63 protein-coding genes, 1 tRNA gene and 1 pseudogene (1 of these 65 cut by a window edge) are annotated in these 54,817 nt (G+C 56.3%); 18 read left to right on the top strand and 47 right to left on the bottom strand.

Annotated features, from left to right (window positions below; genetic code table 11):
* Positions 1 to 75: 75 nt before the first annotated feature.
* From VIN76_RS14290 to VIN76_RS14345, 12 genes and pseudogenes are all read right to left on the bottom strand, one after another.
* Positions 76 to 144, bottom strand: a pseudogene (locus tag VIN76_RS14290) (QacE family quaternary ammonium compound efflux SMR transporter); the annotation flags it as partial.
* Positions 145 to 179: 35 nt separating this feature from the next.
* Positions 180 to 599: a hypothetical protein gene (locus VIN76_RS14295; protein WP_000004369.1), complete on the bottom strand. Its 420-nt coding sequence runs from the start codon at positions 597 to 599 to the stop codon at positions 180 to 182.
* Positions 600 to 1,019: 420 nt separating this feature from the next.
* Entirely contained in the window at positions 1,020 to 1,199 is a 180-nt protein-coding gene (locus VIN76_RS14300) for a hypothetical protein (RefSeq protein ID WP_332042543.1), read from the bottom strand.
* Entirely contained in the window at positions 1,177 to 1,434 is a 258-nt protein-coding gene (locus tag VIN76_RS14305; protein ID WP_332042544.1) for a hypothetical protein, read from the bottom strand. Before VIN76_RS14305 ends, VIN76_RS14300 begins: the two co-directional genes overlap by 23 nt.
* Before the next feature lie 103 nt (positions 1,435 to 1,537).
* A complete protein-coding gene (locus tag VIN76_RS14310) occupies positions 1,538 to 1,864 on the bottom strand; it encodes a phage head closure protein (protein WP_332042545.1) in 327 nt (108 codons plus the stop codon).
* Positions 1,864 to 2,406: a head-tail connector protein gene (locus VIN76_RS14315; protein ID WP_332042546.1), complete on the bottom strand. Its 543-nt coding sequence runs from the start codon at positions 2,404 to 2,406 to the stop codon at positions 1,864 to 1,866. The genes VIN76_RS14310 and VIN76_RS14315 overlap by 1 nt, the downstream gene beginning before the upstream one ends.
* Entirely contained in the window at positions 2,403 to 2,603 is a 201-nt protein-coding gene (locus VIN76_RS14320; RefSeq protein WP_332042547.1) for a hypothetical protein, read from the bottom strand. Before VIN76_RS14320 ends, VIN76_RS14315 begins: the two co-directional genes overlap by 4 nt.
* Positions 2,604 to 2,677: 74 nt before the next feature.
* Positions 2,678 to 3,940 carry a phage major capsid protein gene (locus tag VIN76_RS14325; protein WP_332042548.1) on the bottom strand — a complete coding sequence of 421 codons (1,263 nt, stop codon included), beginning with the start codon at positions 3,938 to 3,940 and terminating at the stop codon, positions 2,678 to 2,680.
* Between the two features lie 70 nt (positions 3,941 to 4,010).
* Positions 4,011 to 4,595, bottom strand: coding sequence for an HK97 family phage prohead protease (locus VIN76_RS14330; RefSeq protein ID WP_332042549.1), 585 nt, complete (start codon positions 4,593 to 4,595; stop codon positions 4,011 to 4,013).
* The gene (locus VIN76_RS14335; RefSeq protein WP_332042550.1) at positions 4,579 to 5,814 is read right to left on the bottom strand and encodes a phage portal protein; all 1,236 of its coding nucleotides are present in this window, start codon (positions 5,812 to 5,814) and stop codon (positions 4,579 to 4,581) included. The genes VIN76_RS14330 and VIN76_RS14335 overlap by 17 nt, the downstream gene beginning before the upstream one ends.
* Complete coding sequence (locus tag VIN76_RS14340; RefSeq protein WP_332042551.1) at positions 5,811 to 7,601, bottom strand: terminase large subunit; 1,791 nt, start codon at positions 7,599 to 7,601, stop codon at positions 5,811 to 5,813. Before VIN76_RS14340 ends, VIN76_RS14335 begins: the two co-directional genes overlap by 4 nt.
* Positions 7,594 to 8,076, bottom strand: coding sequence for a phage terminase small subunit P27 family (locus VIN76_RS14345; RefSeq protein WP_332042552.1), 483 nt, complete (start codon positions 8,074 to 8,076; stop codon positions 7,594 to 7,596). The genes VIN76_RS14340 and VIN76_RS14345 overlap by 8 nt, the downstream gene beginning before the upstream one ends.
* A gap of 78 nt (positions 8,077 to 8,154) precedes the next feature.
* Here VIN76_RS14345 and VIN76_RS14350 point away from each other — a divergent pair, with 78 nt between their 5' ends.
* On the top strand, positions 8,155 to 8,577 hold the full coding sequence (locus VIN76_RS14350) for a thermonuclease family protein (RefSeq protein WP_414696376.1): 423 nt from the start codon (positions 8,155 to 8,157) through the stop codon (positions 8,575 to 8,577).
* 18 nt (positions 8,578 to 8,595) lie between these two features.
* Here the strand turns inward: VIN76_RS14350 and VIN76_RS14355 are convergent, their stop codons facing one another.
* The 14 genes from VIN76_RS14355 to VIN76_RS14420 all read right to left on the bottom strand — a co-directional run bounded on the left by VIN76_RS14355 (position 8,596) and on the right by VIN76_RS14420 (position 18,768).
* Positions 8,596 to 8,844 (bottom strand): excalibur calcium-binding domain-containing protein, encoded by a 249-nt coding sequence (locus tag VIN76_RS14355; protein ID WP_332042554.1) that lies wholly within the window; start codon positions 8,842 to 8,844, stop codon positions 8,596 to 8,598.
* 130 nt (positions 8,845 to 8,974) lie between these two features.
* Positions 8,975 to 10,216 (bottom strand): site-specific DNA-methyltransferase, encoded by a 1,242-nt coding sequence (locus VIN76_RS14360; RefSeq protein ID WP_332042555.1) that lies wholly within the window; start codon positions 10,214 to 10,216, stop codon positions 8,975 to 8,977.
* A 36-nt stretch (positions 10,217 to 10,252) separates the two neighbouring features.
* Entirely contained in the window at positions 10,253 to 10,618 is a 366-nt protein-coding gene (locus VIN76_RS14365; protein ID WP_332042556.1) for a hypothetical protein, read from the bottom strand.
* A gap of 181 nt (positions 10,619 to 10,799) precedes the next feature.
* Complete coding sequence (locus VIN76_RS16290) at positions 10,800 to 11,066, bottom strand: HNH endonuclease (RefSeq protein ID WP_414696374.1); 267 nt, start codon at positions 11,064 to 11,066, stop codon at positions 10,800 to 10,802.
* 15 nt (positions 11,067 to 11,081) lie between these two features.
* On the bottom strand, positions 11,082 to 11,249 hold the full coding sequence (locus tag VIN76_RS14375; protein WP_332042558.1) for a hypothetical protein: 168 nt from the start codon (positions 11,247 to 11,249) through the stop codon (positions 11,082 to 11,084).
* 200 nt (positions 11,250 to 11,449) lie between these two features.
* A complete protein-coding gene (locus tag VIN76_RS14380) occupies positions 11,450 to 11,803 on the bottom strand; it encodes a hypothetical protein (protein ID WP_332042559.1) in 354 nt (117 codons plus the stop codon).
* Between the two features lie 211 nt (positions 11,804 to 12,014).
* Complete coding sequence (locus VIN76_RS14385) at positions 12,015 to 12,224, bottom strand: hypothetical protein (RefSeq protein WP_332042560.1); 210 nt, start codon at positions 12,222 to 12,224, stop codon at positions 12,015 to 12,017.
* On the bottom strand, positions 12,221 to 12,370 hold the full coding sequence (locus VIN76_RS14390) for a hypothetical protein (RefSeq protein ID WP_332042561.1): 150 nt from the start codon (positions 12,368 to 12,370) through the stop codon (positions 12,221 to 12,223). The genes VIN76_RS14385 and VIN76_RS14390 overlap by 4 nt, the downstream gene beginning before the upstream one ends.
* Positions 12,371 to 12,816: 446 nt before the next feature.
* Complete coding sequence (locus tag VIN76_RS14395) at positions 12,817 to 14,922, bottom strand: AAA family ATPase (RefSeq protein ID WP_332042562.1); 2,106 nt, start codon at positions 14,920 to 14,922, stop codon at positions 12,817 to 12,819.
* 189 nt (positions 14,923 to 15,111) lie between these two features.
* Complete coding sequence (locus VIN76_RS14400; protein ID WP_332042563.1) at positions 15,112 to 15,318, bottom strand: helix-turn-helix domain-containing protein; 207 nt, start codon at positions 15,316 to 15,318, stop codon at positions 15,112 to 15,114.
* 169 nt (positions 15,319 to 15,487) lie between these two features.
* Positions 15,488 to 16,435 (bottom strand): hypothetical protein, encoded by a 948-nt coding sequence (locus VIN76_RS14405; RefSeq protein WP_332042564.1) that lies wholly within the window; start codon positions 16,433 to 16,435, stop codon positions 15,488 to 15,490.
* Positions 16,425 to 17,594 carry a hypothetical protein gene (locus VIN76_RS14410; protein WP_332042565.1) on the bottom strand — a complete coding sequence of 390 codons (1,170 nt, stop codon included), beginning with the start codon at positions 17,592 to 17,594 and terminating at the stop codon, positions 16,425 to 16,427. The genes VIN76_RS14405 and VIN76_RS14410 overlap by 11 nt, the downstream gene beginning before the upstream one ends.
* 116 nt (positions 17,595 to 17,710) lie before the next feature.
* A complete protein-coding gene (locus tag VIN76_RS14415; RefSeq protein WP_332042566.1) occupies positions 17,711 to 18,427 on the bottom strand; it encodes an ImmA/IrrE family metallo-endopeptidase in 717 nt (238 codons plus the stop codon).
* Between the two features lie 14 nt (positions 18,428 to 18,441).
* On the bottom strand, positions 18,442 to 18,768 hold the full coding sequence (locus VIN76_RS14420; RefSeq protein WP_332042567.1) for a helix-turn-helix transcriptional regulator: 327 nt from the start codon (positions 18,766 to 18,768) through the stop codon (positions 18,442 to 18,444).
* A 272-nt stretch (positions 18,769 to 19,040) separates the two neighbouring features.
* On the opposite strand from VIN76_RS14420, the gene VIN76_RS14425 reads away from it, so the two are divergent.
* From VIN76_RS14425 to VIN76_RS14440, 4 genes are read left to right on the top strand one after another with little or no spacing between them, the layout of a single operon-like run.
* Positions 19,041 to 19,259 (top strand): hypothetical protein, encoded by a 219-nt coding sequence (locus VIN76_RS14425; RefSeq protein ID WP_332042568.1) that lies wholly within the window; start codon positions 19,041 to 19,043, stop codon positions 19,257 to 19,259.
* Complete coding sequence (locus VIN76_RS14430; RefSeq protein WP_332042569.1) at positions 19,259 to 19,717, top strand: DUF2924 domain-containing protein; 459 nt, start codon at positions 19,259 to 19,261, stop codon at positions 19,715 to 19,717. Before VIN76_RS14425 ends, VIN76_RS14430 begins: the two co-directional genes overlap by 1 nt.
* On the top strand, positions 19,714 to 21,036 hold the full coding sequence (locus VIN76_RS14435; RefSeq protein ID WP_332042570.1) for a recombinase family protein: 1,323 nt from the start codon (positions 19,714 to 19,716) through the stop codon (positions 21,034 to 21,036). Before VIN76_RS14430 ends, VIN76_RS14435 begins: the two co-directional genes overlap by 4 nt.
* Entirely contained in the window at positions 21,033 to 21,413 is a 381-nt protein-coding gene (locus VIN76_RS14440; RefSeq protein WP_332042571.1) for a hypothetical protein, read from the top strand. The genes VIN76_RS14435 and VIN76_RS14440 overlap by 4 nt, the downstream gene beginning before the upstream one ends.
* 230 nt (positions 21,414 to 21,643) lie before the next feature.
* Here the strand turns inward: VIN76_RS14440 and VIN76_RS14445 are convergent, their stop codons facing one another.
* A complete protein-coding gene (locus VIN76_RS14445; RefSeq protein WP_120717191.1) occupies positions 21,644 to 23,230 on the bottom strand; it encodes an ABC1 kinase family protein in 1,587 nt (528 codons plus the stop codon).
* 4 nt (positions 23,231 to 23,234) lie between these two features.
* Positions 23,235 to 23,726 (bottom strand): MarR family winged helix-turn-helix transcriptional regulator, encoded by a 492-nt coding sequence (locus VIN76_RS14450; protein WP_332042572.1) that lies wholly within the window; start codon positions 23,724 to 23,726, stop codon positions 23,235 to 23,237.
* A 125-nt stretch (positions 23,727 to 23,851) separates the two neighbouring features.
* Here VIN76_RS14450 and VIN76_RS14455 point away from each other — a divergent pair, with 125 nt between their 5' ends.
* From VIN76_RS14455 to VIN76_RS14465, 3 genes are read left to right on the top strand one after another with little or no spacing between them, the layout of a single operon-like run.
* On the top strand, positions 23,852 to 24,979 hold the full coding sequence (locus VIN76_RS14455) for an HlyD family secretion protein (protein ID WP_332042573.1): 1,128 nt from the start codon (positions 23,852 to 23,854) through the stop codon (positions 24,977 to 24,979).
* The gene (locus VIN76_RS14460; RefSeq protein ID WP_086741071.1) at positions 24,976 to 26,547 is read left to right on the top strand and encodes an MDR family MFS transporter; all 1,572 of its coding nucleotides are present in this window, start codon (positions 24,976 to 24,978) and stop codon (positions 26,545 to 26,547) included. The genes VIN76_RS14455 and VIN76_RS14460 overlap by 4 nt, the downstream gene beginning before the upstream one ends.
* Positions 26,548 to 26,557: 10 nt before the next feature.
* Complete coding sequence (locus VIN76_RS14465; protein ID WP_199504778.1) at positions 26,558 to 28,018, top strand: efflux transporter outer membrane subunit; 1,461 nt, start codon at positions 26,558 to 26,560, stop codon at positions 28,016 to 28,018.
* Here VIN76_RS14465 and VIN76_RS14470 read toward each other — a convergent pair.
* From VIN76_RS14470 to VIN76_RS14480, 3 genes are all read right to left on the bottom strand, one after another.
* Positions 27,948 to 28,442 (bottom strand): hotdog fold thioesterase, encoded by a 495-nt coding sequence (locus VIN76_RS14470; protein ID WP_120717196.1) that lies wholly within the window; start codon positions 28,440 to 28,442, stop codon positions 27,948 to 27,950. The genes VIN76_RS14465 and VIN76_RS14470 overlap by 71 nt on opposite strands.
* On the bottom strand, positions 28,439 to 29,344 hold the full coding sequence (locus VIN76_RS14475; RefSeq protein ID WP_066581753.1) for an alpha/beta fold hydrolase: 906 nt from the start codon (positions 29,342 to 29,344) through the stop codon (positions 28,439 to 28,441). The genes VIN76_RS14470 and VIN76_RS14475 overlap by 4 nt, the downstream gene beginning before the upstream one ends.
* Positions 29,345 to 29,879: 535 nt before the next feature.
* A tRNA-Ser gene (locus VIN76_RS14480) sits at positions 29,880 to 29,969 on the bottom strand.
* A 205-nt stretch (positions 29,970 to 30,174) separates the two neighbouring features.
* Here VIN76_RS14480 and hspQ point away from each other — a divergent pair.
* Entirely contained in the window at positions 30,175 to 30,555 is a 381-nt protein-coding gene (gene hspQ / locus VIN76_RS14485; protein ID WP_332042574.1) for a heat shock protein HspQ, read from the top strand.
* A 28-nt stretch (positions 30,556 to 30,583) separates the two neighbouring features.
* Here the strand turns inward: hspQ and VIN76_RS14490 are convergent, their stop codons facing one another.
* Positions 30,584 to 31,441, bottom strand: a complete 858-nt coding sequence (locus VIN76_RS14490; protein ID WP_414696375.1) for an ABC transporter permease — start codon at positions 31,439 to 31,441, stop codon at positions 30,584 to 30,586.
* 140 nt (positions 31,442 to 31,581) lie between these two features.
* Here VIN76_RS14490 and VIN76_RS14495 point away from each other — a divergent pair, with 140 nt between their 5' ends.
* Positions 31,582 to 32,256 (top strand): GcrA family cell cycle regulator, encoded by a 675-nt coding sequence (locus tag VIN76_RS14495; protein WP_332042576.1) that lies wholly within the window; start codon positions 31,582 to 31,584, stop codon positions 32,254 to 32,256.
* Positions 32,257 to 32,348: 92 nt separating this feature from the next.
* Positions 32,349 to 34,337: a DNA topoisomerase IV subunit B gene (gene parE / locus VIN76_RS14500; protein ID WP_332042577.1), complete on the top strand. Its 1,989-nt coding sequence runs from the start codon at positions 32,349 to 32,351 to the stop codon at positions 34,335 to 34,337.
* Positions 34,338 to 34,534: 197 nt separating this feature from the next.
* Here the strand turns inward: parE and VIN76_RS14505 are convergent, their stop codons facing one another.
* The 14 genes from VIN76_RS14505 to VIN76_RS14570 all read right to left on the bottom strand — a co-directional run bounded on the left by VIN76_RS14505 (position 34,535) and on the right by VIN76_RS14570 (position 47,559).
* A complete protein-coding gene (locus VIN76_RS14505) occupies positions 34,535 to 35,329 on the bottom strand; it encodes a LysR family transcriptional regulator (RefSeq protein ID WP_332042578.1) in 795 nt (264 codons plus the stop codon).
* Complete coding sequence (gene apaG, locus VIN76_RS14510; RefSeq protein WP_332042638.1) at positions 35,326 to 35,724, bottom strand: Co2+/Mg2+ efflux protein ApaG; 399 nt, start codon at positions 35,722 to 35,724, stop codon at positions 35,326 to 35,328. The genes VIN76_RS14505 and apaG overlap by 4 nt, the downstream gene beginning before the upstream one ends.
* Before the next feature lie 18 nt (positions 35,725 to 35,742).
* Complete coding sequence (locus VIN76_RS14515) at positions 35,743 to 36,951, bottom strand: trans-sulfuration enzyme family protein (protein ID WP_332042579.1); 1,209 nt, start codon at positions 36,949 to 36,951, stop codon at positions 35,743 to 35,745.
* Positions 36,952 to 36,971: 20 nt separating this feature from the next.
* Positions 36,972 to 38,027, bottom strand: coding sequence for a 3-isopropylmalate dehydrogenase (leuB, locus tag VIN76_RS14520; RefSeq protein ID WP_332042580.1), 1,056 nt, complete (start codon positions 38,025 to 38,027; stop codon positions 36,972 to 36,974).
* Between the two features lie 68 nt (positions 38,028 to 38,095).
* The gene (gene recO, locus VIN76_RS14525; protein WP_332042581.1) at positions 38,096 to 38,830 is read right to left on the bottom strand and encodes a DNA repair protein RecO; all 735 of its coding nucleotides are present in this window, start codon (positions 38,828 to 38,830) and stop codon (positions 38,096 to 38,098) included.
* Positions 38,823 to 40,739 (bottom strand): excinuclease ABC subunit UvrC, encoded by a 1,917-nt coding sequence (gene uvrC, locus VIN76_RS14530; protein WP_332042582.1) that lies wholly within the window; start codon positions 40,737 to 40,739, stop codon positions 38,823 to 38,825. Before uvrC ends, recO begins: the two co-directional genes overlap by 8 nt.
* A 110-nt stretch (positions 40,740 to 40,849) precedes the next feature.
* Positions 40,850 to 41,515, bottom strand: coding sequence for a F0F1 ATP synthase subunit B (locus tag VIN76_RS14535; protein ID WP_332042583.1), 666 nt, complete (start codon positions 41,513 to 41,515; stop codon positions 40,850 to 40,852).
* Positions 41,508 to 41,999: an ATPase gene (locus tag VIN76_RS14540; protein WP_332042584.1), complete on the bottom strand. Its 492-nt coding sequence runs from the start codon at positions 41,997 to 41,999 to the stop codon at positions 41,508 to 41,510. Before VIN76_RS14540 ends, VIN76_RS14535 begins: the two co-directional genes overlap by 8 nt.
* Before the next feature lie 72 nt (positions 42,000 to 42,071).
* Positions 42,072 to 42,299: a F0F1 ATP synthase subunit C gene (locus VIN76_RS14545; RefSeq protein WP_332042585.1), complete on the bottom strand. Its 228-nt coding sequence runs from the start codon at positions 42,297 to 42,299 to the stop codon at positions 42,072 to 42,074.
* Positions 42,300 to 42,351: 52 nt separating this feature from the next.
* Positions 42,352 to 43,134, bottom strand: coding sequence for a F0F1 ATP synthase subunit A (locus VIN76_RS14550; protein WP_332042586.1), 783 nt, complete (start codon positions 43,132 to 43,134; stop codon positions 42,352 to 42,354).
* Between the two features lie 34 nt (positions 43,135 to 43,168).
* Positions 43,169 to 43,465, bottom strand: a complete 297-nt coding sequence (locus VIN76_RS14555) for an AtpZ/AtpI family protein (protein ID WP_332042587.1) — start codon at positions 43,463 to 43,465, stop codon at positions 43,169 to 43,171.
* A 268-nt stretch (positions 43,466 to 43,733) separates the two neighbouring features.
* Positions 43,734 to 44,129, bottom strand: coding sequence for a YdbL family protein (locus VIN76_RS14560; RefSeq protein ID WP_332042588.1), 396 nt, complete (start codon positions 44,127 to 44,129; stop codon positions 43,734 to 43,736).
* On the bottom strand, positions 44,130 to 44,327 hold the full coding sequence (locus tag VIN76_RS14565) for a YnbE family lipoprotein (RefSeq protein ID WP_332042589.1): 198 nt from the start codon (positions 44,325 to 44,327) through the stop codon (positions 44,130 to 44,132).
* A gap of 46 nt (positions 44,328 to 44,373) precedes the next feature.
* Entirely contained in the window at positions 44,374 to 47,559 is a 3,186-nt protein-coding gene (locus tag VIN76_RS14570; RefSeq protein WP_332042590.1) for an intermembrane phospholipid transport protein YdbH family protein, read from the bottom strand.
* A 184-nt stretch (positions 47,560 to 47,743) separates the two neighbouring features.
* On the opposite strand from VIN76_RS14570, the gene radC reads away from it, so the two are divergent.
* Complete coding sequence (radC, locus tag VIN76_RS14575; protein WP_332042639.1) at positions 47,744 to 48,460, top strand: RadC family protein; 717 nt, start codon at positions 47,744 to 47,746, stop codon at positions 48,458 to 48,460.
* Between the two features lie 30 nt (positions 48,461 to 48,490).
* Here the strand turns inward: radC and VIN76_RS14580 are convergent, their stop codons facing one another.
* A complete protein-coding gene (locus VIN76_RS14580) occupies positions 48,491 to 49,591 on the bottom strand; it encodes an ATP-dependent 6-phosphofructokinase (RefSeq protein WP_332042591.1) in 1,101 nt (366 codons plus the stop codon).
* A 134-nt stretch (positions 49,592 to 49,725) separates the two neighbouring features.
* On the opposite strand from VIN76_RS14580, the gene purB reads away from it, so the two are divergent.
* From purB to trpA, 6 genes are all read left to right on the top strand, one after another.
* Positions 49,726 to 51,027, top strand: coding sequence for an adenylosuccinate lyase (gene purB / locus VIN76_RS14585; protein ID WP_332042592.1), 1,302 nt, complete (start codon positions 49,726 to 49,728; stop codon positions 51,025 to 51,027).
* 104 nt (positions 51,028 to 51,131) lie between these two features.
* On the top strand, positions 51,132 to 51,509 hold the full coding sequence (locus VIN76_RS14590; RefSeq protein WP_332042593.1) for a hypothetical protein: 378 nt from the start codon (positions 51,132 to 51,134) through the stop codon (positions 51,507 to 51,509).
* Positions 51,506 to 52,180 (top strand): orotidine-5'-phosphate decarboxylase, encoded by a 675-nt coding sequence (gene pyrF / locus VIN76_RS14595; protein ID WP_332042594.1) that lies wholly within the window; start codon positions 51,506 to 51,508, stop codon positions 52,178 to 52,180. Before VIN76_RS14590 ends, pyrF begins: the two co-directional genes overlap by 4 nt.
* Positions 52,181 to 52,244: 64 nt before the next feature.
* On the top strand, positions 52,245 to 52,895 hold the full coding sequence (locus VIN76_RS14600; RefSeq protein ID WP_332042595.1) for a phosphoribosylanthranilate isomerase: 651 nt from the start codon (positions 52,245 to 52,247) through the stop codon (positions 52,893 to 52,895).
* 87 nt (positions 52,896 to 52,982) lie between these two features.
* Complete coding sequence (gene trpB, locus VIN76_RS14605; protein ID WP_332042596.1) at positions 52,983 to 54,215, top strand: tryptophan synthase subunit beta; 1,233 nt, start codon at positions 52,983 to 52,985, stop codon at positions 54,213 to 54,215.
* Positions 54,212 to 54,817, top strand: partial view of a tryptophan synthase subunit alpha gene (gene trpA, locus VIN76_RS14610; protein WP_332042597.1) — the 5' portion only. Its footprint extends 183 nt past the window's final position; 606 of the gene's 789 nt are visible here — the first part of the coding sequence; the start codon lies at positions 54,212 to 54,214; its stop codon lies off the right edge, out of view. The genes trpB and trpA overlap by 4 nt, the downstream gene beginning before the upstream one ends.

A 54,817-nucleotide genomic window follows, 5' to 3' on the forward strand; every position in this document is an offset into this window, starting at 1 on the left:
CAGCGCCGGCGGGGTCTAGCCGCCGGCTCTCATCGAAGAAGGAGTCCTCGGTGAGATTCAGAATGCCGAACACCGTCACCATGGCGTCGGCCTCCGCAGCGACTTCCACGATGGGGATCGGGCGAGCAAAAAGGCAGCAATGACGCCGTGGCACATTGGCGACTTCCACGTCACGCCTTTCATGCTTGGGCCTCCCGCGACAATTTCGCTTCGGCCAGCGCGATAGCGCGCCGGATCGGCTCGACCGCCTCGGGGGGAAGCTGGGCCGTCCAGCCGGTGCGGATCACGACATGGGAGGCCGACCGCTGCCGGGGCATGACGGACAACAGGCCGTCATCGGAAATCGTCACCTCGCCGGGCTGGCAATCGCTGCTGCCGCTCTCATAGCTCGGCGTGTAGTTCGCCAGTTCGCCGGGCTGCTCGTCGGTCCACTCGGCATCAATGCCAACGGTGAACGTCTCCGCGTCCCGGTGCGGAAAGAAGCGCAGCCGGTAATGGTCCGGGTCCATCGCCTCGATCCACGCCGCGCCCGCCGCGATTACTTCGCCGACCGTCCACGCTCCGGCCCGGTAATGCTCGATCCACTTCGATTCCGACATAACGCCTCCGATGTGTCCGCTTTCTGTCCGTTATTCTATTCTGTCCGCTTTCTCATTGCAACAGCTATGAAAACGGACAAATGCGGAATGTCCGCCAAATGGTCGTTTAACGGACATTCGTAATGTGTCCAGTGCGGGCTTGGTTGGCGTTAAAAGAAAGATAAATGTTAAATCGCGCGCGCGCGTTACGGTTTCTAAAGGCCTTGCGCTCTAAGGCTTTGCAAGTGGATTGCGTTCCTAAAAGCACGAAGTCGGGCGTTCCTAAAAGCACGATGTGATCCACAAGCGAGCGTTCCTGAAAGCACGATGTGATCCACAGGGGCGGGCCAGCCCCTGAAAGTCCGCGTTAGAGGGGTGCTATAAAAAAGGGCGGGATTCCTCCCGCCCTTCTGTCGTGTCACGGTTTGACCTGGCTGTCGGCTATTCCTGCCGCCGATACTCCATCCTTCCATCGGTCAGGTTGCCCGATTTGCCGTCGATGGCGAGCGATATAGCGCCGAATCCGACCGACACCTGTAGAACATCATCCTGCAAGGTGGCCGGTAGGTTCGTGGTCCGCGTCTTGCCCGTGAACGGGCTAGGCTCGGTGTTCCGCACCATGTAGCTGTCGCCGTTTCGCTCGATCTCGAGCACGTGCTTGTCGTTCTTGACGCCGACCCATTGCCGTCTTGCGGAACAGAACACCGCCAATGCCGGGCGCCAGCACGACGGTTAGCACATCGCCCTGGGTCAGTCCGTCGGGCAGAACGTCAATCGCCGCGGCCACACCACACAGGCTGCCGATAACACCGGTCCAGATGGCCTTGGACGCCCACCAGGGTTTCAGTTCTTCCATTGTCGTTTCTCGATAATGCCCGCGACAATCGCGGGCGTCAGGATGAGGATCGTAAACGCCGATCGGTGTCAGCTTTGTCCATGTTGATATCCTTCGCGCAATTTCAGAGAGCAGCACGCACAGCGGTCACTTCAACACCTTCGTTCAGCCCCAGCGGCACAACCGAGGTGATATCCCACAGCCCACCGGCAAAGCTAATGCGATCAAGGACACTGAGCGTCAGAGACTTGTCATTGGCCAGCACCCGGAAAGTTGCTGGCTGCGAGGCCGAAAGTTGTGCGGCCTCCCGCCGTTCCGCGCCCGTGCCCCAGATGACGTGAGCCCAAGTTGCCGCATAGTCGGCCCAGATCTCGATATCTTCGCCGTACTCGTCCTCAATGACCGCCTTGCGCTGGAACAGTATTCTGCGATTGCGCGGCCCGGCTCTCATCAGACGCCCCTGCGGTGATTGCACAACAAACTGTCAAGACTGGTCCAGTCGCTTGCTTTGGCATGCTCGCGCCGATCGAAGCTGTCAGCGATGAACAGCAGCATGGCGTGGAGCACATCTTTGGGCGGAACTGTGCCGACCGACGCGGTCAGCGTAATTCGCGATCCCGGCTGGATGCCAGGCCATACCGCACCCGGCTTCAAGGCAATGGCCGTATCAAGCCCATCAGCCCGCAGTTCATAAATTGTAACCGATAAGGTCTGCGCGGCGCCGGCCACATCAATATACTCGATCGACGTGACGGAATTGACCGGCGCGAACGGAAGCCGCGCCATATCGGCAAAGCTGTCGCAGTGCGCGACCAGCGATCGCTCAGCAAATACCGCCCCGCAATAGGCCTCGGCGTGCGCCCGCGCGGACGCAATGTAGAGAGCGAGCAGATCGTCTTCATCAGATTCCTCAATGCGGCACTGGGCTTTGGCCTGAGCAAGACTAACCGGTTCAATCTCAGGTAGGGCAGGAGCAACCGGATACCAGCTCATGGCGCAGCTTTCTTCCTCACAGCCGCACGCCGCTCGGGCACGGCCTTGACCGCCCGCTCTATCTTAGGATTGGCGAATGCCACAGCATAGCCGGCAGCGATCAGGCTGCGTGCTTCACCATCGTTGCACTCATATTCGTCGCCCGCGCTCCATGCGCCATTCGCGCCGGATAAGCTGGTTGTCAGCTTGATTTTCATATCGTTCTCCTTTCCGGAAAAGCGCCCATGCGCCGTTCAGGAAAAGGGCGGAGCCGAAACCCCGCCCGATCCAATTAGGTGGCTTTGGTGATAAGGTGTTTCACTGCAGCGGTGTCGCCCAATTCGCCGTCAAAACGGATAAGGCCAGCGATGCCCATATCAGGCCAGAAACGCTCACGCATAACACCGATGACGGGCTGGCCGACCTTGCGAACATAATATTTGGAAAGATCCCCAAACAATGCCACTTTAGTCGCCGCCGCCACTGCTGGAACCGATGCAATCGCCTGATTGACGTGGTAGTTATACCCAAGCAGAGAGCCGGGAACGCCTTGCTGGACGTTGCCCATCTGCCAGAGATAATTACCGTCTCCGTCTTTCAGTTTACGGATCATCTTCAAGGTGGTGTCATTGAACATGAAACCAACTTTCGGGCCTGTGCGATATGCAGGGTCAACCGAGTGAACAAGGTCAATCAGTTCATCTGCAATAATCGCGGTAGCCGTTGCAGTCGTAACGCCGAGCGTTGAAGCCGTGACGATACCGTTAGGATCGCCAGAGCCATCGCCAACAGTCAGTTCCCGGTTAGCGATACGTCCGAGACGTTCACCAAGCAACTGGCCGAGCAGCGATTCCATGTTGAAAATGCTGTCAGTGTCCAGTTCCCATGACCAACGCACAAACTCGGTGTCATAGGCGTAGGCATCAAGGCTTTTCTGCCCGAACGTCACATCCTTGCCGCCATCATCCGTTAGCGCTGTGGCTTCGGTGTGCTTTTCAGCAGCAACAGCCGTGTCATCAACAGTCGGAATCTTGATAGGATTGCCGCTTGCTGTAACCATTTCGGTCGTCACGCCAGGATCATACATTGGACCCCATGCCAGCATCGACTTGATGATCTGGTTTGACAGTTCGGTAGGAACCGTAAAACCGCCAGCAGTCGTGGTGCCTGCGGTCTGTGCACGAAACTCCGCACGGCCTTGTGCAAGCACAGCGCGTTCTTCTTGCGTCAGGTCTTCAACCGGGCCGCAAATAGCTTTGGCAAAAGCAACACGGTATTCAGCCGTAACACCTTCATCAACGCCGCGCGATTCACCGTCAGCCGGGTGAGGCCGATTGGCGGCGCGAGCTTCTTCTGCCCGCGCTTCCATAGCAGCCTGCCGTTCTTCACGGGCAATGTCGGCCTCAACCTTGTCGAAGTCGGTCATGATTTTGTCATGGCGTTCTTCCAACTCAGCAGCGCGGCTTTGATCGGTGTTGCCTTTGATTTCGTCCAGTGCTTCACGGGCCTGAGTAACTAGGCGACCGCGTTGTTCCTGATAATCTTTCAGGGTCATATTACTTACTCCGTCTTAGTGGTTTTGCAGGAAGGAAGCCCCTGCCCAGCCTCCGGCGGTCGCCGGGATTTCAGATACCACGCAAGCGATGATCGGTGTCAGCTTTGCGTAGTAAATAGCCAGAGACATTATGCTCTTTGCGCGCTTCGCTGCGGGCTGCATCGAGTGAACGAAGCGCAATGGATGTGCCATCATAAGCTGGTTCGGAAACAATGCTGACCTCGCGCAATTCGACCTCGTGGATCGTGCGTGTCGGTGGGTCAGATGTTTCGTCCCATTCGTCGTGGGTGACGATAAAACCAAAAGACATGCCGGAAATATCGCCGCGATCAATCAATGTGCGAACGTCACGGCCATCTGTGGTGTCGGGAAGGTCAATTTCCACCGCCAATCCCTTGTCATCGACAGAAATGCGTAGTGTGCCAGCGCTGGATCGGCCCAATACCCGCCCGCGATCATGGTCAAAATAAGCCCGGACATCAGCATTTTTAAGCGTTTCGGTGAACGCAGTTGGCGCGATTACCTCGCGGAAATAACCGCCAATGTCAGCATCATCTCCGAATACAGCCGCATATCCTGCGGCCATGTTACTTTCCCCGTCTGCGCGGCACTCTACCGGCTGCACAAGCGACCGGCGCTCAGTTTCCAGTGTCATCAACATCTCCTTCACTTCCGGCGGCATCATCCACATTGCTGCCGAGCGGCACAGTCGCGCCTTGAACATACAAATTGTCGCCATTTTCTTTAGGTGGCAGATTCTCAAGCGCGCGGGCCTCGTTAGGCGTCCGTAGCGCGTTCTGAATCGCTTGGGCGTGTCCGTTCATCCGGCTTGCGAAGTCACCGCGCATCAGCCCATCCATCGAGTGTTCAACATATCTTTTGTTCCTGGCCGCTCCGAATAATTTCAGATTCAATTCGTCCTCAAACGCCTTCGCCCACTGCGCGATCAAATGTTTAATCAGGTGTAAATCCTGCTGTTCGACATTGGCGAACGTGCCTCGGCTCAAGTCCTGCAAGAATACCGGCGGGATATTGTAAATTCGCGCAATTTCCTGGATCTGGAACAGCCGCGCTTCAACCATCTGGCCCTTGGCAGGGTCAAAGCCGACCTGTTTCAATTCATGGCCGGGCGGCATCGGGAATATTGGCTTATCCGAAGCCTTTGCCGCTTCAATCGCGCGGTTAATGTCGCCCATTGCTCGCTTCATAGCTTCCGCGCCTTGCGGGAGCGGCCCTGATAATGACAACGGCGGAACGCCGCCGCCTGCAAAGAAGTTGCTGCCATAATCGTTCATGGCAAGCGCAAGCTGGATAGCTTTAGCGCCCATGACAATCGGGCTATAAGATGAAAGCTGGTCACGCTTTAACAGGAACGGAATGTCGATAATATCCGCAGCAGCGTATGTTTTCTTGTCATCAAGGGTGTAAATCCGTTTGCCGTTCTCCAGTTTGACCGTGACGTTAGATGGATTAATCGGCCATATGCCAACAACCTGATTACCGGCCCGCTCAACCCAAGCCATCCCGCGTCCGCCGGTGAACACCTGCGTCCATAGATATTTACGCAGCCCGAAAGAAGTCCATTCACTGTTCGGCGCTTCATTCAAGATACGCTGTAAAGGCCCGCCTGCCCGTTCAGAGCCTTCATTGTTCGCCCGATATACATGCAGCGGCAGATTGGCGAGGCTGGACGACAGAAACGTGACCGCCGCCGATACCGCCGGAACAGCCAGCGCGCTATCAATGGTGACGTTCGGAAGATTGCCCGATTGCACACCAAAGAAGGCGAGGAAGTTTTCGGAACTCACCGGGATGGCCGGGTTCTCCACCGAGCCCCGTGTCTCGAGCCCGAACCAGTCACGCCAGCCCATCATGCCACCAACCTGAAGTTCGGGTCATCCCATGGGGAGACGGGAACGGCGATGACGCTGCTCATTGCCGCGCCCAGCGCCATACACAGTGCGACCGCGCAATCGATCTTGTTCACAGCTCTCTCCTTTGCCAGCCAGTGGTTACCCCAGCGGTCCTCATCGGTGACTGCCGACATGATGGCCGAGACGAGGACGGGGCTGCGTTTGAGGCGCAGCCGCCGCTCTAGCAGAGCTTCCTCGACCAGGCGCACCGAGCCCGGCATCCACAACCCTTCACTCATTCCCTCAGGCGCCTTGCCGCGCCTCGTGCCGCCCTGGGGGTGCTCCACGAACGGCAGGACAAGACCGAGTTCGGCTACTTCTTCTTCGAGGCGCCGGAAGGCGTAGCGGTCGTAAGCCGCGACACTGATATCGAACATGCGGTCATAATCGGCCAGCACCTGCGCGACGTGGCGCAAACTGATATTCTCGCCCTTGGGCGCATGCAAATGGCCGTCACGGACCCATGTCGCATAGGGCGCCTTGTCACGTAGTTCACGCGCCCGCAGCGTATCCCCTGGTGTCCAGGCTTCGATCCAGCCATCAAATAGCGGCTTTCCTATATGATCGCCGCTCTCCACAACGCCCGTTTGCACGATCGCTGCAAGAGCCGTAATATCCCGGTTTTGTGAAAGGTCGATGCCGAGCGCCGCGCGGGCACCTGCGTGATCGGCAATCTCGAAGTCGGCAAGTGCCGGTTCCACCGTTGCCCGCGTCATCCACGCGGTTTCTGCATCCGTCCAGACACAAAAGTGCAGCCGTAATATGCCGTTGAGCTGCCCCGGAATCGCCTTGGCCTGCGCCACTACTTCAGTGAGATATTCACGCGTAATCGTCACACCCAGAAGCGGATTTGCCTTGATCCAGCAAGACGGGTCTTCAAGCGGGTCGTCATTCTCGTCAAGTGCACAAACATATGAAAATGTCGTATCGTCGATCACCTCGCCCAAATAACTAGGGTCGGTAACCGCATCGTTATTGCCAGCAGCAACTTTAACCGCGTGTTCGTGTTCCTCCCATGCCGCTGAATTACGATCCGAGCCCGAATTGGTAATCATGAACAATAGCGGGTCCCGGCGGAACTTGAAGCCGCGCTCCAGCATCTCGATGATCGAGCGGTCGGGCAGCTCGTGTATTTCATCCGCGAGTATAAAATAGGGCCGCGGACCAGAGCCGGTCTTGCCGGTATCGCGCGATACGGGGCGGAAGAATGAACCAGATGCATGATGCGCGATGTTGAACTCGCGCCCTGCCCCTCCGGAAAACTCTAACCTTTTTGCAAGAGCCGGTGACTGGCGCACCATCTTCACCGCATCCGCAAACAGGATGCCTGCCTGTTCGCGTTTGGCGGCCGCTGCATATATCTGTGCGCCGGATTCTGCGCATGCAGTCAAACCATAAAGCCCCAGCCCGCCAGCTACAGGCGATTTACCATTGCCCTTTCCCTGCTCTACATAGGCACGGCGGAACCGCCGGCGACCATCCTTTCTCTTCCAACCAAACAGGCTCCCGACGATGAATGCCTGGCTCGGCTCTAAACGGAAGGGTTCTCCCTCGAACTGGCCCTCGGACAATCTGAGCACTTCCTCGAAGAAGCCAAAGGCATGTTCTGCTGCATCAATATCAAACCGGATGCCGTCACCCCGCTTCAGATCATCCAGATGACGGCGGCACGCATTACGTACATGCGGGCCTGCTATAATGTCGCCGGCAATAACAGCGCGTGCGTAATCGCTGGTGCGGTCAGGCAAAGAATCGCTCGGCGGGGTCTTCGCTTTCCGCCGGCGTTTCTGCTGTGATTCTGGTTCTGGCACTGGGCGTCATCCCGAATTCTGCAGCGTAACGCATCATGTCCGCCGCTGCCTTGTTGGCAGTGCCAACCAGCGGGTTCTGGATAGCATTGCCGTTTGAAGTCTTGATCATCAGGCCACCGGTTAGCTGGTCCTTCTCTGCCATTTTTGCGATGGCCCGCTCGGCCTGAACCCAGCGGCCGTAAGCCTGGGCGTAAGCAGCCAGCGCAGCGCGGTCGACCTCGCAAAGCAGGCCGATCCGGTGCAACTGCTGCGCGACCCTGCCCCATTCCTCGAGCGCGTCTGCGCTTAAATGCGGCGGCGGATCTGGTAGCGCCGGAACAGGCCGTGCCTCCTTAGCGTTAAGCGGCCGCTTCCCGCGGTTCCCCTCAATCAGCTTGAGCGATGTCGGCTTTGGTTTGGTTCCAGGTTTCATTTAACCAGCTCTTCCCCTATGCGTTCGTGCAACCAGTCGGCCACCACCAATATTGCAGGGACCAAATCTATTTTCGCGATACTACTTCTTGCCGCTGCTACTACGGCACCCTCGGGCGATATCTTTACATGCACGCCGACCCGGGTATGGGATGGCGACGGGCCGATCTGGTGCGCCGAAGGTCCCAAAATCCGCCTCTCAGGCATCGCAGCTCGGGAGGCTGACGGCTCCTGCAGGCCGGGGCATCCCTGTCCCAGAGCATCGGCGAAAGATGCTCGCGACGCATTAGTTAAGCTGATCGGCCGCCCGGTGGGAAAATCTTCTCATGGTCACATTATGGTCAACGGCGCTGCCCTACGCTGCCGCTCTGAAGGCAGTGCCGGTGGATCACGAACTGCAGCGTGGTGCGTATCACCCAAATCCGGCGACCTCTCCTGCGCCATGGTAAAGGGAGGCTGGGCACTCAAGTGGGACCGGTACTGGGGGAAGCATCGGTGCTGATGCTCGTGCAGGTTCTGGTTATCGATAAGGTTCGCAGGCGATACCATCGAGATCGCCATCCATACCTTCTCGATAACCTGGCTGCCCCCGATAGATCGGTGCGACGCTCGCAGCGCGCGCATCGTCACAGCCAGCGTAATAGGCTGATTGCTCTATGGCGGCGCTTTCCTCAGGTGTTTTGCTGATGGTCGACCATAGGCTTTCCGCCACAGGCGCACCATGCCAAGTCGCGATGCCGACAACCAGGCTAAGGCCAAGAACCTGCACGCCAAAACTCCCTTTTGCAGGTTTTTGCTTTTGGTATCGACGCGGTCCGTTAGATCGCCGTCGGGATTTGTTCTGGTAACGCTGCATCACCAAAATGTAGCAGTCAAAAATTAACAGTCTCTTATCTGTTTCACCGCTGCTGCTCATCAAGTTCGGCGAATGCCCGCCCGTCTCCATCGAGAGTCGCGGCCTGTCCAGTAAAATCCTGCCAGCGTTTGATAGCAACATCCACATAAGCCGGGTTCAGTTCAATGGCGTGGACCACGCGGCCAGTCATCTCGCCAGCGATAATGGTGGTACCAGATCCTGAAAAAGGCTCGTAGACCGCTTGGCCCACGCAGGAATTATTCTCGATTGGACGCTTCATGCACTCCACCGGCTTCTGGGTGCTGTGCCCGGTCTCGTTCTTTCTGGGCTTGGGGATGCGCCAGATCGTCGTCTGCTTGCGATCACCCGACCAGTGGCCCTTTGCTCCCTTCTTGACGGCATACCAGCAGGTCTCATGCTCCCAGTGGTAATCTCCGCGCGACAAAACGAGCTGGCCCTTGTCCCAGATGATCTGGGAGCGCAGCTGGAAACCGCTGGCCGCAAGGCTGTCACCGACGATACCGCCAAACAGGCCGGCATGCCAGACATAGGCAACATCACCGGGGAATAGAGCCCACGCTTCGCGCCAGTCGGCTTTATCATCGTTGAGCACCTTGCCCTTAGCTGAGCCACTGGCTCCAATGCCTGCTTTCTCGCGCCACGCCGGTTCATATTCCACGCCGTAAGGTGGGTCGGTGACCATCAAGTGTGGCGTGACGCCGCCCAGCGCCTTGGCAACGGTATCGGCATCGGTGCTGTCACCGCAGATAAGCCGGTGCTTACCGAGCAGCCAGACATCGCCGGGCTTGGCGACAGGTTCGATCGGTGTTTCTGGAATCTCGTCCGGATCGGTGAGCCCCACGCTTTGATCTGCAGTGAGCGAAGCCAGTTCGTCATCTGAAAAGCCTATAAGCCCCAGATCAAAATCGAAGGCTTGCAGCTCGGTTAATTCAACGCGGAGCAGTTCGTCATCCCAGCCAGCGTTGAGCGCCAGCTTGTTATCGGCCAGCACATAGGCCCGCTTGCGCGCCTCGCTCCATCCCGCCGCAACCATGACGGGTATATCGGTCAAACCAAGTTTGCGCGCAGCAAGCACCCGCCCATGACCTGCGATCAGGCCGCCCTCATCGTCAACCAGAACCGGAATCGTCCATCCCCATTCGCGGATCGAGGCGGCAATCTGCGCCACCTGTTCCTCGCTATGGGTGCGGGCATTACGGGCATAGGGTACCAGTGCCGAGACGCTTTTGCGCTCGACCTTATCTGCAGGCCATTGCTGTGACATAGTGTTCCTTTGGATCAGTCCCCGCTAGCGGCGCTGTCAGTCGGCCAGTTCGGCCTGAATTTCGAAGTGGGTCACGAAGCCGCTCAGGTAGGGCAGCCCTACCGGGATGCCGGTTGCACGGGAGGTGTTGCGGCTGATCGTCCAGCCCATCCAGCGGATTATGCCAGCGTTGATCGCCGCTTCGAGGTCGAGGCCGGCGTGGATTCCATTATGCACATCGTCAGCGAAGTGGCGCCCGTAGCGGCTGTCGAGAAAATCTTGCACCCCTTCGGCGTTTCCGGTTGTGGCCTCGGCAATCGCCGGGGCGGCAATTGCCCATGCCGCATCAGCGTCCGTAAAGCCGGCGGTGGCGCCGTAGAAGCCCCAGGCTTCGTTGCGGGTCGGAAGGGTCGTGTTGGTCATTTGCGTTGCTCCGTTTCTTGAAACAACGTTCGCTCTGTTCGCGGCGACTATCCAGTCAAATAGACGGTTTAGCGTCACTATTCTGACCCTCACCCCCGCTCGCTAACTCGCGGCTGCGTGAAGTTATGGCCCGCACCGGTTTCCCTACCGAGAGCGACTAAGTGCGAACCGCCCCCCGGGGTCATTCACAAGGCCAACCGTCGTCATTGACCTCGATCCGCCTGCGAAACCCAAATTGCTCGGCTGTGCGTAACTGATGGCACTCGGCGCAGAGGCATCGGATGTTGCTGTCGTCGTCGCTACCACCTTTGGCGAGGGGTACGATATGATCGGGCACGGTCGCTTTGCAAACCATACCCTTGGCAGCGCAGTCGCGGCATAAAGGTTCTATCTGGAGACGGCGACGGCGCTGGATGACGGCAGCTCGTCCGCGCAGCCGTTTTGCCATATCGCTATCCTTGTATTACAATTTCGTCTGCCACTCGCTGATAGCCAGCATGATCTTGGCAGCTACGATCTCTTCCGCACTTTGGCGGACCAAAATATCATGCGACGCCAGATCGGAGCGCACGAGATCAGGAAGCTTTCGCACCACTTCCTCGATGAGTTTTCTGAGGGTTTCGTCGGTCATGCTATTCCCATGTGGCAGGGCTGGACATCGTGCAAGCCCCAAACAAAAGAACGCCCGGAAGAGGGGATGTTCTCCGGGCGCAGTTGTAAATTCTCTATTACGGAAGGCCTACAGCAATTGGCAAGCGTGGTCAACGGTAAAATGACGAATAATATAATAAATTCAGTTTGTTAGTTCTCTTGGTAGGCAAAGGAAACTGATCACGAACTGTCCCTGCGGAGCCCGAACAACCGCACCAGTGCATCAAGGCCGTGGCACAGGTTCCGTTGGTCTGCATGCGACCATGCCGCAGTATCCGTATCGTAGCAGACCACCGTATGAACCAGAACGCTGGGCTTGCGTCCGACAGTGCCCGGGGCATCGTGATCAGCCGTACGCAGCATCAGGATCGCCGCAGCAGCGCGACGCCGAACCTTCTCGACCAGTTCAGGATCATGGTCAGGCGCACTGCCACCGAAGATCCCCTCGTTGATCAACAGTGCAGTGACCGAACGAGGCTGATCCATAGGCAGACCCATGACGGCGCGGTTGCGGGCCATGATCTCTCCATACATTTCGCTCGCCGCCAGCTGCTCAGCCGTGATGCTGCCGGCAAAGGCGAGCCGACCGATCGCCGAGCCGAGGCGCTCGTCCTTCGCCTGCCGGGCGGTAACGCCGTAGTGGCGCTGACGAGCCTCAAGCACAGTCGCCGTCACCTCACGCCGTGTTTCAGCCTTACTTGGTTGGACTAGCTTGCCGCTAGGGTGCCGCCGCCCGGATTTCCGCTTACGACCGCGAGCCATGGTTCACCTCCTTTGCCGCAGGAGACGCTCCGTAAAGCTTCTCACCCAGTTGACGGACCATCTCGCGCTCGGGCCAGGACAGCCTCGGATCGGCTGCAGACACAGCAAGTATGCCCATCTCTCTCCAGCCATCACGCTTGACTTCATCGGCGCTGCGGCGCTCGCCGCCATAACCGCGGGGATGCCACTTCATCGTACCACCTCCCCGGCCGGAGCCGATGATGCACCGACACCGCTGCGGCGCAGATTAACGAATGGAACGCGGCCAAATGATTCTGAACCGGCCGTCATGGAAGTGGATGCGATGCCGATGGGCAAAGCGGGGGTATATGAAGCCATAAAAGGTCTCCGTTGCATATTTTCTGAGACTAATGATTTGAGACACGGATCAGCAGATTACGGAGGCGCGCGCTGATGAGGTGAAACAACGAGACGCGGGTTCCCATTCTGATGGGGGACGCACACCCCAAAGGGTGCGACCCCATTCTTTAGAATGGGGGTTACACACCGACAACTTAACAGGGGCCTTAAACCCTTAGAGAACTGCCAGAAATTGAAGTTTCGGAAGACGAAAGTCGTCAGTGTGTCCGCAACTGGATTATGAGTAACACAGCGTATCCCGGCGCAGGTCTGCAGGGGTAGTTGCGAAAACCCTCCGCAACTGGACCGCGCGCATCCCGGCGAAGGACAGCGCAGATCTTCGGATGTAGTTGCGAAGATTTGCCGCAACTTGCGCAACTGGCCCCCGCGCAGATCTGCGCAGGGTGCGATTGCCTGGAGCGCGGTCACTGGCTCTCCTCTGGATAGACCCAGACTCGCGGATTCTCGACCGGCAACGAACCTCCCGACTGCGGGCATTTGAAGTGGCTCGGCAGGACGTCGAGCATATTGTTGTGCAACTCACCGGTGTCTGTATCGGCAACCTCATCGGTTCCGGGAAAGGCCATGTGTTCGGTGCACATGAAGCCGAACTTGGATGTGGTGGTGCCCAATCCATAAGGGCCGCCATCTCGCACGAATTTTATATAGCCTTTGGTCGCGAGCACGCTGGTTCGGTCCCGGATGGTGTGCTTGCCGCCAAGACCTGCCTGATTTTCAAATTTCTCGGCAAACTGCGCCGCGGTGTACAGTCGTCCAGATGCAGCCTCGTCGAGCAAAATCTCGAGAATTACGTCATGCTTACGCACGCGTTCGGCATCCAGGAGGCTCCCGATTTCCTGGCGTACCAGCCGGTCATTATTGACATCTACCTCCACCCACTGCCCGCCACGCTTGTCGATAAGCATTGGCTCAAGCGCCGGGCCATTGCGCAGTTCGATCTCAAGCCGGCGCTCGCCGCTGCTTTCTATCGGACGATGCATGATGACGCCCGCGGTATAGAAACCGCGTAGCGAACTTGCACCGGACAGCGCCTGAAACGGATCCTCACCGACCTGTTTCTTCGTCAGTTTCTTGGTATGATGTGCGAGGATCAAGCCTGCTTCGGGAGCGGCTGCATCGCGCAGCGCCTCCACCCGCTGCTGCAAGAAAAACAGCATCGCGGCATTGTCGTTTTCCCCGCCGCCGTCAGGGCCTCCGTCGAACACGTTACGAATCGGGTCGATGCAGATGATGTCGGGCGGCGCATCCGGAAAATATCTGGTGATTGCGTCGATCGCGAGCGCGACGCCCTTGTCATCAAGTAACAGGTTCAGCTTTGGCGTCACGATGAGATTATCCCGCGCCGCTGCAAGAACCTGCTGATCGAGACGGATCGCCTGTAACCGTTCGCGCAGATAATGATATTGGATCTCGGCCTGAAGGTAGAATATCCGCAGCGGCCGCGGCGGTATAAACCGCAGAAATGGTCTGCCAGCTGCCAGGTGCACGAGCATGCAGATCAGAAAATCGCTTTTTCCTACTTTGGGCGCGCCGCCGACAACGAGCATGCCGCCGGGGGTCAAGACGCGCGGGGCAATGATATCGTCGGGCATCGGGCCGCTGTCATCGAGCAGCGCACCCAGCGATAAGGCTGGCAGCGAGCGGGGTGCGCGGACGGCAGTCCCAGCGGCTGCAGGCCCGTTGCGCTCATAATGACGCTCCGAAATGCGGTCAGCTTCCTCACGCAGCCGCTCAAACGGCCAGCTTGGACGCAGCATGGCGGCGTTGAACTCGCAGATCGCCTCCCAGCCCTCTGTTTTGCTGAGCCGACCTTCGTGGATCATACGCACGTAGTGGCCGATTGCAGCGCTTGCGCCGTCGAAGCGGGTCCAGGCATCTTCGCCGCCTGCACGCACCGGCGTGGTCAAGATCTGGTCGAGGGAAGGTTTTGATGTCGGTGACTGGGCGGCCGGATTGAGCCCCGGCAGCATCGGCATCGCGGTGACAGCTTCAACCATCTCTTCGAGGTGGACTTCGTTCGCGCTGCGGTGATGCAGAATGTTTACGAGGCGACGCTCACCACCTTTCCGGTATATGCTACCTGCGACGCGGATCGGCTGATGGGCCGACCGAAAGGATAGATCGCCGCCGACCTTGCGGGCCATATCGCCGCGTATACGGCACAGAAGCGCGATATCGTCGTCCACTGCTGGTTCCGACAGCCGCCAGTACAGGTGCAGCTTACACTGCCCCTCTGGCGTCACACCTCCCGATGCTATCTCCAGACTGGGCTCTCCCAAGTACCGCGCGAGGTGATCCCGTTTGGCATTGATGTCACCGTGATCGAGATCGACGAGGATCGTCTGCATTTTCCGGACATCAGCAGCCTTGGCCTGTCCGGTCTGTGCGACAGTACCCGGGACGACGAACACGCCCATTCCCGCATCTGCGGCCGACCGGGCGAACTCTGCGACTTTGGAAGCCGCGTCCGTATCCGCAGGCGTCCAGATTGTCTGGGGCGCACGATTCAAATTCTGACCCTTGTCGACATACGCCCGTACGGGGATGAGGCCGTCGCAGTGGCCGACGACGACTTCGATGAACGTCGTGATCTGCTCTGGATCGGGCATGACGGGAGCGCCGCCTAGTGGTTGAGGAGAATGATGATCCACAGGACCTGCTCCGCCATAGGGGCCGCCAGATATATCCGGAAACGCACGCTACTGCGCTCCCGGATTCTGGCGCCCCGTGCGGTCACGCAGCTGTCCGGCCTCAAATGCTTCGATATCCTTCAGGCGATAAACGACGCGGCCGCCGAGCTTGATGTATTGGGGACCCTCTCCAGTCCACCGCCAGCGTTCAAGCGTGCGGTGCGAAATGTTCCAGCGATCAGCTAGGTCGATTTGATTGAGGTGTTTGGTAGCCATCTGTTACTCCTTGGGTTGGTGTCGAAAACCTGAGGAGAATATGGCAGGGGTGCGGGTAGGAGCCGGGTAGGAGCTAGGGAGGAATCAAGGTAGGAATCGCGAAAAATGGCCTCCAGATGCAAAAAAACCGCCTCATTGGACGGCTACAGATTTACTAAAGTTAAGAGAATCAGGCGAACATCCAGCAGCTGCCGTTCTCTTCCTTAATGAATTCGCGCCAGTCTTCCCTGGGGGAAAATGCCTTCGCGAGCGTGTTGACGCTGACGAGGAATTCTGCATTTTCGAGAAGCTGGACGGTCATGCATTCGGGATTGCCCGATTTCCAAGCTTTGTAGAGTTGCCGAATGATCGCCCGATTTTTTACCCCCCTAAATCGATATCGCTTTCCCCGAACAGTGACAGAACCACCATCGGCTCCCATAGTAATTGCTTCATCGGTCTGTGGTGCACCCCAGGCTATGCGTGCGGCGAGAAGTTCCGGATCTACTGTCAGCCCGCCGGAAACCGCTACATCCCGAACGGCGATGAATTCATGGCCATTGTAAATTTTCGCAGGCAGTCGGTCGGCAGGAGTGGAACTGAGTACGATCCTAAGCCCCGGTGCTGGCCGAATACGGGCAGCTTCGGTAAATTGCGCCCATACGGCCGGATCAGCAAGACGGCGGGTAATCCAAACGGGCACGCGCTTGCTGCGCCCCGGCAAGCGCACTTCGCCAACTTCCCAAACGAGGCCGGGAACCAGAGCAATTGGGGCCGCATGCGCCCCATCCATGCGCGCAAGCATGTATAAGAATAACTTGTCGAAATTGACGCGAAACGTAGCCAGTTGAGCGTTGGGCACCGTTATCCAGCCCGCCGCCGGGCTGAAATAGCCGTATTCCGCCTGTTCGCCCGACCAGATCAAATTGATGGGTTCGTCGTCATGGTCGATGAGCGATGGAGCAGTCTGTTGTTCTTCGGAGGATTCCAGCAGTTCGCACGCCTTCAGAATCCCGCCAGCTGAAGCATAGTAGCCCTCCAGGGCTTGGCTGGTGATTATCGCAGCAGGTGTTTCGGCCACGGTCTGCAGAAGATCGGCAGCCAATGCATCAAGAGCTGGTAAAACCTCAGACCTCACGCAATATGCCCCAGCGGCGTAGATATTTCTCGCCAATCAACTGCTCGGCTTCTGTCTGCTCCTTGAGATTGCAGCCATGCGGCATGGTGATCATGAGAGGCAACGTTCGGCCGCGCCGAGCATCCCCCTTGGGGTGAAACTTGATGGTCAACCTCGCCTGCGTCACAACCCAACCGCCTGTCAAGGGACTGTGGGAGCCAAAGTGTTCAGAGGCCATATTCCAGATCGTGCGATCGGCCTTGCGCAGGCATTCAAGAGTGACCCGTTCACCGACATTGCCGATGGGCATGAGGCGCAACTGCTTCACCTCGACGGACTCGATCCCGTCCTTTGCGTCGGTCGGAAAAGAGAATGGCTGCGCCAGCATCGCAAGATCATAGGCACGCAACGGAACTTTCTCGCTTTGGAATTGGGTGCCAAGGAGATCACGCGCCATGAAGAGTGCCATTTCCTCTCGGCTTTCTCTGTCTTTCGAGACAACCTCGATAACCCCGGTTGCAGGCTCGTAGGTCATCGCCGCCTCAAACACCGGTCGATGTGCACGCCGGATGAGCGCACCGTCGGTATCAAAGGCAAGCTGATCATCCGGCAGACCTTCGCGGTAGATTGCGATCTGTACCAATTTGCAGTCCTCTCCGTTAAAGGTCGGCCGGAACCGCTCGAATATGTCGACATGGATATGGTTGCATTGGAAGCGCTCACGCAGCGCCACCTTGAAAGCATCGAGTGCAGCCTCATCCTGACGAAGATTCAGATTGGGCGTCCCGATGAAACCGTCCCAGCTACGGCCCCGCCGACGTTCATCTGTATACCGAATTTCCTCTGCATGCCGGAACTGCTTCGGCGCGTTGAGGAACATCCAGAGCGCGCGGTCGTGACCATTTGCGAGTTTGTCCATAGTCGCGCGATCGTCTGTAATGCTAAAGAGCGCGGCCTGTCCGGCATCATCAGCCAAACCATTTACGCGTTCGGCGTCGCGAAGCAGAAGGGCATGAGCCTCATCGTCTAACTCGTCGACAGCCCTGATCGCGGTTCGCGCCACCTCTGGCTCAGAGACATTCCAGTTTACCGGCGGGGTGAGCGTGATCTCATTATGGTCGAAATAAGCACGAAGACCGGTAGCCGACGTCTTGCGAATGAATTTGGCAATGGTAGTCATAGGGATACTCCTCCAGCTGGATCAGTCGCTGTGCACGCCGATCTGCTAAATAGCGTATTAGCGCAATCATGGCGAGTCAAGAGTATAAATACGCAGATTAGCGGATAAGCAGTAGACTACCCAAATAATGATCCCTGGTGGTCGGACTCGCCAAGCAATTTGAGAACCTTGAGCCTGACCTCTGCCGCCTCCCGTGACACCTGAAATGTCTCCATCACCGCGTTAACGATTCGCCGGCCATTGTCCGAACCAACCGGGACAGCCGCGTGAAGATTCAGTTCCTGGCAGTAATTGGACACCAAGAGACGGATCTGTGTCACCGGCATCAGTATCGCGCCGCAGACATAGCCTGCCTGCCACTCCATCCAATCGTATTCTCGTGCTTGAAGGATCGTGTCACGTTTGCAGATCGCAGTGTTCTCAGGGCTCTTACGGTCGAAAAGCTGCCCGTGTTGAAACTTTCCCGCCCATAGATGGCGGTGGAAATGCACATGGCCGAACTCATGCGCCAACGTGGTGCGCAGACGGTTCTCACGGCGAGGGTCATTTGCTAACCGGTCCGAGATAGAGACTTCGGGATCCTCGCCGGGATGAAAGGCTGTTACGCCTTCGACATCTTGCCCGTAAATCGACAGATCTGCACAGGAATCGAGACTAGCGCCGTTTAGTTCGATCAGGAGGTGCAGTTCGTCTGTGGTGATATGGGGGCGCGGATCTTGATTGCGCCTGCGATGCAGATCCCAGACCAGTTGCTCACACTCGCGGTCCAGTTCATCGTTTGTGTAATAAGGCCGCTCTGGAAATCGGCCCTTCGAGTCCCGAATCATCCGCATCTGCCGTGCCCTGTCTAATCGGTGATCGCGCGGCGAAAGTTGACGAAAGCCGCCGCCGCCTTGACAGGGTCGTCCAGCTTACTGCGAAGATCATCCGGGAACTTGCCAGCCGTCAGAAACAGCACACCCTCGTCTATATCCAGAACTTTAGCGAACTGCCGAATCAGATGGTCCGATGTGGGACTGCGCCGGTCATGCTCGATATCGTTGAGGTACTGCGGCGAAATCGCTGTGTCATCTTCTTCTTTCCGGATCCGTGCCGCCAATTCTTTTTGACTCATGGCCATAGCTTTCCGAGCTTTGGAAATCTGCCGACCGAAACTCATGCTGTCCTTTGTCATTGTCTGTTCACGCCCATACCATCCTTAGATCACGCGGTTATGCTGATCCGCGTAGTGATTGCTGATGCGATGGTCAAGGTTAAGCCGCAACGCTGCGAATCAAACTGCGCAGATTTACTGCCAGCCAGGTCAGCGCCCTGACTTGGGCCAGCACGCAGCCATCGAAAGATTTCTCATGGCTACGCAGTTCTACGTCAAGTAACTGATATTGCTTGTTTATCTGACTATCCCGCCTAGCGTGATCTCCACACAGCGAAACCGCGGAGATCACGATGCATCACAGCCTTGCGGGTCCAAACAGCCTGCCCCCTGACCAAATGACCGCCGATGCCCGGCTTGCCGAGTTGGGCCGGATCATCGCCGCCGGTGTTGTGCGCATGACCGACAAGTCCAGTTCTATATCTGCCAAATGCAGAGATAGTTCACTCGCAATCCCGACGGCCAAGAGCATCAGTGAAGCCGGGCCCAATGCCCGGATTGGAGAATATTGATGCAAAAAGAGAATGAAGCGAAAGTGCTCGCAAGGCTGGCGGCACTGAAAGATATGACGGTCAGGGAGCTGAAAGGCGAGTGGCAGGCCCTGATGGGATCGCCAGCGCCCAATAACAGCCGTCCGTTTCTTGAACGGCGGATTGCTTACCGGATTCAGGAACTGACCTTCGGCGGGATTACGAAACCAACACGGCAGTTGCTCGATGCTCTCGCCGATGAGGTCGAAGGCAAGAAGGTCAGAAAGTCGATGATTTCTGATCCGCGCAATCCCGTGATCGGCACGCGGCTGGTGCGAGAATGGGACGGCACCGAACATACCATCACGGTTCTGAAGGACGGTTTTGACTGGCAGGGACGGCGATATAAATCGCTGTCGGCGGTCGCCCGGGATATCACTGGCACCCAGTGGAATGGCTACCGCTTCTTTGGCCTGCGGGAACGGAAGGACGCAGCATGAGCAGCACCACGGCACCGATGCGGCGCCTGCGCTGCGCCGTCTACACCCGCAAATCCAGCGAAGAGGGGTTGGACATGGAGTTCAACAGCCTCGACGCCCAGCGCGAGTCCTGCGAGGCCTATGTCGCCAGCCAGCGCGCCGAAGGCTGGGTCTGCATGCGCGAACGCTACGACGACGGCGGGTTCTCTGGCGGGACCCTCGATCGCCCCGGGCTGAAGGCCCTGCTGGAAGACGTCGAGGCCGGCCTGGTCGACGTCATCGTCGTCTACAAGATCGACCGCCTGTCACGATCCCTTATGGACTTCGCCAAGCTGGTCGAGGCCTTCGACCGCAACAACGTGACGTTTGTATCGGTGACGCAGGCGTTCAACACCACGACCTCCATGGGCCGGCTGACGCTCAACATCCTGCTGTCGTTTGCCCAGTTCGAACGCGAGGTCACCGGCGAGCGCATCCGCGACAAGTTCGCCGCCAGCCGCGCCAAGGGCATGTGGATGGGCGGGTTCGTGCCGATGGGCTACGATGTGGTCGACCGGAAGCTGGTGATCAACGAAGCCGAGGCCGCTACGGTCCGCCACATCTTCCAGCGGTTTGTCGAATTGGGATCGGCGACCCTGCTGACCCGGGAACTGGTGGCGAGCGGCACCCTCAACAAGCGGGGCAAGCCGATCGACAAGGGGTTCCTGTACAAGCTCTTCCGAAACCGGCTTTATATTGGTGAGGCCGTCCACAAGGGCACAAGCTATCCCGGGGAACATCAGGCCATCATCACGCCTGAGCTGTGGGATCAGGTCCATGCCATCCTGCAGGAAAGCCCGCGCCAGCGTGCGGCCAACACTCGCACCCAGACCCCGGCACTCCTGAAGGGGCTCATCTTCACCGATCGGGGCATCGCCATGACGCCGACGGTGACGAAAAAGGGCAGCCGGCATTACCGCTACTACACCTCGATGGACGCGATCCGGAACCGGGCCTGCGAAGGCCGCGACAGCTTTGTCCGGCTCAATGCCGGCATGGTGGAATCGGCCGTCGTCCAGCACATCCGGTCGTTGCTGCGCACGCCGGAAATCGCGGCCCGGGCGATGGAGGCAGCGCGGCGGACTGCACCGGACATCGACGAGCACGATGTGGTCACCGCGCTGGCGGGATTTGACGGTCTCTGGGAATCGCTGTTCCCGGCCGAGCAGGCCCGGATCGCCCGGCTGCTGATCGAGCGGGTCACGGTTAGCGCCGATGGGCTTGCGGTCGACCTGCGCATCGAGGGCCTCGGATCGGTCATCCGGGAAATGGTCATCCCGAAGCAGGAGATGGCAGCATGAGTGCCCCCACGACCATGCGGGTGTTCATTCCGCTCTCCATCCGCAAGCGCAACGGGCGGCCGAAGATCGTCCCGCCGGCCGACATGGTGCCGGACAGCGATGGGGGCGTGGACCCGCATGTGCTGCGCGCGATTGCTCGCGCATGGAGCTGGCGGCGGAAGCTGGAGTCTGGTGAGGCGTCCACCATCCTCGACATTGCGCAGGCGGCGGACGTCACAGACAGATATGTTAGCCGGATGATCAGGCTGGCATATCTAGCCCCGGCGATACTCGAGAAACTCGCGCTTGAACGCTGTTCCCCGGCCGTGTCGGTCAAGGATCTGGCAGCTGCAGCGGAACTTGCATGGAAAGAGCAGGAAACGGCCGTGTTTGGCTGAGCGACGTTGTCCGCTTCGCGCCCTAATAGCGGCCATAAAGTCAGGCGAGGACACGCCTGAAAGCTGCCGTTCCAAAGTTTCGTCTGATTGAGGAAAATAAGCCTTCAATCGCAATAGGTCGAAAAATTTTCTTCGCGATGCGTCTTGGTCGCTGAAGTGAGGCGCATGAAATCCTCGTTAAGTTCGGCTTTGCCGTATCGTGACCGTGCACGAATTAAGTTGCTCCTTCATTATGACTTTCGGATGAGCACCACCCCAGCAATCACAAGCGCGCCGCCAGCCAGAAGCCAGGATTGATCGACAAGCAACGCGCTAGCTATGATCAATGCGGCAGCTAGAGGGCCTTTCAAGGACTGACGCTCATTGCGAAGTCCAGTGAGCTGCTCGATACTGAGCGGATCGAGCTGAACCGGCACATATCCTGACTTTGCGATCGAGTTCGCAGTGGCAAGTATGTCGGGCAAGGACGCCGACAAACCCAGCAGCTGACCGCGAAGTCTCTTCAAACCCGACCGAGCGCTGCCGAGCGAGAACCGCTCGGCGAGAAGCTCCGTCATGATCGGCCGGGTCTCTTCGGCGATGTTGTAGTCCGGTGCCAGCGATCGGACGAAGCCCTCTGCAGTCAACAAGGTACGCAGAAGAATGGCCAGATCAGGTGGCAGAACCAGTCGATAATCCCGCAACAGGTCGAAAACGCGGGAAAAAATCTGCGAGAACTCGATGCCAGATAACACGGTCCCCCTGAACTCTCCGATCAACTGATCCAGATCCACCGCGAGCGCATCGCGATCCACCTTCGGCTCCCCCGCCCATGCGAGCAGGACATTCGCGACATCGCTGGTTTCCTCACCAGCGATCGCAAGCACGAGGCGGACGATCTCGTCGCGCCTGGCCTTGGTGAGCGTCCCGACCGATCCAAAGTCGATGAAGCCGACATCCTGCTCGCCGATCATGAAGACGTTACCGGGATGGGGGTCGCCGTGAAATTCGCCGTTCAGGATGATCATCCGCAGGACAGCGTTGGCATAGCTTTTAGCGAAAGCCGCCACCCGCGGGTCGCCCGATGGGCTGCCCAGCGAAGACGCGGGCCTGCCGTACAGGCGTTCCTGAACGTTCACCCGCAGCCCGGTCAGTTCCCAATGGATGGCCGGGGTCCTGACGCCGATGGTATCGAGATATGCGCCGATCCGCTCGCAGGCTCGGGATTCCGCAGCGAGGTCCATCTCCCAGGCAAGATTGCGGCCGAAGGTCCGCAGAAACTCGACTGGCCGGTAACGCGCGATGTCCGGCGACCGTGCTTCCACGATCCCGGCAAGGCGTATAAGGAGGCGCACATCAGCCTCCATCCGAGCGGCAGTGCCTGGCCGCCGAACCTTCACGATGACCTCGCTTCCGTCCCGCAGTCTGGCGGAATAGGTTTGCGCTATGGAGGCAGAGGCCAAAGGCTTTTCGTCGAACTGCGCAAAGTCGCTCCGCCAGTCCTCACCCCAGCTTGAAGCAAGTACGGGCTCGATATCTGCGAAGGGCACTGACGACACCTGATCGTGCAGGGTTGAGAATGCCGTGATCCAGTGTTCGGTAAACAGATCGCTTCGGGTGGCGAGGAGTTGCCCCAGCTTTATGCCGACTGGCCCGATGTCACGGAGGAACGCCACAACTGCAGCCGGACGAAATTCGCGAGGATCGATGACATTGCTCGAAGAGGGAATAAATCCGAGGGCTCCGGCGAGATTCTTCGCGCCGTGCCTCATTAGGATTTGGCCGATCTCCGCGGCGCGAGCGATGCTGCTGATAGGCTTTTCCGGGGGCGATGCCATGATTTTACTCAGCCTCGGCCCGGAGTTGGTCCAGATTTTCCGATACCCTTGCAAGAATCTGCTGCAACGTTCGCTTCTCGTCGGCGGCAATGTCGCGCCAAAGCAGACCATGAAGCCTATCCGCGGAGCCTCTCAGTTCGGGCAGCAGATCGTCAAGCTGCTCCGTGAGGATGAGCTGCCACGCTCGCCGATCCGTCTCAGCTCGAAGCCTTTTCATCAGCCCGCGTGCGCAAAGACCTGCAATCGCCTGGCCGATGGTCGCCGATTCCAGTTCCAGTTTCTTGGCGATTTCAGCCTGCGTAAGGGCAGGATCGCGAAGAAGTTGTCCGATGATCCTCCACTGTGTCTGATTGAGACCGATCCTGGCGACCCTCGCATCGTACACTCTGCGCGCGCCGCGACTGATCTCGTCCATAAGATAGAGAATGCGGTCATCATCGGTGATGACCTTCTGCCGACGCTGAGACCGTGACATGGTATCTGGTTTTTCATCCATAGCGCTGTGTAGTCGGATAGCCTCGGATGCCCAAATGCAAACTGCTAAATGCCTTTACTATCTGGCTCACGGTTCATAGGGTGCGAGACGCGTTCACCTTTTACTGAGGCTGCCGAAAGAGTCAGATGACCGATAACTCCAACCAACCGGAGCAGGAGGGCACAACCCCAACGAAACCGCAATCGCGGCGTGGCTTGCGCATCGTGCTAATCCTCGTTGGTCTTGCCGTGCTGCTTGGCGGGATCTGGTGGTACTACCGGCACGTAAGCTACGGACAATACATGCAGTCGACCGATAACGCCTATGTCGCTGCCGACAGCGTCGTTATCTCTTCCAAGGTAGCGGGATACGTCGAAGAGGTCTTCGTGGGGGAGAACGAGCAGGTTGCTCTCGGCGGAGCCCTCGTACAACTGGATCTGCGGGATTATCAGGCGCAAGCGCAACAGGCGCGCGCACAGATCGCTGCGACCCTGGCCGGTGCCGACATAATCCGTTCTCAGGTAGCTGAACAGGATGCAGCCATTCGCCAGGCGCGGGGCCAACTCGCCGCCGCGCGCGCAGCACTCGACCTCGCGAACGACCAGGTGGCGCGATATCGGCCCCTTGCCGCGACAGGAGCCGAACCGCGGGAAAAGCTCGATCAGTATGAGGCGCAGGCGCGGCAGGCGCGGGCCGAACTCGCCGCTGCGCAGGCGGCGGTCGCTGCCGCGACCGCTCGCCGGGGGACCCTGTTCGAGCAGATCAGCCAGACCCAGGCGCAGGCGGACGCTGCTCGCGCTCAGCTGGAAACAGCCGACCTTACGGTTGAATCGACCTTGCTGCGCGCCAGCAAGGCCGGCCGCGTCGGCGATCTCTCGGTGAGGGTGGGCCAGTTCGTGCAACCGGGTCAACGTTTGATGACGGTGGTTCCGGTGAGGGCGATCTACGTGACGGCAAACTTCAAGGAAACGCAGGTCGGCCTGATCCGGGCCGGCCAGAGCGTCAGGCTCGAAGTTGACGCCCTGCCCGACCTTGAGATCGCGGGACGAGTGGTCAGCATATCGCCGGGAACGGGCGCGGAATTTTCCATCCTCCCCCCCGAAAATGCCACCGGCAACTTTACCAAGATCGTTCAACGGATACCCGTCCGCATCGCTATCGATGCTCCCCCTGAAGTGCGGCGTCTGCTCGTTCCCGGCATGTCGGTAGTGGCTACGGTCGACACCCGGAATGCTGCCGGCGAATTGGAAGAGATCTCGAGTCGGACTCAATGACCGAGATACTGGCAGCGCAGGACACTTCGATCGGGCCGGCCGGGAGCCGAAAGAACGCAGACGTTACTGCCTGGGTCGCTGTGGCCGCGGGCGCGCTCGGCGCCATGCTCGCGACGCTGGACATATCAATCGTCAATTCCGCACTCCCCGTCATTCAGGGCGAGATCGGTGCCACAGGCGCCGAAGGCACCTGGATTGCTACGTCATTTCTCGTTGCTGAGATTGTCGTCATTCCACTGAGCGCTTGGCTCGAACGGCTGTTCGGTCTGCGAACCCTCCTCATCATCGCGGTCAGCGCGTTCACCGCATTTTCTGTGCTATGCGGTGTAGCCACCGACCTTACGACCATGATCATCGGCCGCACGGGCCAGGGCTTCATGGGCGGAGTCCTCATTCCGACCGCAATGACTATTGTGGCTAAACGATTGCCGCCGCACCAACAGCCAATCGGAATGGCGCTGTTCGGCATGACTGTGGTTCTTGGCCCCGTGATGGGGCCATTGATCGGCGGCTGGCTGACCGAGAACCTGAGCTGGCACTATGCCTTTTTCGTCAATGTGCCAGTCTGCGCAATCCTGCTGCTCCTGCTGTTTATCGGGCTGCCTCACGAGAAGCCCAAGTGGGAATATCTCACGGACGCCGATTGGGCTGGCATTCTCGGGCTGATCCTCGGACTGGGCGGTCTGACTGTTGTACTCGAGGAAGGGCACCGTGAGGAATGGTTCGAGTCCTCACTCATTCGCTGGCTAACGGTGGTGACCATTATCGGCTTTGCCTGTTTGATTTACGGACAAGTGAAAGCACGCAAGCCGGTCTTGAAGTTGCAGCTCCTGTTCAATCGACAGTTCGCCAGCGTCGCGATCATGGCGCTCGCCCTGGGCATGGTGATGTATGGTTCGACCTATGTCATTCCGCAGTTCCTCGCGATCATTTCTGACTATAATGCTTTTCAGACGGGACTGGTCATCTTCTGGATGGGTGTCCCGGCCTTTCTCCTGATGCCGGTTCTGCCTCTGATGATCCGCAAGGTGGACATCCGCATTGCCGTCGGCACCGGAATGCTGCTGATGGCGATCAGCTGCTTTGTCAGCACGAGTCTGACCGCCGAATCCGGCGGCGCTGTCTTCACTGAAGGTCAGCTTATCCGCGGGGCCGGAATGATCCTTGCGATGATGTTCCTGAATCAGGCAACGGTGGCTTCGGTGGCCAAGGAAGACGCGGGCGATGCCTCGGGCATTTTCAACGCGGCCCGCAATCTTGGCGGATCATTCGCCCTCTCGGCCCTCGCTTCGTTCCAGGACCAGCGGATCTGGCATCATAGCCGGCGGATGGAAGAGACCCTGAATGCGAACAGCGTTTCGCTACAGGACTATCTCGAAGGGCTGGCGCGAAACTTCGGCGGCATGGAGGGGGCGATGGCCGTCCTGAGCCGCACCCTCCAACGCGAGGCGTTCATAATGACCTACAATGACGTGTTCCTGGTTATGGGGATTCTGACCCTCGCGACGGTTCCGCTGGTCCTCTTCCTGAGGCCGCTTCCAAAAAATGTCTCCCTTTCGATGCACTGAGCCCTACACGATGCGCCACTTGCTACCTCCGCTTGTCACTATCGCCTTGCTAGCTGGATGCACGGCAGGGCCCGATTATGCAGGCCCCCCGGAAGTTGTGTCAGCAGACACGGGCACTCGCTTTGTGCGCGCTGGCAGTGATGTGAGCGCATCTGATCCGGTTGTCGCTCAATGGTGGCTGCTGCTCGGCGATCCCGAGTTGACGCGGCTGGTGGAGGCTGCGCTGTCCGGCAACCCCTCGCTCGCCGCAGCGCAGGCGCGCATTGCCCAGGCACGGGCATCCATCAGGCAAGACCGTGCGGGTCGAATGCCATCGCTTGGGGCACAGGCCACCACCGTGCAGGGCCGGCTTCCTGGTCTCGACCTTCAAGGCGGGGCGCCCCCCCCGTCAGAGCAAACCAATTCCGACGCAGAAACCGATGACTCGCTGAGCTTTTACAATGTGGGCCTTAACGCCAACTGGGAGCTGGAGTTCGCCGGTGGCTCGCGCAGGCGCATTGAGGCCAGCAATGCCCAAGCTGCTGCAACGGTGGCCAATGCAGAGGACGCAAAGGTCCAGTTGACTGCCCAAGTGGCCAGCACCTACGTCAATTTGCGGGAGGCCCAATTCCGCGCAGAGCAATTTGAGGCGCAGATTTCGTTGCAGGAAGAGATCCTGGCGCTGACATACCAACGCTATCAGCGCGGTGCATTGCCGCTTTTCCCGGTAGGCACCGCGAATGCCGAACTGGAGATGCTCAAGTCACAACTTGCCGAAGCTGAAGCGGATATCGCAGTCCTGTCTGATGCACTCGCTATACTGACCGGACAGGTGCCGGGATCAGTTGATGCAGCGCTCACGACTGCGCGCTCCATTCCCATGCCGCCAGAGCAGGTCGCGATCGGCGATCCGGCAAGCCTGGTGGCGCGTCGGCCTGACATAAGGGCGGCCGAACGGTCTCTTGCCGCGTCGACGGCGCGGATCGGGGTGGCCGAGGCGGCGCGGTTCCCGAAATTGTCCTTCACAGGGATCTTGGGCCTCGGCGGATCCTCGTTGGACGACGTTGTCGATGTCGGCGAATTCTCCGCACTCGCGATCCCGCGCCTCCAGTGGAATTTCCTGGATTTCGGCAGGGTAGACGCTGCGATCGACCAAGCCGGGGCAGCGCGCAACGAAGCAGTCGCCAATTACCAGCAGACGGTGCTTCTGGCACTGCAAGACGCCGAACGTGCCTTGGCTCGCTTCGGCCAGCAGCGTGTTGCGCTCGCTGCCAGTATGCAAATCAAGAAGCAGGCTGACGTCGCGGCAGACCTGAACCGCCAACGTTTTGCCGCAGGAGCGATCTCGAAGGCTGACCTCAACCGGGCCCTGCGAGAACAGCAGCAGGCCTCAGCAGACCTCGTCCGGGCAAAAGGTGCCCTTACGCTGGCGTGGATCGCGCTGCAGAAGTCGCTGGGCCTTGGGTGGCAAGAGCCTGTTCGAGATCAATAGTCCCGCCGCGCTGATCAAGTGATCCGGTTGACGAGAAGTAGGCGCCCCTGCCGCTGGCGACCAACTTGTCGTCGGGCTCGAGAACCCGGGTTTCGGCCACCGAAATCTGTCGCCCGATCTTCACGATCTGTCCGTGAGCAGTGAGAGGTCCTGAGGTTGCAGGACGGTGGTAATCGACATGCAGATCGGCCGTCGCTCTCGCCGCGACGCCCCCGGCAAGCAGAGTATAAAGCCCGGTGAGGTCGACCAGTGAAGCCAGGATCCCTCCATGCGCCGACCCAATCATAGGGTTCGACACGATCTCTTCGCGCCATGGCATGGTGATCGCGATTGACTGGTCGGAGCATGTCGCAATCTCCAGCCCAAGCCATCGGTGAAACGGCGCGATATGCAGCATTTCCTGCAAGCGCTCTCGATCGATCATAGCTCCCTCGTCCCCTGTGGCTGAGCCGTATCGGATGAGTGATGGCGCCCTAGGAAATCGACGATAGCGGCGGAGAAGGCATCGTTCGCATCGCCCACGACCATGTGCGTGGCATCGGCAATATCGGTGTATTCTGCATGGGGGGCGAGTTGTCGCAGATGCAAAACGGCCTCTTCGGAAACAAGATCGCTAGAGCCGCCTCGGATGAGGTGAAGCGGAAGCGTGAGATTCGCCGCAGCTTGGCTCAGCATTGCCGATTGACGTTCTTGGCTGTCTGGGTCGCCTTGTCTGGCTGACATTATATTACGGATAAACACCGGGTCCCAGTGCCAATAGAAGCGCCCATCCGACTTCTGCCGCAGATAGTTTTTCAGACCATCGCTCGCGCCCCGCTTGGGACGATGCGGCATGTAGCGAGCGATCACGTCGGCCGCCTCCTCTGGTGAGGCGAAGCCGCTATCGACATGCTCTTCCATGAAACCAACCACGCGCATCACACCGCTGGGCTCCATGCGCGGGGCAATGTCGACCAATGTGAGTGAAGCAAAGCTACCTGGAGCAAGCTCCCCTGCGGCAATCAGTCCAGCGAGCCCGCCCAGTGAAGCGCCGACCAGCGCTGGCTTCTGGTCCAGGCGCGACGCTGCAGCGACCAGATCCGCCGCGAAGTCGCGCATTTCATAAGCTCCGCATGGCGACCAATCGCTGTCTCCGTGACCGCGCATGTCGAAGGCGATTGCGCGAAAGCCGGCTTGAGCCAGCTCGCTGACCACCCTTCTCCACGCGCGCCGTGTCTGCCCGCCGCCGTGCGCAAGAAGGACGGGTTTAGCGTAGGCATCCCCCTCAGCCTCGGCTGTAAGAGAAATCGCGCCTGCGCCCTCAATCGTAAAGGTTTCTCTCGCCATCTCTGGATGGTAGGAAAGGCGCGCTAAATAGTCAACCGATTTAGTTTGTGGCTCTCGGCTCCGTGTTGGCTGTCCTGCAGGGCGTTTCAACGACGGCAAAAGTCTATGCCAAGAGGGGTTTCTCCAGACCATTCTCTAATGCACCGGCTTGCGATTCGGTCAGCAGTCGCTGTCCGCTTAATCCGCTCAAAGATATAAAAGCTGCCTTTCCGCTTCCGGCCCAAACCCAGTCACTTGGGCGCGCTCACCATTTCGCTGCAGAACGCCCATCCCGGGTCTCAAAGTGGCGGACGGGTGGCGAGACACTGGCCGGAAAAGCCGACGGGTCGGCCCTGCCGATGCCACTGGAAACTAGAGGGATTTCCGACCGAACCTTTCCAGGCAAGGTTCGGGTGAAAAGAGACGAGGCGCCGCTAGAGACCGTGGTGCCGCCACTTGCCGGTCTCTGAGGTCCGGTCGACCCGAGCAAAATGGCGCGGAAGCTAGGGGTTTCGCGCCCTGAAGCAGGCTGCATTCCTGTTTCGCAACAAGGAACTGGCGGAGAGACAGGGATTCGAACCCTGGGTAGGCTCGCGCCCACAACGGTTTTCGAGACCGCCCCATTCGACCACTCTGGCACCTCTCCGCACTTCGGCAAACAGCCTTGGAGGCCATGGTCACGGGGACCATCAACGTCGAACGAGCCGCGCTTAGACTATGATCCGCAGTTTGCCAAGCCAGAAACCGAGATGCCAAGCAAATGCGCCCGGACAAATTCACATTATAGCCTCACGCATGAGCAAACTGATAGGAAGCCTTGTATCTAGATGGTAACTGATTAAATTAGATACATGGTCCAAACCAAACATCCTGTCTCCACTAATCCGCTTCCCAAAGGCACCCCACCGATACTCGCGGCTAATTTCGCGATTGGTGATGTCGTAAAACACCGCTTGTTTGATTTTCGCGGCGTCATTTATGATATTGATCCGGTCTTTGCCAATAGTGATGAGTGGTATGATGCCATTCCGAAAGACTTGCAGCCTTTGAAAGATCAACCTTTCTATCACATCTTGGCCGAAAATTCGGATAGCAGCTATGTTGCTTATGTCAGCCAGCAAAATTTGCTTGAAGATGATAGTGGAGAGCCGGTGATGCATCCCGATGTTGGCCGTATGTTCAAGTCAGTGGATGGCGGGAAATACCAGTTACACAGTATCCATCGGCACTAGACCTCTATAATTAAGTGATATCAAAGGCTTAAGATTTAATCTTCCAGCCTTTTTTGAGCAGGATATAGCATAGTGCTGCCAACGCGATATTGATCAGCAATAATATCAGCGATCCAACGAATACTGGAGAATCCGCTTCACCTAAAAACCCATAGCGGAAGCCGGAAATCGCGTAGAAAAACGGGTTGGCATGGCTAATAGCCTGAAATGCCGGTGCCAATTTGTCTATCGAATAAAATGTTCCCGACAAAAGGGCCGCTGGCGCGACGACAAAGTTGGTGACGGCAGCGGCATGGTCGAACTTTTCGGCCCAAATCGATGTGAGTACTCCAAGCAGAGCCAACATCACCGAGCCCATTAAACCGAACCAGATTACCGCCCACCAGTGGTTAATACTGACATCAACCCCCGGCCAGAGCGCCATAGCCAACCAGACTGCAAGCCCGACCATCGCTGCCCGCGTAACAGAGGACGCGACTAGACCGGCGAGCAGTTCACCCACGGACAAAGGCGGCATCAGATAATCGACAATCGTGCCCTGGATCTTACCGACCAATAACGAAAAACTGCTATTCGCAAAGGCATTCTGCAGCATCCCCATACAGATCAGTCCTGGGGCAATAAAATCCGCGAACGGCACGCCCATGACGGCATGATCGCCACGTCCTAACGCAACCGAAAAAATGACCAGAAACAAGAGAGTAGTTATCGACGGCGCCCAGACAGTTTGAAGTTGTACCTTTAGAAATCGCCGTACTTCCTTCCAGTATAACGCGAGAAAGCCACTCCAGTTCACTCCCCGGATGACTGGTACTCCCGGTTCCAGAAAGTTTTGTGCCATGGATCCTGATTGATCGGAATTACTATTTTGGGGCTGGTCTAACATAGGCTTTTCGCCTATCGGCTCCGGGCAGCAATCACAACCCATATTATTTGAGCATATTATCCGGCTTATATCTCATATTATTGAATATATGCCCTTAAAGCTTATATTGGGCTGGATATTGGAATAGTTAGGATTTTTATATGGCTTGGACCGACGAACGTATCGATCATCTGAAACAGATGTGGGAAAAGGGCCTGACTGCGAGCCAGATCGCTGAAGAGCTGGGCGGCGTTAGCCGTAATGCGGTCATCGGAAAAGCGCATCGTCTTGGTTTGAAATCACGGCCATCGCCGGTAAAGGCGAAAGCAAAGGCCGCTAAGGGTGAGAAGCCCGCGGCAAAACCGAAAAAGCCCTCGGTAAAAACCACAAAAAAACCCAAGGAAAAGGAAGAGCATGTTGCTCGTCGTGCTATGCCGCCGCCAACTCCGGCTGCACGGACCCATGCTGCCCAACAGTCGAAAGTACCGAAGCAGGATGGACCGAAAGTCGTATCCGTTGGTCCCGGCGGCTTTTTGCGTCAGGGCCCCGGCGATCAGCAGGCTCCCATTCCGCCCGCACCGCCGCGTCGTCTGGTTCCTGCAAAACCAAGTGACGAAATTGCCGACAAGACCAGCCTGCTGGACCTGAACGACAAAATTTGTCGTTGGCCGATAAACCATCCCGGCGAACCGGATTTCCATTTCTGTGGTGCGGAAGTCAACCCCGGCTTTCCCTATTGCGTCGAGCATTGCGGGCGGGCTTTCCAGGCCCAGCTGCCACGCGGCGCGCGGCGGGCTCCCCCACCTCTGCCCTTTGGGGGCCCAAGAGTGCGCTAATTCAAGCGACAAGCTGTTATTTTACAGGTCATTCGGCAAGTGGCTCAATAAGCCTCTTGCCAGTCTGACTCCCACACTCTTATAGGATCATTATGTCTGATGATCTTTTTGGCGTTAACCCGCCAACCACTTCTAAACCCGGTGAGTATGATGCTTCTGCGATTGAGGTACTCGAGGGTCTGGAGCCTGTTCGCAAGCGTCCCGGAATGTATATTGGCGGGGTTGATGAACGCGCCCTCCACCACTTGGCCGCCGAAGTCATCGACAACAGCATGGATGAGGCTGTGGCGGGTCATGCAAGCCGCATAGAGATCACACTTGATAGCCATAACCGCTTGACCGTCACCGATAACGGCCGCGGCATTCCTGTCGATCCTCATCCCAAATTTCCGGGTAAATCGGCACTCGAAGTCATTATGACGACCTTGCACTCTGGCGGTAAGTTTTCGGACAAAGCCTATGCGACATCGGGTGGCCTGCACGGTGTGGGTGTGTCTGTTGTCAACGCTTTGTCATCCGATACTGTTGTAGAGGTCGCGCGAAACAAAACTATTTATCGCCAGTCATTTTCTCAGGGCCTTGCCGTTTCAAAACTGGAAGAAATCGGCAGCACGCCCAACCGCCGAGGGACGAGTATTTCCTTCATTCCCGATACGGAAATCTTTGGCGACGGTAACAAGTTCAAACCATCCCGCCTGTTCAAAATGGCCCGATCCAAAGCTTATCTTTATGCAGGCGTTGAAATCCGCTGGAAATGCGATCCGGAACAAGCCAGCGAAGATGTCCCTGCAGAAGCCGTGTTCCAATTTCCGGGCGGCCTATCCGATCATTTGCGCGAACAGCTAAACGGACGCGAAACCGTCACGACGGACTTTTTTTCCGGTCGTCAGGATTTTCCCGATAGCGCTGGACGTGTCGAATGGGCTATCACTTGGCCGATATGGACGGACGGTAGCTATAGCTGGTATTGTAACACCATTCCGACGCCCAATGGCGGGACACATGAAACGGGTCTGCGTAATGCACTGGTGAAAGCTATGCGGGCCTTTGGGGAGCTGGTGCAGCAGAAAAAGGCATCGCAGTTAACTGCCGATGACATTATTTCCGGCGGGGAGATGATGCTTTCTGTATTCATACGTGAACCGCAATTCCAGAGCCAGACCAAAGACCGGCTGACTTCACCGGAAGCGGCAAAATATGTTGAAAACGCGATCCGCGATCATTTTGACCATTTTCTGACCGACAATATGGACCGTGGCAAGGCGCTGCTTGGTTTTGTCATGGAACGGATGGACGAACGCTTGAAGCGAAAAGCGGAACGGGAGGTCAAACGCAAAACCGCGACCAGCGGGCGAAAAGTCCGCCTGCCCGGCAAGCTTACCGATTGTTCCGGCAACGACCCGGCAGGCACAGAGCTATTCATCGTCGAAGGTGACAGCGCTGGAGGCTCCGCCAAGCAGGCGCGTAATCGTAAAACACAAGCTATCCTACCGATCCGAGGCAAGATACTGAACGTCGCTTCGGCCAATAGTGCCAAGATTTTCGCCAATTCAGAGATTGCCGATCTGACGCTTGCTTTGGGCTGCGGTATTCGCAAGGATTGTGACCCCGACAATCTGCGCTATGAACGTGTGATCATCATGACCGACGCTGATGTCGATGGCGCTCATATCGCAACGCTCTTGATGACTTATTTCTTTCAGGAAATGCCCGAACTGGTCCGCAGGGGGCACCTGTTTCTGGCCCGCCCGCCGCTTTACCGCCTGACTGCGGGTGGTAAAAGCCTCTACGCACAGGATGACGAAGCTCGGGACAAGATTGAAAACGGGCCGTTCAAAGGCAAGAAGGTGGAAGTCAGCCGCTTTAAAGGTCTGGGAGAAATGAACCCCAACCAGTTGAAAGAAACCACGATGGATCCCCAGACACGATCCCTGTATCGTGTCACGCTGCCGCAGGAATATGAAAACCGCGCGGTTGTGAAGGATCTGGTGGACCGGTTGATGGGTAAAAACCCCGAACACCGGTTTAACTTCATACAGCAAAATGCGGCCAGCCTAGACGAAGAGTCTATTGATGCCTGACCGGTTTTACCGGTTTTGGGCTTGCGCCGCATTCTTCCTATTATCCATTGCCACCGCCCACCCTGCGGCGCAGGCGGAGTAAATTGCGGTGCCGACCTCTGAATATCAGCAGTGCGCATCGGAATTGATCGCCACACTGAAACGCTCCGGGAAAGAGGGACAATCCTGACAGCGGCCCGATAATAGCCTGACCCGATCTATTCAGTAAGCGCGGCGACCAGTGCCTTGACCTTTTTCTGACGCCATTGGGGCAGAGGTGCGACTAGCCAATAGCCGCGTGAGGATTTGCTATCCTGGCCAATCACTTCGATCCGGCCATTTGCAATGTCTTGCTGGGCCAACATTTTTGGTACCCAGGCATGGCCAAAGCCATTGGCGGCGGCTTCTATAGCCAGTCCGCCATCCGCAACGCGCATCAAAGTTTCTTCATCTTCGGAAATCGGACAACCGGGCCAGTCGATTTTCTGACCAGCCTTGCCGCCCGGTGCGGCCACTTGGACAAACATCGTGTCGCCAAGAAGAACCCCTTCATTGTTACCTGGGCCGTCAGAAAGCCCGATCGCAACGTCGAGATTGGCCTCGGTAAACTCAACGCCCTCCTCCGATGCAACCAATGCGAAACTGACATCCTTATTCTCTTGGGAAAACTTGGCCAGTTTTGCGTTGAGCCATTTCGCCGTGAAGTCACGCGGAGCCGCAATAGTCAGCTTGTGCGAGGACTGTCCCGCCTGCATGGCCCGTACAGCATCCTCAAATTCCAGAAAACCCGATCGCAGGGCATCCAGACCGGCAGCAGCTTCATCAGTCAGTTCCAGCCCTTTGGGCGTTCGCCGGAACATGACTACGCCCAGCATGTCTTCCAGCGCCCTGATCTGTTGTCCGACGGCCGCCGGCGTTACCGCCAGTTCATCCGCGGCCCGCGTAAAGCTGAGGTGCCGAGCTGCGGCGTCGAGCACGCGAAGCCCGTTAAGCGGTAAATGTGTGCGCTTCATTGCTCTACAGTGGGAGCAGTTAGAGGAAAGTTCGGGATCTTCACTTCAAACATATCCGGCTGGTCACCGACAAACACAAAATGTCCCGCCATCTCACCGCTAGGTGTATTGAGCGGGCATCCGGAAACATAATCATGTGATTTACCGGGTTGAATGATCGGCTGTTCTCCGATCACTCCATCACCGTCGACTCTGTGCAAGCCGCCCCGCGCATCTGAAATGCGCCAATGACGGGTCAGCAATTGCACCGCACTATCGCGCTCATTCTCAATCCGGATATGATAGGCCCAGAACCAGCGCAGCCCGTCTATGTCGGATTGTTCCGGCAAAAATGTGACAGACACCCGCACGGTCACGCCGTTGGTGGTTTCTGAATACGGAAAGAATGCCTGCATCATAATCCTATAATAGCGTTAAAGACCAATAGACGAAAGGGCCTGATCCAAATCTTCGATAAGGTCGGCGGGATCTTCCAATCCTACGCTGATCCGAAGCATATCTTCACTGATCCCGATTTCCTGCCGTCCCTCTTCGCCCAGTCCATGATGCGTGGTCGATGACGGGTGACACATAAGCGAGCGGCTGTCCCCGATATTGTTGGAAATATCAATAAGATTCAATGCATTAAGCAACGAATGGGCCTGCTTGCGACCACCGCCAACATAGAGGGAAAAGATCGGCCCTGTTGCTTCCATCTGGCTCATCGCCAGATTATGCTGGGGGTGACTGGGAAGGCCGGGGTGCAATATTTTCTCTACCCGCTGCTCTAAAAACTTGCCGACTTCGAGTGCGCTTTCGCTCTGCTTGCGGATACGCAAGTCCAGTGTCTCGAGTCCTTTCAACACGACCCAGGCATTGAACGCACTTAAAGTCGGGCCTGTATTGCGGGTAAATTCAAGCAGGGTTGTTTCGATAAACTCTTCGGTGCCGCATACTGCGCCAGCCATAACGCGGCCCTGCCCGTCCATCATCTTGGTCGCGCTATAGGCAACAACATCCGCGCCATATTCCATTGGCCGTTGTAGCACGTTGGTTGCAAAGGCATTGTCAACAACGCTGGTTATCCCTTTATCCCGTGCCAGACCGCAAACAGCACGCAGGTCAATAACATCCATTGTCGGGTTAGCCGGTGTTTCAAAGAAAAAGACCTTGGTTTCCGGTCTGATCGCCTGTTCCCAATTAGCCAGTTCCCGGCCATCTATGACGGTAGTTTCGATCCCGAATTTCGGCAATAAGCTGTCGGTCAGCCAACGGCAGGAACCGAACAGCGCACGGCTGGCCACAACATGGTCACCCGACTTTAGCTGGCACAGCAACGATGCTGTCATCGCGGCCATGCCCGATGCCATGGTGCGGCACGCTTGCGCACCTTCCATTATCGCGATCCGCTCTTCCAGCATCTTCACCGTCGGGTTTTGCAAGCGGCTATAGGTCATGCCCTCTTGCTCCCCGTTAAAGCGTGCGGCGGCATCTTCGGCACAGTCATAAGTATAGCCGGAGGTCAGAAACAGCGCTTCCGAAGTCTCACCGAATTCACTGCGCATCGTCCCGCTGCGAATAGCCTTTGTCGCCGGACGCCAGTTTTTGGTGATTTCTCGGTTTTGACCAGTATTTCTTTTCATTCGAATATTCCTAAACTCTGCTATGCTTGGCTGGCAAGCTGCGCAACGACAGCATCGCCAATTTCGCGTGTGGATGCGCTGCCGCCCAGATCATGCCCCAATATGCCCTGATGCAGCACATCTGCAACGGCCTGTTCCACGCGGGCCGCCTGTGCCTCCATATCGAAACTGTGGCGCAGCATCATCGCAGCCGATAATATCATGGCTAAAGGATTGGCTATCCCCTTCCCTGCAATATCGGGTGCGCTACCGTGGATCGGCTCATAAAGTCCTTTCGTTCCCGTGCCCAGCGACGCAGAAGCGAGCAAACCGATAGAACCCACACACATGCTGGCCTGATCCGACAGGATATCCCCGAAAATATTACCGGTCAGCATCACGTCAAACTGCCCGGGATTACGCACGAGCTGCATCGCGGCATTATCGACATACATGTGGCTTAATTCGACATCGGAATATTCCGCCGCAACTTCATTCACCACTTCCCGCCACAATACGGACGTTTGCAGCACATTCGCCTTGTCCACCGAGCACAGCTTTTTCCGCCGCCCTTGCGCGGCCTTGAAGGCGACACGGGCAATGCGGGCAATTTCTTCCTCATTATAGGCCATGACATCATAGCCTTCACGGAGACCCGTATCCGTAGTGCGTCGTCCTTTTTCGCCAAAATAAATGTCACCAGTCAATTCACGCAAGATCAACAGGTCAATAGCACCCGCGATTTCCGGTTTCAGGGCAGAAAGACTTTCAAGACCAGCGAAAGCTTTTGCTGGCCGTAAATTGGCGAATGTCTGCATTTCCTGACGCAGTCCAAGCACTGCTTGTTCCGGGCGAAGATGGCGCTCCAGATTATCACAATCCGGATCCCCGACTGCTCCAAATAAAACAGCATCTGCGGCCATAGCCAGTTCCAGAGTCGCTTGCGGCAAAGGATGGCCATGATTCTTGTAAGCAATGCCGCCAACATCGGCATGATCCATCCGCATGTCAGGTAGCCCAAGCGCGTCCAATACGCGCAAAGCTTCTGACATTATTTCCTGACCAATGCCGTCACCGGCAAGCACCGCAATATGCATGTTCTTTCCCTAAAATATATCGACTAAAACTTGTAGTTTGCTGGCTCTCCCTGCCGCGCTGGGCGGGATTACGCAACCACCCTTTTCAATCGATCCACCAAAACCGTCCGCGATGCCATGACATCATTGCGGCGATCTTCAAAAAAATGGCGGTTGAGAAAAAATCCGGTAACTTTCAGGCCATCAAAAATATCATCCCAATCGGGGCTATCCGGTTCCTTCAGAAAGGGCGGCAGAGGCAAGAGCTTGGTCTTATGAACCCTCCCCGCCGCGCTGCTTACGGCTGCCGCACTCTTCGGGCTGATATAGACCAAATCCTCCAAGCCCCCTGTGACTACACATTTGTCCAGCGAAAGACCAAAGCCCAGCTCTGATAAAAGCAACAGTTCGTATCGCACCAGCGCCGCCGCCCAACCCTTGGCCGAGGGCGCACCGCATATCGCGTCAAGCAAAGCCGACAAAGCCAAGTGAAGCTGCGGATAGCTATGCTCTTCAGGCAGGACCGCAGCGGTTAATGCCGTTGCCCAGTCGAGCGCGGCGCTAGCCAACGGTTCGCCCAGATAGGGACCGCGGCTTTGCTCCAACTCTGCAGTCATCGACGCCAATTGCCCCTCTGTCCGCGCGCGGTAATCGGCCTGCACGATATTGGAAGGGATAAGAACAGGCCGCATTGCACGCGACCGCGCTCCGCGCACATAGCCAGCCACCAGGCCATTTTCCGGGGTCAGCGAGCGCACAACAGCACCATGCTCACCATGAGAGCGAACCGAACAGATTATTGCAGAGGTCCGCAGGTTAGCCATGGAAATAGTCATACAGCTTTTGCGCGACCGCTGCCGATATGCCCGGCACGGCTTGCAACTCTTCCAGCGATGCGCTTTTCACCGCCCGCGCCGTACCAAAATGCAGCAACATCGCTCTTTTACGCGCCGGACCAATGCCCGGAACCTCATCTAGCGAACTGATGCCGATCGCTCGGCTGCGTTTCTGGCGATGGGCGTTAATCGCAAATCTATGGGCTTCGTCACGAAGCCGCTGAAGGTAGAATAGCACCGGGCTGTTCAACGGCAGGTTAATCGTGCGGCCGTCCATAAAGTGAAATGTCTCACGCCCCGCATTGCGGTCAGGCCCTTTGGAGACGCCGATCATATTGACATCTTGTACGCCGATTTTCTCAAGCGCATCGCGGGCCGCGCTCATCTGTCCCTTGCCTCCGTCAATCAAGACTAGGTCGGGCCATTCGCCTTTGTCCCTATTGGGATCTTCTTTCTGGGCACGGGCAAAGCGCCGCTCCAACACTTCGCGCATCATGGCAAAATCGTCACCCGGTTTCGTATCGGGATTGTTTATGTTGAATTTCCGGTAAGCATTTTTGCGAAAACCCTCCGGTCCCGCAACCACCATAGCGCCAACCATGTTCGTTCCCTGAATATGGCTGTTATCGTAGATCTCTATCCGTTCAGGCACGCCGTCCAGTTCGAGTAGTTCAACCATCTCCCGCATGATCTTGGCCTGGGTAGAGGATTCCGCCAATCGCCGGTCGAGAGCCTCTTCGGCATTACGGCTGGCCTGGTTAAGCAATTTCAGGCGGTCCCCACGCTGCGGCTTGGACACGCTGACTTTATACTTGGCTTGCGTGCTCAAAGCTTCGGACAACAATTCTTCATCCGGCAAGTAGCGGTCCAGCAACACCAGCTTCGGCGGCGGCATCCGGTCGTAAAATTGCATCAGAAAACTTGAGAAGACCTCTTCAATCCCGACATCTGTCGTATGCGCGGGAAAGAAGCTGCGATGCCCCCAGTTCTGACCGCCTCGAATGAAAAAAGCCTGTATGCACACGCTCGATCCTTTGGCCGCCAGTGCAAATATATCCGCATCCGGTAGTCCTGCCGCATTAATCGCCTGACGGCTCTGGATGAAGTTCAGCGCTTTCAAACGGTCCCGGTAAAGCGCCGCCATTTCAAAATCCAGATCATCAGCTGCTTTTTCCATCTGACCGGCAAGCTTTTGTTGCACATCCGTAGACTTGCCAGAGAGGAAACTGCGCGAATCCTTCACTAATTCCGCATAATCTTCCTTGCTGATCCGGCCCACACATGGCGCCGAGCACCGCTTGATTTGATATAGCAGACAGGGCCGCGACCGGTTGTTGAAAAAGCTGTCTGTGCAGGACCGGAGCAGGAAGAGTTTTTGCAATGCGTTGAGCGTTTGATTGACAGAACCACCGCTGGCAAACGGGCCGAAATATTTGCCCTTCGCCTTTCGCGCGCCGCGATGCTTCTGGATACGTGGGAAATCATGGTCTTCGCGTAGCAGGATGAACGGAAAGCTCTTGTCATCACGCAGCAAAACATTATAGGCCGGGCGAAATTTCTTGATAAGCTGCGCTTCAAGAAGCAACGCCTCTGCCTCGCTGCTAGTCGTAATGATCGTCATCGACCGGGTTTGAGCAACCATGCGCAGCAACCGTTGCGGTAAACGGTTTATCTGGACGTAGGAACTCACACGATTTTTCAGTGATTTCGCCTTGCCGACATAGAGCACATCGCCGCGGTTGTCCTGCATCCGGTAAACACCGGGCCGCGTCGGCAGTGTTTTCAGCGTTTCGCGAATGGCAGCCATGCCCGCTTCAAGGTCAGGCGTCTCATTACCGCGCAGGGAATAAGTGGCTTTTTCTTCGTTGAAACGGTCGGGAGATTGCGGGCCGGACATGATATATATATCTAGGCGTCAGCGGTGATGAATACCAGCACCTATGGATAACCACATACAAAAACAGCCCCCATAAACAGGGGGCTGCATTTATAACGGACTTATCCGGATCAGTTAAGTTTTGTGCCGAGATCGCTGATTGATTTGTCAATCAGTGCCTTGTCTGCAGCCGCATCATGCTTGGCGGAGATCAGCTTCTGGGCAGCGATAGTCGCAGCACCAGCAGCTTTCGCCCGAACGCCAGCAATAGCGGCACGTTCCGCAGCAGCGATCTTATCTTCCGCCATTTTTTTGCGGCGGGCGATCAGATCGGTTGTCGCTGTTTTGGCGTCAGCAACAACCTGCTCAGCTTCTCTTTCCGCTTGCGCGAGAATTTCAGCAGCTTCATCATCTGCTGCACGCAAACGGGATTCATATTTCGCGCGGAGTTTTTCAGATTCTTCACGCAGCTTCTTTGCTTCATCCAGCTGTTCGCGGATGTCGGCAATTTTCTTGTCCAGCGAACCGCCAATAGATGCCGGAACTTTTTTCCACAGCACAATCGCAATGACCACCAGCATCGACAAAGACACAAACACAGTCGCGTCCAGGCCAAATACAGTTGGTACCGTATGGGCTTCGGTCGATCCGGACTCTAACGCTTCAATCCCTGTCACAGGAAGGCCTTCATTATCCAAAGGCGAATCCAGATTTTCCTGGACCTCTAATGATCCAGACAAAGATTCAGGGTTCTCGGCAGCAGGTACGCCTGCTTGCTGGTTTTGTGGGTTAGCCATTTAACGCCGCCTTTGTTTCTTTCAATGCTGCCGCTTTGGTTACTTTCGCGCCAGATATTTTGGCGACCAAATCCTGAGCGATTTCGGCGGAAACGCCTTCAATCTCTTTCAGCGCCTCGCCAGCGCGCGATTTGATATCTGCTTCTGCTGCTGCCACTTTTTCAGCAATTTCAGCATTGGCCTTGGCTTTGCGTTCTTCAGAAGCGGCATTGGCTTTCGCTCTGCTTGCTTCCACGACTGCCTGTGCTGCGCTTCGGTCTTGTTCCATTTTGACGCGATAGCTTTCTTCCAGCTCATCCGCCGCCACATTGGCTGCACGAGCGGCTTCCAGATCGTCGGCAATCCGCTTGTCCCGCGCATCAACCGTGCCCTGGATTTTCGGATACATACCTAAACCGATGACAAAAAATGTGAACCCGAAAGTCAGCAAAAGCCAGAAAATCTGGGACGCATAGGTTGCGGCGATTTGATCTATTTGAGGCATTGAACCAAAGGCTCCAATATCTTGAAGCAGCGGAGCGACATCACTGCCACTCCGCCGCTTTCATATCATTTATTAGGCAACGAAAATAAGGATCATTGCGACAACGAATGCCAGCAGACCCAAAAGTTCAGCCGCGGCAAAGCCGATGAACAAACGGCCCTGCTGGCCATCTGCTGCTGAAGGGTTACGCAATGCGCTTTCAAGGAAGCTGCCGAAAACGTTACCCACACCTACGGCGGCCACACCAGCACCAATTGCTGCCATACCTGCGCCCAATAATTTTGCTGCTTCTGCGTCCATGATAGTTACTCCTGTTCAAAAATATCGTTTGGAAAATTCAGTCTTGTTTTAATCAATGCAAATTAACGGCGTCATTGATGTAAAGCGATGTCAGCAATGCAAACACATAAGCCTGCACAACCGCCACCAGCAATTCGAGTGCGCTGATACCAATCATCAACGTAAAGCTTGGCAGTCCGACAAAAAGCCCGAAGCCTGCACCGGCATTGGCGCTATTGATCACAAAGCCAGCCAGAACCTTTAGCAGGATATGTCCTGCTGTCATCGCGACAAACAAACGTAGCGCGAGGCTGAAAGGTCTAACCAGAAAAGAGAGCAATTCCACCACAAAGATGAACGGGATCATCGGTATGGGTGTTCCATGCGGAATGAACAGGCTGAAAAAGTGAAGCTTATGCTTGGCAAAGCCAACGATCAGCACGATCGAAAAGCTGATAATCGCAAGCACGCCGGTCACTGTCAGATGACTGGTTACGGTAAAGGGATGCAGGCCCAATACACCAACGGGAAGAAGCCCCAGCACGTTGGAAAAGAGGATGAACATAAACAGCGCGAATACATAAGGCGCGTATTTCTTGCCCTCGGGGCCGACATTGGCGTCAACCATATTATCGATAAAGCCGGTAAAGCCCTCAACCATCAACTGCCAGCGGCCGGGAACCAGCTCACGTTTCATTCCGCCGCGCATAAACAGGAACAGTACGAGAACTGCAAAGCACATCCAGACAGCACTATTGGTCAAACCAATCTGCTGACCACCTAATGAAAAGCCATCAAAAATCGTCTGTACCTCAAATTGGTACATTGGATCTATTTTACCTTCTTCAGCCGCCACGCGATGGACCCCTGTTATTCAAACGGTGCGCAAATCACTTGTTTTTCTTCGCGCTCTCGTTTGAGAGTTTAATAATATTCCTGAATGCAACGATAATCCCCAGAAACAGGAAAATCAGAAGAAGCCAGGGCGATGTTCCGATAAACTGGTCAAGCACCCAGCCAACCAGCGCACCACCACCTATTCCTGCAATCAAATCTGCCAAAACCCGATTTCCGAGCCGATAATTCTCATCGGCCCCTTTCTGGGTTTTTCCTGATCTGACCGCCTCTTCCGATTGCGCCTGATCGATCCGCTTTTTCAGCGCCTCTATCTTAGTATCATCGTCCATCAGAATTACCGGGTCCGTTCTCTGTCGTGATTCTTGGAAAAACTAACGCAAATCAGCCAAAAAGCTGATTAACTTGGCTCTACCCACGACAGCGAGTAGCCCCGCTAACCGCGCCCGTTTAGAAAAGCGGGTGCGCCAAGTCAACCGCCATGCTGCGCTGCGAAAATTTCAGGGAAATATCAGTGATTTGAAATACAAAAAGGCGCACCGTCTTTCGTGGCGCGCCTCATGTTTGAATTTGGCTATAATCCGGCGTTACATGTACGCGTCATGGACAACGCGAATCGCGGATAGGAGCTTCCGATGTTCTCGTTTTCCAACTGCCATCCGGTGCCTGATATTTCTCACCGGCAACTGTTCGCATGATAAGGTTACAGCCGGAGGTGAAGGCGAATTGCTCTACCGTCGAATTGGTTTCCTGAGCCTTGCGAGTATAAGCAGCCTTGCGTTTGATGTTGAGATCATCGACCAGCGCCTTGATGGCTGGTGTCGGCGATGTCACATGGCCCAGATATCCATCCGGCTTCTCACCGATCACACCGGAAGCACGCGCAGCCTCGTAAGCAGGGTCACGCTGGGCTAGCACAGGTGTCGCCACAATTGCTGTCAAAGCCAAACCGCCAACTATGGCGGCCGCTTTATATTTCCTAATCAATTCAAACATTCAGAAAATCTCCGATTCACTATCAATCAAATCCTTTGCATCGCCATCCAACCGATAGACGACTTCTTGCTTTATGTTGATATTCAGGTTGATCACGATGGGTTTATCAGGTGCAGAAACCTGCACGCATCCAGCCAGAACAGCACATAGGCCCATGACGAAAACCGATATCAGGCCGCTTGCATCATTACTTTTCATACTCGCCCGAATCGCACTTCGCGGACGATCCGTCAATTGACTTATCTTATTGACCATTATCGCTTTCCCCCGGCTGAACGGATGGTTCATCGTTATCTTTCAGAATTTTCGTGGCTTCCGTAGCCCGCTCTTCCTGCGCCCGCAAAAGCGCTGGCAAGTTTCGTCCAATAAGCAATTCCGGCTCATAATAGGACTTTACGCTGCTTAACATCTGCATGAAAGGCGCCTGGATCCGGACATTGAATTGTAACGGGAGCTTGGCCACCTGGTTGGTGATGAAATTCTTGCTCGCCCCCTCACCCTGCTGGATTCCGGAAAACTTTACTTCGGTGATCATTTCACCGGCAATAGCACCGTCCATGCCAATGGTCAGTTGTTCATATTGCAATGATTTCAAAGCATTAAAGGCGAAGTTTGCGTAAGTTCCCATATCTTTATAGGTCAACTCACCCACATAGGCCAACGATCCGCCGCCCTCACGCGCGACAAGATAGCCACCCGTAATCCGGCCCCCATCCTGATCAAAGACCATCGGCAATTTGCCGTCAAATATCCCTGTCGCAGTCAGATTTTCAAATTCAAACTGGCTCAGGACCTGTGCGGCATCGACGCCGACTACTGTGAACTCAAGCCGCCTTTCCACATCTTCACCCAAATCGATTATAGTCGGCTCCAAATAAAGCATTCCGCCGGCAAATGGCCATTGGCCGCCTTCTATCTGCATTTTAAAGTCGGGTAACAGGCGATAGAACATCTGCCCGTTATACGCGGCAACACCGGGGTTTATCTCTTGCATCTGCACATATTGTCCAGGCCCGGTTTCAAATCCAAGCAAATCCGTAAAGGTTATTTCACCCGAGAGCCCGGTCACCGGTCCAAAGGCGGCTGCAAAATTGGTAATATCTGTCCGGAAAGTGCCGGTGCTGCGAACACTGTCTTCTTCATCACCCCAATTGATCAGCCCTTTTCCGGTCACTGTGCCTTCCACGTTGGCGATCACGCCCAACAACACTGGCGTGAGCAGGTCCGGTTGGAATTGTTTGTCAAAAGTAAGCCCCCCGACATCAATCACGGCTTCTCCTGAGCTATCATCAAATATGTGAACGATATCGACATTCGCCACCTGACGCCCGGTTGTCGGTTCCTGTAACAATCCATCCGCGGATATTTGACCATTGGCGAATTTCAGCTGAACATTCCTGCTGATCAGGGGGCGGAACCGCTCAACCTGCTGCTCATCGCGAATGCGTAATTGGGCATCAGCCAGAAAAGCGCCATCCACATATCGCCAGTCGCCCTCAATATCGTCCATGAGCAAGGGAACATTCACGATTTTTCCTTCGGCACCAGTGATTTTTCCGCTGATGGTCGGGCCGAAAACCGCGCTGATACGATCCATATCAAACCACGTCATGCGTTCGGCAGTCCCCAGCCGCACGGAAACATTCTGTGCCGACGCTCCGTTTTTCATCGAAAAGCCAAGGCCTCCACTGGAAAGCACCAGCGGAGTTCCGCCAAGATTGCCAGTCAGATTAAAGGACGGTGCGTTCGCCGTTATGTTCATCCCCGCGCCAGAACCGGAAACTATGCCGCGTCCCCCTTCGGGACAAAGCCGCGTGCGGGTCGGGCCAGCAATGAAGTTAGCAATGCGAAGGCTTGTAAATTGCAGATCGACACATTTGCGAAATAGTGTGAAGTCACCCCTGTCACCAACATAGCCGTTAATCGGAACTTGCAGCCCCGTGATCTGGCCGTCGGCGAAAGGGCCGGACAGAAACAAACGTCCATCAAAATTAGTCCCCCCTTGAGCGGACGGTGCGAAAGCCAGTTTGGGGATGATAAGGCTCGCCGATCCGGCCCGATAAGCAGCCATTTGGACATTGCCATCAAAGCCGCGTGATAAGCTGCCGTCGTTCAAGTCAATTTTCGCGCTCGGGAAACCGCCGCCATTCAACAACAGATTGCCTTCGGCCAGCATTTTCACATCATCCCTGGCAAAGATCAGAAAAACAGGATCATCCAGTTCCAGGTTCGCCCCGGAACGGGACAGGGCATTCAGGCCATTGATCGCCAGTCTGGTTCCGTTCGTACCCAGATCGAAGCGGATATCGCCGGTAACATCAAGGTCGCGACCCGCCTGACGCATGGCGTTGGCAAGCTTGTCCGCTAAAGGCCCCACAGGCGTTCCAGCGACCGATGATGCCAGCCCGGCAGTCTTCTGCATCAATTTATTGGAAAGTCTGGCAGAGCGAATTTCGGGCTGCCCTTCAAACCGGGCGGTTACAGGATTATCACCATAGCCAATCTGGAACTTTCCTTTCAAGCGCCCGCTGCCGGCGCTACCATAAGGGGAGTCCAATGCCCCGCTCGACAGATCAATATCACCGCTACTGCGTTTCAGGTCACCGGTAAAAGCGATGGTGGACTGGATTGTCCTTGCGCCATAATCGGCATAGCGCACTGGACCGCCGCTAATACCAGCATCGCCCGTCCAACTGGTAAAATCCTGTCCCAACTCCACAGAAAGCTGAACTCCCATATCCTGCGCGCTCAGGTCCATATCCGGACATTTGATAGCCGGAATTCTCATGGGACCGTTCAGGCGCGGTTTGCGGTCGTTAATCGCAATCTCGCCAAAATAGCTGGCACCGGATGTCGTGCAACCGCCCAACGTCATGTCCCGTGTCAAAGCTGCCAATTCGCCTGCGAAACCGTCATGTAAATTGCCTCTGCCGTTCAGTGCAAGGCCGATAGTACCAAAATCAGTATCTATCCGCATTTGCCCCTTTTCGACCACCAAAGAAATATCGGGCAATGCCAGCGGGCTGTCATCTTCCGGATCAGAAAATTTATCGAGTGCCCCGAACGACATTTTACCATCGATCAACCGGCCATAAGCCTTTACGCCGCGGGCGCGTACCCAATCAATTCCGGCTCCTTCCGTTCCCAGACTATTGCCAATTTCCACCAGTTCAGCGGTTAAGTCAGGCGACTGCGGGTCGCCGATCACCAGATTGCGAATGACCTGTTTGCGAAAGCCGATATCCACAATTTCATATTTTGCCGGCACCTCCCGCTTGGTGAGTTCAGTGCGGATAAAATTATCGGCAATGGTGATGCGGCTGAACCATAAGACGACAAGCCCTATACACAACAGAAACAAGACCAGATAAGCGAATATCCGCCGCCGTGATCGACGCGCTTCGTATATTGGGTCCAGTTCGTCCTCCATCTTGTGTGAATTGCATAAGTCTGGCTTAAGTTGCAATCTACAAGTGCGAAGATGCCAGTTTATTCCTGTCTATAATATCGGCATTATATATAGACTGGTAGTGGAGTTTAGACAATTTCGGCCATCCTCGCTTTGGTATGTGCTTTCTCGTCCCATTCCCTGATAAAGGGGTTATGGTTTGGCTATGGCCAATTTGGACAATAAAAATCTACCCACAGACAATACTGCCGCCCATCATGGAACAGGCCATCGTTCTCGGCTTCGTGAGCGTTTGCTTCATGGCGGCGGCGATGCGCTCCTGGACCATGAGCTGATCGAATATCTGCTGGCGCTTGCCATTCCGCGCCGGGACACAAAGCCTCTAGCTAAAACCCTGCTGGACAGCTTTGGCGGGCTGTCTGCGCTGCTCACCGCAGATGGGGAATCGATCAAAAAAGTTCCGGGCATGGGTGAAACCAGTGCTGCTGCGATCAAAATTGTTCAGGCCGCGGCCCTGCGCCTTGTTTCGGAGCCTGTGCGCGAACAACCGGTGCTTTCCAGTTGGCAGGCGCTGCTCGACTATCTGCGGGCCGATATGGCCCATCTTGTCAACGAGCGGGTGCGGGTGCTGCACCTTAATAGCAAGAACCTGTTGATCCGTGACGAGCTGGTTAGCGAAGGGTCTATAGATCAGGCGGCAATCTATACTCGTGAAGTCATCAAGCGTGCGCTGGAACTGGGGTCAGCCGCCATTATACTGGTTCATAACCACCCCAGCGGCGATTGCACGCCCAGCCGTCAGGATATCAATATTACGAAAGATATATGCGACGCGGGCAAGAAACTGGGTATCGCCGTCCACGATCACATCATTATCGGCAAAAACGGCCACACGTCTTTTCGCTCACAAGGATTGATATAGGCGCCTTCATTGCCCTCGATAAACCAACCTTCAGTATAGAAACATCGGCATGCCTTCTACCTGTAACAGGTTCGCACGATACTGGCTGGCGTCATACAGCCCCGACACATTCACGCCCTTCGTCCCTTCCAGCACCTTATCGATGGGAACAACACCGTAATTGCCATCAGTCAGACACACCATGTTGGACGTGCGCCCTTCTTCGATCAGTTGCACAGCGAGCGCACCAAAGGCAAAGCCGACCATTCTGTCCAGTGCGTCCGGTTCCCCTGCCCGCATCAGATAGGCAAGCTCTTGCACAATTGTCCGCTCCGACGAACGCCCTTCTATTTCCCGCGCTAATTGCGTGCCGATATTCACACCCAGACGATGGGTATTGGATTTGCTGATCTCGCTATGATCTGCATCATGTCCCGCCAATGTTGCTCCTTCCGAGACAAGGCAAATGGCATAGCTTTCAGGATTATTGGCCTTATCCTCAAGCAACAGTGGTAATAATATATCCATATCGGCCGGAACCTCGGCAATGACCGTCCGGTCCGATTGTGACAGAAAACCGGAAAGCAGCGCGGTTTCACCGGATCGCCTCCCGAATAGCTCGATCACCCCAATCCGTTCATGGCTGGCAATGGTGGAACGCAGCGCATTAATGGCTTCAACAGAGCGGGTAACAGCAGTGGAAAAACCGATGCAATAGTCCGTGCCATAGACATCATTATCCATTGTTTTGGGAATAGAGATAACTTTGCGCCCAAGGCTGGCAAGATACGCCGAAAAGCGAAGCGTTCCGTCACCCCCCATAGTAATCAGCACGTCGATCTTTAACGCATCGAGAATATCCAGCGCCTTTTGGGTTTGATCGCCGCTCTCTGTCGTTCGCGGATCGCGGCGCGAACTGTGCAGGATAGTCCCGCCCAGCCGGTCGATCCCCCTTACACTGTCTTTATCGAGCACCATCGTGCCATTTTCCAGCGACAGGGAATCCGCCGGGTCCATTTCCAGCACCCCCTCCCATCCCCGTCGCAGACCAATAACTTCCCATCCGCGCTGCGCCGCCGACATGGTGATCGAACGGATACAGGGGTTCAGGCCCGGCACATCGCCACCGCCGGTTAATATTGCAAGACGCATATCAAACTCCTTAAATTGCGAACGAGTCACTTTCCAGAATTGCCGACTCCGCAACATGATGCTAGCGGGGCGGCTAATCTTCGGCGGTTCTGATTGCCGTTCTAACCAGCTTGTCATATTCAAGGAAAGAAATAATGATCCCGCGCTATTCCCGTCCCGAAATGGTTGCCCTTTGGGAGCCTGAATCCAAATTCCAGATATGGTTCGAGATTGAGGCGCATGCCACCGATGCTCTCGCCGAGCTGGGCGTTGTCCCAAAAGATGCTGCCAAGGCGATCTGGGAACGCGGGAAATTCGATGTCGCGCGGATTGACGAGATTGAACGCGAAGTGAAGCATGATGTCATCGCTTTCCTGACCAATGTTGCGGAAAATGTCGGTGATGAAGCCCGCTTCATGCATCAGGGCATGACATCCAGTGACGTGCTCGACACCTGCCTTGCCGTACAACTATCACGGGCGACCGACATATTGCTGGACGATCTCGACAAGCTGCTCGCCGCAATCAAAACCCGCGCCTTTGAACATAAGCTGACACCAACTATTGGCCGCAGCCATGGTATTCATGGTGAGCCGGTGACATTTGGCATGAAGCTGGCTCAGGCCTATGCCGAGTTTAAACGGAACCGCGAACGCCTGGTCCTCGCGCGAAAGGAAATTGCGACCTGTGCAATATCTGGCGCTGTCGGGACATTCGCCAATATTGATCCCAAGGTAGAAGCCCATGTGGCGGAGAAAATGGGCCTTGAGATCGAACCGGTTTCGACACAGGTCATTCCGCGTGATCGCCATGCACAATATTTTGCAACACTCGCTGTTATCGCATCGTCTGTAGAACGGCTGGCTGTAGAAATCCGCCACTTGCAGCGCACGGAAGTACTGGAGGCCGAGGAATATTTTTCCCCCGGTCAAAAAGGTTCCAGCGCTATGCCGCATAAACGCAACCCTATACTGACCGAAAACCTGACCGGCCTCGCCCGCATGGTGCGTAGCTATGCATTGCCCGCGATGGAGAATGTCGCGCTGTGGCATGAACGTGACATCTCCCACAGTTCTGTCGAACGGATGATCGGACCGGACGCCACCATCACGCTGGACTTTGCGCTGGCCCGCTTGACCGGAGTAGTTGATAAGCTGCTCATCTATCCCGAAAGGATGCAGAAAAACCTCGACCGGATGGGCGGCCTGGTCCACTCCCAACGTGTCCTGCTGGCGCTCACACAAGCGGGTATCAGCCGCGAAGACAGCTACCGGATTGTTCAACGCAACGCGATGAAAGTCTGGGAATCAGATGGTGAAGTGGCATTGCTTGACCTGTTGAAAGCGGATCCTGCGGTCACTGAAAAGCTGTCCGAAGAAGAGCTGGAAGAACGGTTTAACCTCGATTATCATTTCAAACATATCGACACGATCTTTGACCGGGTTTTTGGCAGTTGAAATATAGGGTAGAAGCGCTTTGTTTTATCCAAAAACAGCAACTACTCTAGTCACTGGTCAAAATTACGGGTAACGTTTGCAAATTGCGACAATAAGGGGCGCGAATGCAGTTCATAAAAACGCTTTTCTGGGTGATACTGGCCGTGATTTTGGTCGTGTTTGCTGTCAATAACTGGACTCTGGCATCGGTTCAGATCTGGGGTGATGTCCGCGTTGATACCAAATTGCCGGTTCTCGTTATCGGCGCGTTCTTGCTGGGTTTCGTTCCTTTGTGGTTACTCCACCGGACAACCAAATGGCGTCTCAGCCGCCGAATCAAAAGCCTGGAAGCGGCGGCGCAACCGGCCCCGAAAGTAGAGACAAAGCCGGATGCCTCTCCGCTTGATCTTGAAAGAGAGGAGATAGCCAAACCCGTATCGCCATTGTCGCCTACAACACGGGCTGTTTCCCCTACCACGGACGACAAGGCGGCTGGCGAATGACTAACCCGATTTTTGTCGCGCTCGACACACCCAATCTTGACGATGCGTTGACACTAGCCCGGTCGGTAAAGAGCCATGTCGGTGGCTTGAAGCTCGGCCTCGAATTTTTCTGCGCCAATGGCCATCACGGCGTCTATGAAATCCAGAAACTCGGCCTACCGATTTTCCTCGACTTGAAATTGCACGATATCCCCAACACCGTTGCAAAGGCGATGCAGGCGATCAATGTTCTGGAACCCGCTATTGTCACTGTCCACGCATCTGGCGGGCGGGCGATGATGGAAGGAGCCAAAGCAGCGGCTGGCAGCAATACCAAAGTGGTTGGCGTTACCCTGCTAACATCCTTGGACGAGCGTGATATGGGACGGATCGGCTATTCCGGTAGTACGCACGATCAGGTTAGCAGATTGACTGAACTGGCTCAGGAAGCCGGGCTGGATGGCATAGTTTGTTCCGGTAACGAGGTTGGCGCTGCCCATAAAATCTGGAAGGACGGCTTTTTTGTCGTGCCCGGCCTACGCCCTGCCAATGGCAAAGCCGGTGACCAGAAGCGCACAGTCACCCCCCGCGCCGCCCGCGACCATGGTGCCAGCATCCTGGTGATAGGCCGCCCCATCACCGCAGCGGAAGACCCCAACGCCGCCGCCCGTGCGATTGAGGCAACGCTTTAACCCGGAACGTTTAGAAACGGGATTAAGGGTGACGAACCAAGGCAAAGGCGATATGGCCAGCCCCATGAATACCCAAATCAAAATATGCGGTCTATCGGACATCGCATCGATCGAAGCAGCTGCTCGCGCCGGCGCCGATTATATCGGTCTGGTCCATTTCGAAAAAAGCCCACGCCATGTCTCGCTGGAGCAGGCAGCGGAGCTTCGGAAAGCAGCGTCAGAATCCCTAAAAACCGTATTGTTGCTGGTTAATGCGGACCCAAAGACCACAGGCCATGCGATCAACACCGTACGCCCTGATGTCATCCAGTTTCATGGTAGTGAAACACCGGAATGGGTGAAATTAGTGCGCGACCAAGGCCGCATTGAGGTCTGGAAAGCGCTTGGTGTAAAAGACAAACCGACCTTGGCCAAAAGCGCCCGCTTTGCAGGAGCCACCGACCGGCTTCTATTCGATGCACCGGCAAAGAAACTGCCCGGCGGGACGGGAACCGCTTTTGACTGGTCGCTTTTGGCAGGGCACGACCATCAAATCCCGTGGGGCTTGGCAGGTGGCCTGGATCCTGAAAACGTGGCTGAAGCCATTCAGATCACCGGTACACGGCTGGTTGATGTTTCATCCGGAGTTGAATCTGCTCCGGGCATCAAAGATGTGGACAGAATCGCCGCCTTTTGCCAAGCGGTTCGGGAATTTGATAAACGCCAATCATCCTGAACCTGTCAAAAGATGGTCGAAAGATGATCCGCAAGACAGCCTTTTTAATTATGCTCCGGTAAGCTCGCATGAGCGGAATTTTGAACTATGACTGACCAACCCAACAGTTTCCGTAACCAACCCGATGAACGCGGCCATTTTGGCCAATTTGGTGGCCGCTATGTTGCCGAAACCCTGATGCCGTTGATCCTTGATCTGGAAAAACATTACCGAGCAGCACAGGCGGACCCGGCCTTTGAGGAAGAATTTAATGATTTGCTGGAACATTATGTCGGTCGCCCCAGCCCGCTTTATTATGCAGAGCGCCTGACCGAAGAAATCCGCAAACGTGCACCTGCAGGCAAAGGCGCGCAAATCTGGTTCAAGCGTGACGAGCTCAATCATACCGGCGCACACAAGATCAACAATTGCATCGGTCAGATATTGCTGGCCAGACGTATGGGAAAAACCCGGATTATCGCGGAAACCGGCGCGGGTCAGCACGGCGTTGCAACCGCCACTGTTTGCGCGCGCTTTGGCTTGCCCTGCGTCATTTACATGGGCGCAACCGATGTCGAGCGGCAGAAACCCAATCTGTTCCGGATGAAATTGCTCGGCGCAGAAGTCGTACCTGTAAAAAGCGGCGCGGCGACGCTGAAAGACGCGATGAATGACGCCTTGCGCGACTGGGTCGCCAATGTTGAAGACACTTTCTACATCATCGGCACGGCTGCTGGCCCCCATCCCTACCCCGAACTTGTACGCGATTTTCAAAGCGTGATCGGCCGCGAGGCTCGCGAACAATTGCTGAGCCGTGTTGGCCGATTACCAGATTTGCTGGTCGCGGCAATTGGTGGAGGATCCAATGCTATTGGCCTGTTCCACCCGTTTCTTGATGACAGGGACGTTCAGATGCTTGGCGTCGAAGCGGCTGGCCACGGGCTGGACAAAGAACATGCGGCGTCGCTGGCTGGCGGAAGGCCCGGTATATTGCATGGCAATAAAACCTATTTGCTACAGGACGAGGACGGCCAGATTACCGAAGCCCATTCGATCAGCGCCGGTCTGGATTATCCCGGTATCGGGCCAGAGCATAGCTGGCTGAAAGAATCCGGACGCGTCCGTTATGACAGCGCGACTGATGTAGAAGCACTGGAGGCATTCCAACTGCTCTGCCGCACCGAAGGCATTATTCCGGCTCTTGAACCCTCCCACGCTATCGCCGCAGTTGCGCGCGAAGCGGTGAAGATGGACAAGGACCAGATCATTCTCGCCAACCTGTGCGGACGCGGTGACAAAGATATCTTTACCGTCGCGGAAGCTTTGGGGACAAAGATATGACCCGTCTTGCAAAGGCTTTTCCAGGCGATCGCGCCGCTTTAATCACTTTCGTGACGGTTGGTGATCCAACGCCTGCGGATATGCCTGCAATCCTTGACGCGCTAGTTGAAGGCGGCGCGGATATTATAGAGTTGGGCATGCCGTTTACGGACCCGATGGCGGATGGCCCGTCAATTCAGGCCGCCAATATCCGCAGTCTGGCCGCTGGCACAAAGACCGCCGATGTGTTCAGCATCGCGGCAGCTTTTCGGGAGCGTCACCCTACCGTTCCGCTTGTGCTGATGGGCTATGCCAATCCGATGACGATCCGAGGTGGGGACTGGTTTGCTGATTCCTGCGTTAATGCGGGAATTGATGGCGTTATTTGCGTAGATATTCCTGTCGAGGAAGACGATAGTCTGGGGGACAATTTACGCGCAAAAGATGTCGCGGTTGTCCGTCTCGCCACACCGACTACCGACGCACATCGCTTACCGGCGATCCTGAACAACGCCTCCGGTTTCCTTTATTATGTGTCGGTTGCGGGCATCACCGGCTTGCAACAAGCCGCTCAGGTCAGCATCGAAGAAGCGGTCAGCCGCCTGAAAGCGGGCACAGACCTG

Source organism: Parasphingorhabdus sp., from assembly GCF_036568145.1.
In the GTDB taxonomy this organism is placed as follows: domain Bacteria; phylum Pseudomonadota; class Alphaproteobacteria; order Sphingomonadales; family Sphingomonadaceae; genus Parasphingorhabdus.

What these genes read in the sequence shown, in the direction of transcription:
- VIN76_RS14560 (WP_332042588.1), bottom strand. Translation starts at nt 44,129, where the DNA reads ATGTTTGAATTGATTAGGAAATATAAAGCGGCCGCCATAGTTGGCGGT.
- VIN76_RS14360 (WP_332042555.1), bottom strand. Translation starts at nt 10,216, where the DNA reads ATGTCACAGCAATGGCCTGCAGATAAGGTCGAGCGCAAAAGCGTCTCG.
- trpB (WP_332042596.1), top strand. Translation starts at nt 52,983, where the DNA reads ATGACTGACCAACCCAACAGTTTCCGTAACCAACCCGATGAACGCGGC.
- VIN76_RS14465 (WP_199504778.1), top strand. Translation starts at nt 26,558, where the DNA reads ATGCGCCACTTGCTACCTCCGCTTGTCACTATCGCCTTGCTAGCTGGA.
- VIN76_RS14430 (WP_332042569.1), top strand. Translation starts at nt 19,259, where the DNA reads ATGCAAAAAGAGAATGAAGCGAAAGTGCTCGCAAGGCTGGCGGCACTG.
- VIN76_RS14580 (WP_332042591.1), bottom strand. Translation starts at nt 49,591, where the DNA reads ATGCGTCTTGCAATATTAACCGGCGGTGGCGATGTGCCGGGCCTGAAC.
- VIN76_RS14460 (WP_086741071.1), top strand. Translation starts at nt 24,976, where the DNA reads ATGACCGAGATACTGGCAGCGCAGGACACTTCGATCGGGCCGGCCGGG.
- parE (WP_332042577.1), top strand. Translation starts at nt 32,349, where the DNA reads ATGTCTGATGATCTTTTTGGCGTTAACCCGCCAACCACTTCTAAACCC.
- VIN76_RS14375 (WP_332042558.1), bottom strand. Translation starts at nt 11,249, where the DNA reads ATGACCGACGAAACCCTCAGAAAACTCATCGAGGAAGTGGTGCGAAAG.
- leuB (WP_332042580.1), bottom strand. Translation starts at nt 38,027, where the DNA reads ATGCATATTGCGGTGCTTGCCGGTGACGGCATTGGTCAGGAAATAATG.
- purB (WP_332042592.1), top strand. Translation starts at nt 49,726, where the DNA reads ATGATCCCGCGCTATTCCCGTCCCGAAATGGTTGCCCTTTGGGAGCCT.
- pyrF (WP_332042594.1), top strand. Translation starts at nt 51,506, where the DNA reads ATGACTAACCCGATTTTTGTCGCGCTCGACACACCCAATCTTGACGAT.
- VIN76_RS14420 (WP_332042567.1), bottom strand. Translation starts at nt 18,768, where the DNA reads ATGACAAAGGACAGCATGAGTTTCGGTCGGCAGATTTCCAAAGCTCGG.
- VIN76_RS14455 (WP_332042573.1), top strand. Translation starts at nt 23,852, where the DNA reads ATGACCGATAACTCCAACCAACCGGAGCAGGAGGGCACAACCCCAACG.
- VIN76_RS14365 (WP_332042556.1), bottom strand. Translation starts at nt 10,618, where the DNA reads ATGACCAACACGACCCTTCCGACCCGCAACGAAGCCTGGGGCTTCTAC.
- VIN76_RS14410 (WP_332042565.1), bottom strand. Translation starts at nt 17,594, where the DNA reads ATGACTACCATTGCCAAATTCATTCGCAAGACGTCGGCTACCGGTCTT.
- VIN76_RS14345 (WP_332042552.1), bottom strand. Translation starts at nt 8,076, where the DNA reads ATGAAACCTGGAACCAAACCAAAGCCGACATCGCTCAAGCTGATTGAG.
- VIN76_RS14330 (WP_332042549.1), bottom strand. Translation starts at nt 4,595, where the DNA reads ATGACACTGGAAACTGAGCGCCGGTCGCTTGTGCAGCCGGTAGAGTGC.
- VIN76_RS14475 (WP_066581753.1), bottom strand. Translation starts at nt 29,344, where the DNA reads ATGGCGAGAGAAACCTTTACGATTGAGGGCGCAGGCGCGATTTCTCTT.
- VIN76_RS14590 (WP_332042593.1), top strand. Translation starts at nt 51,132, where the DNA reads ATGCAGTTCATAAAAACGCTTTTCTGGGTGATACTGGCCGTGATTTTG.
- VIN76_RS14310 (WP_332042545.1), bottom strand. Translation starts at nt 1,864, where the DNA reads ATGAGAGCCGGGCCGCGCAATCGCAGAATACTGTTCCAGCGCAAGGCG.
- VIN76_RS14570 (WP_332042590.1), bottom strand. Translation starts at nt 47,559, where the DNA reads ATGGAGGACGAACTGGACCCAATATACGAAGCGCGTCGATCACGGCGG.
- VIN76_RS14515 (WP_332042579.1), bottom strand. Translation starts at nt 36,951, where the DNA reads ATGAAAAGAAATACTGGTCAAAACCGAGAAATCACCAAAAACTGGCGT.
- VIN76_RS14295 (WP_000004369.1), bottom strand. Translation starts at nt 599, where the DNA reads ATGTCGGAATCGAAGTGGATCGAGCATTACCGGGCCGGAGCGTGGACG.
- VIN76_RS14540 (WP_332042584.1), bottom strand. Translation starts at nt 41,999, where the DNA reads ATGCCTCAAATAGATCAAATCGCCGCAACCTATGCGTCCCAGATTTTC.
- VIN76_RS14450 (WP_332042572.1), bottom strand. Translation starts at nt 23,726, where the DNA reads ATGGATGAAAAACCAGATACCATGTCACGGTCTCAGCGTCGGCAGAAG.
- VIN76_RS14425 (WP_332042568.1), top strand. Translation starts at nt 19,041, where the DNA reads ATGCATCACAGCCTTGCGGGTCCAAACAGCCTGCCCCCTGACCAAATG.
- uvrC (WP_332042582.1), bottom strand. Translation starts at nt 40,739, where the DNA reads ATGTCCGGCCCGCAATCTCCCGACCGTTTCAACGAAGAAAAAGCCACT.
- VIN76_RS14300 (WP_332042543.1), bottom strand. Translation starts at nt 1,199, where the DNA reads ATGGTGCGGAACACCGAGCCTAGCCCGTTCACGGGCAAGACGCGGACC.
- VIN76_RS14600 (WP_332042595.1), top strand. Translation starts at nt 52,245, where the DNA reads ATGAATACCCAAATCAAAATATGCGGTCTATCGGACATCGCATCGATC.
- VIN76_RS14505 (WP_332042578.1), bottom strand. Translation starts at nt 35,329, where the DNA reads ATGAAGCGCACACATTTACCGCTTAACGGGCTTCGCGTGCTCGACGCC.
- VIN76_RS14470 (WP_120717196.1), bottom strand. Translation starts at nt 28,442, where the DNA reads ATGATCGATCGAGAGCGCTTGCAGGAAATGCTGCATATCGCGCCGTTT.
- VIN76_RS14545 (WP_332042585.1), bottom strand. Translation starts at nt 42,299, where the DNA reads ATGGACGCAGAAGCAGCAAAATTATTGGGCGCAGGTATGGCAGCAATT.
- VIN76_RS14535 (WP_332042583.1), bottom strand. Translation starts at nt 41,515, where the DNA reads ATGGCTAACCCACAAAACCAGCAAGCAGGCGTACCTGCTGCCGAGAAC.
- VIN76_RS14415 (WP_332042566.1), bottom strand. Translation starts at nt 18,427, where the DNA reads ATGCGGATGATTCGGGACTCGAAGGGCCGATTTCCAGAGCGGCCTTAT.
- apaG (WP_332042638.1), bottom strand. Translation starts at nt 35,724, where the DNA reads ATGCAGGCATTCTTTCCGTATTCAGAAACCACCAACGGCGTGACCGTG.
- VIN76_RS14320 (WP_332042547.1), bottom strand. Translation starts at nt 2,603, where the DNA reads ATGAAAATCAAGCTGACAACCAGCTTATCCGGCGCGAATGGCGCATGG.
- VIN76_RS14335 (WP_332042550.1), bottom strand. Translation starts at nt 5,814, where the DNA reads ATGATGGGCTGGCGTGACTGGTTCGGGCTCGAGACACGGGGCTCGGTG.
- recO (WP_332042581.1), bottom strand. Translation starts at nt 38,830, where the DNA reads ATGGCTAACCTGCGGACCTCTGCAATAATCTGTTCGGTTCGCTCTCAT.
- VIN76_RS14380 (WP_332042559.1), bottom strand. Translation starts at nt 11,803, where the DNA reads ATGTATGGAGAGATCATGGCCCGCAACCGCGCCGTCATGGGTCTGCCT.
- VIN76_RS14400 (WP_332042563.1), bottom strand. Translation starts at nt 15,318, where the DNA reads ATGGCTACCAAACACCTCAATCAAATCGACCTAGCTGATCGCTGGAAC.
- VIN76_RS14390 (WP_332042561.1), bottom strand. Translation starts at nt 12,370, where the DNA reads ATGGCTTCATATACCCCCGCTTTGCCCATCGGCATCGCATCCACTTCC.
- VIN76_RS14315 (WP_332042546.1), bottom strand. Translation starts at nt 2,406, where the DNA reads ATGAGCTGGTATCCGGTTGCTCCTGCCCTACCTGAGATTGAACCGGTT.
- VIN76_RS14490 (WP_414696375.1), bottom strand. Translation starts at nt 31,441, where the DNA reads ATGTTAGACCAGCCCCAAAATAGTAATTCCGATCAATCAGGATCCATG.
- VIN76_RS14385 (WP_332042560.1), bottom strand. Translation starts at nt 12,224, where the DNA reads ATGAAGTGGCATCCCCGCGGTTATGGCGGCGAGCGCCGCAGCGCCGAT.
- VIN76_RS14555 (WP_332042587.1), bottom strand. Translation starts at nt 43,465, where the DNA reads ATGGACGATGATACTAAGATAGAGGCGCTGAAAAAGCGGATCGATCAG.
- VIN76_RS14565 (WP_332042589.1), bottom strand. Translation starts at nt 44,327, where the DNA reads ATGAAAAGTAATGATGCAAGCGGCCTGATATCGGTTTTCGTCATGGGC.
- VIN76_RS14445 (WP_120717191.1), bottom strand. Translation starts at nt 23,230, where the DNA reads ATGGCATCGCCCCCGGAAAAGCCTATCAGCAGCATCGCTCGCGCCGCG.
- radC (WP_332042639.1), top strand. Translation starts at nt 47,744, where the DNA reads ATGGCCAATTTGGACAATAAAAATCTACCCACAGACAATACTGCCGCC.
- VIN76_RS14325 (WP_332042548.1), bottom strand. Translation starts at nt 3,940, where the DNA reads ATGACCCTGAAAGATTATCAGGAACAACGCGGTCGCCTAGTTACTCAG.
- VIN76_RS14305 (WP_332042544.1), bottom strand. Translation starts at nt 1,434, where the DNA reads ATGGAAGAACTGAAACCCTGGTGGGCGTCCAAGGCCATCTGGACCGGT.
- VIN76_RS16290 (WP_414696374.1), bottom strand. Translation starts at nt 11,066, where the DNA reads ATGGCAAAACGGCTGCGCGGACGAGCTGCCGTCATCCAGCGCCGTCGC.
- VIN76_RS14495 (WP_332042576.1), top strand. Translation starts at nt 31,582, where the DNA reads ATGGCTTGGACCGACGAACGTATCGATCATCTGAAACAGATGTGGGAA.
- VIN76_RS14440 (WP_332042571.1), top strand. Translation starts at nt 21,033, where the DNA reads ATGAGTGCCCCCACGACCATGCGGGTGTTCATTCCGCTCTCCATCCGC.
- VIN76_RS14435 (WP_332042570.1), top strand. Translation starts at nt 19,714, where the DNA reads ATGAGCAGCACCACGGCACCGATGCGGCGCCTGCGCTGCGCCGTCTAC.
- hspQ (WP_332042574.1), top strand. Translation starts at nt 30,175, where the DNA reads ATGGTCCAAACCAAACATCCTGTCTCCACTAATCCGCTTCCCAAAGGC.